This is a genomic window from Legionella sp. D16C41 (assembly GCF_048541585.1).
Taxonomy (GTDB): Bacteria; Pseudomonadota; Gammaproteobacteria; order Legionellales; family Legionellaceae; genus Legionella_C.
In genome coordinates this window covers 1016714-1074384 of the sequence record NZ_CP183303.1, presented here as the reverse complement: position 1 = coordinate 1074384, position 57671 = coordinate 1016714, and the positions used below count along the sequence as shown (strand labels likewise).

Here is a 57671-nt window from a genome sequence, read left to right as displayed (position 1 = left end):
CCTACCCAAGCCAGAAGTTACTAGTAAATCACCCTTTATAATAGCGGAAGTCCTAGGTAAATTAATTAATGACAACTGACTTATATTGTTTAAGCCAACTAAAATAGCACGCTCACCTGTACGATTATTTCTAACAGGGACTGCACTTTTAGCATCAGAAATTAATAAAACCGTGCTAGTCATATAGCCGACATCTATAACTTGCCCCATTACACCTTTAGCGTCTAATACAGGTTGACCAACATAAACTCCATCGCGTTTGCCCTTATTTAAAATTACTATTTGGCGGGCAATAGTCGTATCGACTGCTAAAATTTGTGCAGCCATTGCTTTCATCTTAGCTTTTGAAGAAGTTAACAACAGCTCTCTTAATTGCGAGTTTTCTTCTTTAATAACAAGTAGCTTCTGTAATTCTGCTTGTAATAAGGTTTGTTGATATCTAAGCTGCATGTTTTCATCAATCAAAGCTTTTTTAGTACTTACCAATGATTGAAACCACCCAATAACACGTACGGGGTAATCAACTGCGTATTGCAAAGGCGCTACAATAAAAGAAAAGGCATGCCTAACACTATTTAAATAGTGATAATGATAATCAGAAAACATTAAACCAATAGATAGAACACAGGCAAACAAAAAGCCTAAGAAACGATGTTTGCCTCGGGAAAATAGCCTATCTTTAGAATTATTCGGTTGAGAGGAAATCACCGCCACGTAAATCCATTGTTTCAAGTGCCTTACCACCACCACGTGCAACGCAAGTTAAAGGATCTTCTGCGACGAGAACGGGTAGCCCTGTTTCTTCCATTAAAAGTGTATCCATATTCTTTAATAAAGCGCCACCCCCTGTTAGTACCATTCCACGCTCAGCGATATCAGCTGCTAATTCCGGCGGTGCCAATTCAAGCGCAGCTCTTACAGCTCCTACTATACCTGAAAGTGGTTCTTGTAAAGCTTCTAAAATTTCTGCACTGGTTAAAGTGAAACTGCGTGGAACACCTTCTGCTAAATTTCGCCCTCTAACTTCAATTTCAAAAAGATCACGACTTGGAAAAGCTGAACCAATTTCATGTTTAATACGTTCTGCTGTGGTTTCACCAATTAAGGTACCATAATTACGTCTGACATAAGAAACAATAGCATCATCAAATTTATCACCACCTATGCGGACAGACTGATGATAAACGATACCGCTTAAAGAAATAATAGCAACTTCTGTAGTACCGCCTCCAATATCAACAACCATAGAACCACTTGCTTCTTCAACAGGCATACCTGAACCTAGAGCCGCAGCCATTGGTTCCTCAATAAGAAATACTTCGCGTGCCCCAGCACCCATAGCTGATTCTCTAATTGCACGCCTTTCAACTTGCGTTGAGCCACAAGGCACGCAAACAAGCACTCGAGGACTTGGCCTTAAAAAACGGTTTTCATGAACTTTATGAATAAAGTGCTGTAACATTTTTTCAGTAACAAAAAAGTCTGCAATAACACCATCTTTCATTGGACGAATGGCATTAATATTGCCAGGGGTCCGACCTAACATACGTTTGGCCTCTAAGCCAACTGCTGCAACGCGTTTTTGCCCTGACTCACTTCGCAGTGCAACTACTGAAGGTTCGTTTAAAACAATTCCTTTATCCCTAACATAAATTAAGGTATTGGCTGTACCTAAATCAATAGATAAGTCATTGGAAAAAACACCCCTTAATTTCCTTAACATATACTACATTACCCTCAAACTTTTTTGGAAGGTACTGTATCCTAAATTTGCCTAAAAATCGACATCTCTTTATGAAGATTTCTAATTAGAATTAATAGAAAGCTTAAATTAGCTAGAATTTTAGCTCAAACTGCTTAAGTTATTTAATATTAAATCTTTGCACAGGAAAAAGTTAACGCAGCTCTTTTAATTAGCGGATTTCAATGTAACTGGCCGCTAATCGAAACCAGTTACAGAACTTGGTAAAAGATAGGTATTAAATTACCCGCTTAACTACTTTACTTGAAAATTTTTCTGTAGTTCATCTAAATGACTAGTAACAAATTTCTGGCCAAAGCCTGGAACTTTTGCTAATTCCGAAACGGATTTAAATTTACCATGCTCCTGCCGATATTTAACAATAGCTTCAGCACGTTTAACTCCAATTCCTTTAAAAGATTTAGTTAAAGTTTTAAGATCAGCTTTATTTAAATTGATTTGGGTATCAACGCCCGCTAAAGAAATAGGATTAGATGACGCGCTATAAGAAAAAGGTAAAACAAAAAAACATATTACACAGACTACACGCCTTATTTTCATTATTTTCTCCGTATTGATTGGACTATAATTTTGCTTCTTAGATGTTCCTTCAAAGAAGCGTGTGGAGTATGTCAGTAATTTTAAAAATTGTCGAGAAAAAATGAAAATTTATTTATTTATCAAATAACTTAATAGGTGCTTACTAGCTTAACGCTAAATTTTAAGATAAGCAAAACTTAGCCTAACATGGTTAGGCTTTCCACAAAAGGTGATAACTACTCTTTGTTTAAAATATCAGCATGAAAACGCAAATGATCTTCAATAAAGCTAGCAATAAAATAATAACTATGATCATAACCGTTTTGCATACGCAGATTCAGTGAAACCTTCGCTTGTTTACAGGCTTTTAAAAATAGTTCTGGTTTTAACTGCTCTTGTAAAAATGGATCATTCGTGCCTTGATCAATTAGAATAGTTTTATGAGGCCAACCTCTATTAATAACTAGTTCACAAGCATCATATTCCTGCCAACTTTTTTTATCGCTTCCTAGGTAACCGGTAAAAACTTTTTTCCCCCAATCACACTGACTCGGTGCACAGATTGGAGCAAAAGCTGATACTGAACGATATTGTTGTGGGTTTTTTAAGGCCAAGGTAAGTGCGCCATGTCCTCCCATGGAATGACCAAAAATCCCACAGTTCCCCGCTTTAAGTAAAGCATGTTGTTCTAACAATCTAGGTAATTCGTACTGAATATAAGTAGCCATTTTATAATGTCTAGACCATGGCGCCTGTGTAGCATCAACATAGAAACCGGCACCAACACCAAAGTCATAATTATCACTATCGCCTGGTAAATTAGTTCCACGCGGACTTGTATCAGGTACCACAAGTGCTAGACCTAATTCTGCTGCAACTCGCTGCGCCCCGGCTTTGGTAATAAAATTTTGCTCACTGCATGTTAATCCTGAAAGCCAGTATAATACTGGAACGCTATGTTTAGCAGCTTGAGGCGGTAGAAAAAGCCCAAAATGCATTGTACACTGTGTAATAGAAGATTCATGAGCATATACATGCTGCAATCCATCGAAACAAAGGTGCTCTTCTACAAGCTTAATAGTCATTATGATTACCCACTATATAGGGCCTGTTGACAATTTTTTTAAGTCTAAAATTTGTATTTTTTGTCTTATAAAACAATTGCCGACAGACCTTAGTTTAAAAAGTAGCAACTGTACGAATTGATTTACCAGCGCTCATTAAATCAAAAGCATCATTAATTTGTTCGATAGGTACAACGTGCGTAATTAAATCATCAATATTGATTTTGCCATCCATATACCAATCAACTATTTTAGGCACATCTGTACGACCTCTTGCGCCACCAAATGCAGAACCTTTCCAAACACGACCTGTAACCAGCTGAAAGGGCCTAGTACTAATTTCTTGGCCTGCTCCAGCCACCCCAATTATGGTTGAAACGCCCCACCCTTTATGACAGCATTCTAAAGCTTGTCGCATCAACGTGACATTACCAACGCATTCAAAACTATAATCAGCGCCTCCTTTAGTGAGTTCTACAAGATAACTAACCAAATCTTTCTCACCTATTTCTTTCGGGTTAACAAAATCAGTCATCCCCATCTTTTTAGCTAAGGTCTGACGCTCTGGATTAATATCTACTCCAATAATTTGCTCAGCGCCAACTAAGCGCGCCCCTTGAATAACATTAAGGCCAATACCTCCTAGGCCAAAAACAACTACCCTAGAACCAGGTGTAACTTTAGCTGTATAAATTACAGCGCCAATTCCTGTAGTTACGCCGCAACCGATATAACAGACTTTATCAAAAGGCGCATCTTGACGAATTTTAGCTACCGCTATCTCAGGCAGTACCGTATAATTAGCAAACGTTGAAGTACCCATATAGTGGAACAATTTTTTACCATTTAAACTAAAACGACTTGTCCCATCTGGCATAAGGCCTTGCCCCTGCGTACTACGTATTGCTTGACAAAGATTTGTTTTTTGCGAGAGACAATATTCACATTGTCGACACTCAGGCGTATATAATGGAATGATGTGATCACCAGGCTTAACAGAAGTAACGCCTGCCCCAACCTCCACTACCACACCTGCTCCTTCATGACCTAAGATAGCAGGAAATAGACCTTCTGGATCCTCGCCTGATAGAGTATATAAATCTGTATGACAAATACCAGTTGCTTTAATCTCTACTAATACCTCGCCTGCTTTAGGGCCTTCTAAGTTAACCATCTCAATTGCTAGTGGCTTTCCTACTTCATAGGCTACAGCAGCTTTTACTTGCATTTAACTCTCCACAAAAAGTATAAGTGAATTCATATTAATTATTGCAATAACTTTTTTACCTGCTTTACAAGGTAAATTATTGCAGCAAAACCAAAATTTAATCTTGCTAGACAAGCTAGTTAAGTCTGTAAATTAGCATGCTTATCTAGAACAAATGCCACACATGCTGTTAATTTCTTTACCATATCTAAATGTAGAAATTCATTAGGTCCATGCGCATTAGAATGTGGTCCTAGCACCCCAGTTATCATAAATTGGGTATTAGGAAAGGTTTTTCCTAACATACCCATAAAGGGAATAGTTCCACCCTCACCCATATAAACTGCTGGCTTATTGTAAAAAGCTAATGAGGCATCTTGAATTGCTTCTCTAAGCCAATCCGCTACTAAAGGCGCATGCCAACCTTCAGCACTATCTTGAATCGTAAAGTTTACCTTTGCCTGATAAGGCGGATTTTCTGTTAACACTTGTTGAATGGCAAGTGCTGCTTGTTTTGGCTCAGTTAAAGGTGGTAGACGCATAGATAATTTTAAGGCCGTTTTTGGCCTTAGTACATTGCCTGCATTGGCAATAGGTGGCAAACCATCAGCGCCAGTGATGGCAAGCGCCGGACGCCAAGTACGATTTAAAATTAATTGGGCGTTATCAGCATTAATAGGTTCAACCCCTGAATAAAGAGGAAATGCTTCATAAACATTTTCTTGTAAGGCATTTGCACAATCCTGCGCCTGCTCTTCACGCTGCTCTGGAATATCACAATATAAAGAGGGTAACTTAATTTCGCCAGTTACCTCATCTTCAATACGACTAAGTAGCTGGCGGGCAATTCTAAAACTATCAGCTACTATACCACTTGCATTACCAGAATGAACACCCTCTTTTAATAGTTCAACCGTTAATTCGCCAACGACATTCCCCCGCAAAGAGGTAGTTATCCATAGCTGTTCATAATTGCCAGCGCCTGAATCAAGACAAATTACCAGTGAAGGAGTACCTATTCTTTCATTAAGAATATCCATATAGTAAGGTAAATCATAACTACCACTTTCTTCACATGCCTCGATGATTAAAACGCAACGAGCATGAGCTATACCTTGGTGCTGTAAAGCTCGAATAGCAGTTAGGGAAGCATAAGCGGCATAACCATCATCGGCACCACCACGGCCATAAAGTCGCCCCTCTTTTAACACAGGCTTCCAAGGCTCTAACCCTTCTTGCCAACCAATCATTTCTGGTTGTTTATCTAGATGACCATACAAAAGGACAGTATTCTCAATGGTGCCCGGAATATCTAGAAATAATAAAGGCGTTCGGCCTGGAAGCCGAACAATATCTACTACTGTGCCAGCAGGTGCATAACGTTGGCACCAATCAGCAATATGGGTTACTGCCTGCTCCATATAGCCATTTTTTTCCCAGTCTGCGTCGAAATGGGGAGATTTATTGGGAATCTTTATATAATCACATAGACTAGGTAAAATTGCATTATCCCATTCATCTGCAATAAATTTATACAAAATTTCGGGATTCAGCATGTAGTTGCTCCTTAATAAGGGTTATTATTTTAGTTGTCGCTGATTCAATTTTTAGCGCTTTTATACGCATTACAATTTCTTCTTTTATAAGATAAGTTTCTTTAATAGCTTGAATTAAGCTTTGGCTAGTTAAGGTATCATTATCAAGCACACAACTAATACCTAATTGCTTAAAATAATTTGCATTTTGAATCTGATCACCTCGACTAGCACTTAAAGGTAAGGGAACTAATATATGTGGTTTTTGTAAGGCTAATAATTCACAAAGTGAATTAGCCCCTGATCTGGAAACGACTAAATCTGCAGCTGCCAATAAGTCAGGTAGTTCCTCATCAATGTATTCAAACTGACAATAGTCCTTTTGCTCGGTTAGAGATAAATCTTTCTTTCCTTTACCACATAAATGGATAATTTGAAAACGTTGCGTCAAGTGATCTAGCGATTGCCTTACAATAGCATTTAAGCTACTCGCTCCTTGGCTTCCGCCCATAACTAATAAACAAGGTTTTTCATTACTAAAATGACAATAAGCTAAACCTCGCAGGCGAGAGCCTAAAAAAAGCTTAGGCCTTATAGGCGTCCCCGTTACTGCAATATAGTCATTTTTTTTAAAATGTTCTTTGGCAATTTCAAAATTAACACAAATTTTATCAGCAAAAGGAAAACTTAGGCGATTGGCTAATCCAGGACTCATATCAGATTCATGTATAATCACTGGAATACGATTTAACCACGCGCCAACGACTACTGGAAAAGCAACAAAGCCACCTTTGGAAAAAACTACATCTGCTTTAAGCTTACGCAGTAAACTATAAGCTTGAATAATGCCAACAACGATTCGAAATGGATCAATAAAGTTTTGCCAACTAAAATAGCGGCGCAGTTTGCCAGCACTAATAGCATGAAAAGGAATGGTCTTATGATTTTTAATTATCGTTTCTTCTACGCTATCTCGTGCTCCTATATAATCAACCTGCCAATTTTCTTCTTTGGTGGCTTCAATTAAAGCTAAATTGGGTGTTACATGCCCTGCACTTCCACCGCCGGTAAAAACGATTTTTGGCTTCATTTTTTTCCTAATTTACTAAGTGCCTATCTTTAGAATCGCTAAGGTGATACGGCTCTAACAAGTCCTAATTAATAAACTTAAATCAATTGCCTGAATGGATTTAGTAATACTTCCGACCGAAATATAATCTACTCCTGTTTCTGCAACCGCTTTAATATTGGCAAGTGTAATCCCACCTGAGGCTTCCAAATCACATTGCTTGGGCAGATTTAAATTCACAGCTTCTTTCAACAAAGCGTGCGTAAAATTATCTAGTAAAATACGATCAGGTTTAGCCTGTAGTGCCTCTTGCAGTTCTTCAATGCTTTCAACTTCAACTTCAACTAATAAATTAGTATGCGCTTTACGAGCGCCATTAATAGCATTGGTAATTGAGCCACAAGCTTTAATATGATTTTCCTTAATTAAAAAGGCATCATATAAGCCCATACGATGATTAACTCCTCCTCCACAAACAACTGCGTATTTCTGAGCATAACGTAAACCGGGTATGGTCTTTCTGGTATCTAATAAGCGAGCTTTTGTTCCTTGTAACTCATTAACATAACGACGTGTCTGTGTTGCTGTTGCCGCTAAAGTTTGTAAAAAATTTAAAGCACTACGCTCAGCCATTAAAATAGACTTTGCTTGACCTCTAATTAAGCATAATGTAGTTGCCTGGTCTAGCCATTCGCCCTCCTTGACTAACCAGCTAAGCTCTATAGATGAATCTATCTCATGAAAAGCTGCCTCAACCCATGGTATACCACACACAAGCATAGGCTCACGCGAAATAATTTCTGCTTCCGCTTCTAAATGAGCTGCCAATAAGCCAGCACTTACATCACCACTACCAATATCTTCCTCTAAAGTCCGCCTTACATCACTTAAAACTAACGATAAATTAATCATTTTTAAACGACACCTTTTTGTTTAGCATATCGGCTTTTTAACCAGGGTGGTGCCACAATTGTAGTGACTATAACCATTAAAATAATGGCTGAAAAAAGTTGATCAGAAATGACACCTAAAGTTCTGCCAATGGAGGCAAAAACTAAGCCTACTTCACCACGAGGCAACATGCCAATACCAATTAATAATCGATCATCTTTTTTATTTCCACCTAAACCACTAAGTAATTTGCCTACAATAGCAGCCACAATTAAACCAAAAGCCATTCCAATTACCTGCCAATGCATAAAAGCTTCAATTTTAACTTGTAAGCCAATTAACATAAAAAATAATGGGGCTAACAATGATTCAATAGGTGAAATCAAATCATGAATTTTAAAACTATGCTGACGTTTGCCTTCAAAAAAATTATCGTTGATAATTAATCCAGCAGCAAAGGCACCAATAATTGAAGCGAGTTTTATAACAGTTGCAAGCCAGGCTAAAAACATGACGAAAATAAATGAAATAAATAGTTTTTCTTCCCATAAATCTAGAAACTGAAAGTATTTAATTGATTTATTTAATAACCAAGGACCTATTAAAATAGCTAACATAAAAAATAAAATAGTTAGAATGATGACCTGACCAATCATCAAAAAATTAACCTGGCCCTGCAGAACTATACTACTTACGATAGCCAAGATAATAAGGCCTAAAATATCGTCAAACATAGCCGCACCAAGAATGGTCTGTGCTTCACGCGTCTTTAATTTTTTCATTTCAGATAACACGCTAGCTGTAATACCAATACTTGTTGCTGACAACGTTGCGGCTACAAAAAGATTAACTTTATATGAAGCTTCAGGAACTATCAGATAAGCTACTATAAATCCTAGAATAATAGGTAAAACCACTCCTATTACAGCTACTCTTATTGATGCAAGGCCAGTGTGCCTTAGCTCTTGAATAGAGCTTTCTAAACCTACTTTAAATAGAAGAAAGATAACGCCATAGCGCGAAAAGACATCAAGTACATAACCTACTTTAATATATTCAATGCCTAAAGAACTACTTAAAGCATGGGTCACTTGCGAAGCATAGTAGGCATTCGGAATGTTTTGTGTTACAGCCTGTTCAAGTGGTATGTTTGCCAATAAATCCTTCATAATATTATAAATTGCGGCACCTTCACGCAATATAACTATTAATTGCGAGCCAAAAAAATAGCAAATATTACCTATTACAACTCCCATTAAAAGCTCACCAAGTACACCAGGCTGATTTAAAAGCTTAGCAACATAGCGGCCTAAAATTGCAAAGGAGAAAAATATGGTTACCCATAAAATCACATTAGAGATTGGGTCATGAGGCTGTATATCGGCTGCCAAAGCAATAGACGGACCTAATAACAATAGGCCCGAAAAATAAATCTTATTTAACATAGTTAGTTATTTACACTTAGCAAGAAATAAACAGGTTTCTAATACGGAATCCGGATTTAAAGAGACGCTATCTATTCCTTCTTGCATTAGCCATTGTGCAAAATCTTGATGATCAGAAGGACCCTGCCCACAGATACCTACATATTTACCTTGCTCTTTACAAGTTGAGATAGCCATATGCAGTAGAGATTTGACGGCTTCATCACGCTCATCGAACTGCGCAGCTACAAGCCCTGAATCTCTATCAAGGCCTAAGGTTAACTGAGTTAAATCATTAGAGCCTATTGAAAATCCATCAAAATAATTTAAAAATTTACTTGCTAATAAAGCATTAGAAGGCAACTCACACATCATAATAATACGTAAATCAGCTTTACCTCTTTCTAATCCATTTCGTTTAAGTACTGCAATAACTTGCTCTGCTTCCGTAGTAGTTCTTACAAAAGGAATCATAACTTCTACATTTTTAAAGCCCATCTCCTCTCTAACCCGTTTAATTGCTTGACACTCAAGCGCAAAACAATCTGCAAAATCAGAAGAAACATAGCGGGAAGCACCACGAAAGCCTAACATAGGATTTTCTTCTAAAGGTTCGTAATATTTTCCACCAGCTAAATTAGCATATTCATTTGATTTAAAATCAGACAGGCGTACGATTACAGGCTTAGGATAAAAAGCAGCAGCAATAGTCGCTACACCTTCACTTAAGCGATCAATATAATAGTCAACAGGCGAGGCATAAGCTGCAGTTTTTTCAGTAATGAATGCTTTTAATTCTTTATCTTCTAAATTTTCATATTGAAGTAAAGCTTTTGGGTGAATCCCAATGGTGTTAGAAATTAAAAATTCAAGCCTTGCTAAACCAACTCCTTGATTAGGAATAGCTTGAAATGCGAATGCCCGTTCAGGATTGCCGACATTTAACATTACTTTTAAAGGTAGTTCAGGCATGCTAGCAACATCTAAGGTAACACGTTCAAAAGGTAATAGGCCTTCATAAACGTAACCGGTATCACCTTCAGCGCAGCTTACAGTTACATTATCACCATCTTGGATAGTTTTGGTCGCATCACCGCAGCCCACTACCGCCGGAATACCTAATTCACGGGCAATAATGGCTGCATGGCAAGTACGGCCACCACGATTGGTAACAATAGCGGCTGCTCGCTTCATAACAGGTTCCCAATCGGGATCAGTCATATCAGATACTAAAACATCGCCTGGCTCGACGCGACTTATTTCACTAATATCTTTGATAACTTTAGCTTTACCCTGGCCAATTCGTTGTCCAATACTGCGGCCTTCAACGAGTACCTGACCTTTTGCTTGTAATGAATAACGCTCTAGTTTCTGCTCTGTTTGGCGACTTTTTACGGTTTCTGGCCGCGCCTGTAGAATATAGAGCTTTCCATCTTGCCCATCTTTAGCCCATTCAATATCCATAGGCCGACCATAATGTTTCTCAATAATAAGTGCCTGTCGAGCCAACTCTTCAACTTCTTCATTAGTTAAAGAAAATTTAAAGCGCTCTTTGACATCTACTTCAACTATCTTAACAGTACGGCCTTCTACCTGTTCTGTACAGTAAATCATTTTACTTATTTTACTGCCCAAGTTTCGGCGGATAACAGCTGGCCGGCCAGCATGTAATCCCTGTTTATGTACATAAAATTCATCCGGGTTTACGGCGCCTTGCACAACCATTTCTCCTAAACCATACGAAGAGGTAATGAAAACCACTTCATTAAAGCCTGACTCAGTATCCATAGTAAACATAACGCCGCTAGCCGCTAAATCACTACGTACCATCTGTTGAATACCAGCTGATATAGCAATATCTTTATGGTCAAAACTATGATGGACGCGATAAGCAATGGCACGATCATTAAATAATGAAGCAAAGACATGCTTAATGGCAATAAGCACAGCGTCTAAGCTTCGAACATTTAAAATAGTTTCTTGCTGGCCAGCAAATGATGCATCGGGTAAATCTTCTGCGGTAGCCGAAGAGCGAACTGCCACACTAAAATCACTGTGGTTAATTGACTGAGTGAGCTTCTGATAAGCCGATTTAATTTCCTCCTCAAAAACCGCAGAAAAGGGCGTTTGAATAATGAGCTGACGGATTTCTTTACCCACAGCAACAAGCTCGTCTATATTATCTACATCTAAAGAATCTAGCTTTGCATAGATTTTTTTATCTAGGCCATTGGTTGATAAAAACTCGCGAAATGCATCAGCTGTGGTTGCAAAACCGTGTGGTACTGAAACTCCAAGCTGAGTTAAGTGGCTAATCATCTCACCAAGTGAAGCATTTTTGCCACCTACCTGCTCCAAATCTTTCATACTCAAATAGTTAAATTCAACCGTATGCTTGCTCGTCATAATTGTAGATACCTTAAGGGCCTTAAACTTTAACCATTTTACATTAAATTAATAATTAATGTGAATGAACTTATAGAATATGTTGTGCACTTTAAATTATTGACAATGCTACCTAATTTAAGAACCTGCCTTCAGAGTCGCCACCGATAAGCGAAAGGGATTGATTTTCGCAGACTATAGCGGAGTATATAAAAAACTATGTCAGCAAAGACCCACAAAAAATAATCCTTTAGGCTAGATTAATAGACTTTGAAGATAGGCTCTAAAATTTAGCAAAATCGTGGCGGTAAAAATTTAAACACCTACGTTACAAAATTAATCTTTAAATGAGCTTTATTAACGAAAAAGAACAACTACAAAATTTAGTATAAATTACTTTATAAAGGTTTTATTTAAAGATAATTAGCTTAGTTAGTTGCTTCTAGGCTAGACCTACCCTATATTTATCCTGTTTTTTCTCTAATTATCTTATATACTAATAAGCAACTTGGGTTTGGGTAATTTACATGACTTTATCGACTTTAAATGCTATTTCTCCTATTGATGGGCGTTATCAAAAAAAAACAAGTGCATTAAGCCTCTACTTTAGTGAATTTGCACTTATTTATTACCGCTTATTGGTTGAAGTGCAATGGTTAAAATCATTAGCCGCTAATCCTGACGTTAAAGAAGTACCAGGACTTGATGCAACAGCTAAAACTTTTCTAGATAACGTTATTAGTCAATTTAATGAAGCAGAAGCTGAAAAAGTTAAGCTATTTGAGAAACAAACAAACCACGATGTAAAAGCAATTGAATATTATTTAAAGGATAAACTTAGCCAATGTTCAAATTTAGATAATTGCGCAAGTTTTATTCATTTTGCATGCACTTCAGAAGATATTAATAATTTAGCTTATGCTTTAATGATTAAAGAAGCTATGGCACAGGTTATTCAACCTACACTTGCAGAAATTATCGGTGGAATAATGATGCTAGGTAAGCAACATGGTGATGCAGCCATGCTGGCACGTACTCATGGGCAACCAGCAACACCAACAACAGTTGGAAAAGAATTAGTGAATTTTGTCGCCAGACTTAAACGGCCTCAGCAACAACTTGCTGAAGTACTTATTCCTGCTAAGTTCAATGGTGCTGTAGGAAATTATAATGCACATGTTATTGCCTATCCTGAAGTAGACTGGCGCAAGCATTGTGCAAATTTTGTAACCTCTCTTGGTCTATCTTTTAGTGCTTATACTACACAAATTGAGCCACATGACGGTATAGCTGAAGTTTGTCATATTATGGTACGAATTAATAATATTTTACTGGATTATACTAAAGATATTTGGATGTACATCTCACTTAATTACTTTACTCAAAAAGCAGTAGCTAGTGAAGTTGGTTCTTCCACGATGCCACATAAGATTAATCCAATTGATTTTGAAAATGCTGAAGGTAATTTAGGTTTAGCTAATGCGTTATTTGATCATTTTGCCTGTAAACTAACACAATCACGCATGCAAAGGGATTTATCAGACTCCACTGTATTACGGAATCTGGGTTCAGCTTTTGCTTATAGTTTAATTGCTTATCAAGCTATCGCTAAAGGTAATGATAAACTGCAGATTAACCGCCATGCTTTACAAGCTGACTTAGATTCTAATTGGGAAGTACTAGCTGAAGCTATTCAGACGGTAATGCGTCGCTATCAAATCCCTAATGCTTATGAGCAGTTAAAAACTTTAACCCGTGGACAAGAGCGTATTGACAAAACTGTGTTGTCTAATTTTATTAATTCCTTAGCTATTCCTGAGTCTGCTAAAGAACAATTACTTAGCTTAACACCTGAAAAATATACAGGCCTTGCGGCACAGCTGGTAAAGGCATTTTCATGAGTTTAAGTTCACAGCAAGGCATTACCCAGGAATTTGACGTCTTAGTGTTAGGTTCAGGCCTAGCTGGATTACATTATTGTTTACAGTTGTTAAAATTAAAACCAGATTTAACTATTGCATTAATTAGTAAAGCTTCTTTAAATGAATGTAATAGTAAATATGCGCAAGGCGGTATTGCCGCTGCTGTATCAGGTGAAGATTCTATCGAATCGCATATTCAAGATACATTAAAAGCAGGTGATGGTTTATGCTATGCACCTGCTGTCGAATTTATTATTCGCCAAGGGCCAAATGCAATTAACGAGCTATTGGATTATCCTATTCAATTTATTAAACAAGCTGGCGAATATGTTTTAGCCCAGGAAGGCGGCCATTCACATCGCCGTATTTTTAATAGTGGTGATCAAACGGGTTTGCTTGTTATGCAGACTTTACTCAAGGCAATTGAACATCATCCACAAATTCATTGCTTTGAAGACCATGTTGCGGTGAACCTTATTACCCAATATGAACCGCATACTGTTGAAAATCAAGGTGAGGTTTTAGGGGCCTATATTTTAGATTGTCAAAAAAATGTTATTCATACCTTTCTAGCTCGTTGCGTAATCCTTGCAACTGGTGGTGCGGGTAAAACCTATCGCTACACCACTAACCCTATGGTTTCTACCGGTGATGGAGTTGCAATGGCTTATCGTGCTGGAGCACGAGTAGGTAATATGGAATTTTATCAATTTCATCCCACTCTATTACACCACCATACTTTAAATAATTTTTTAATTTCAGAAGCGGTGCGTGGCGAAGGTGCTTTTTTAAAAAATGCTGAAACAGGCACACGTTTCATGCACCATTATGCGCCTCTACAGCTTGAATTAGCGACACGCGATGTTGTCTCGCGTGCTATCTTTACAGAGATAGAGCAGGGTCAGGCAGGGTTTGTATACTTAGACATTACGCATCAACCAAAAGCATTCTTAAAAAAACGTTTTCCTCATATCTATGCTACCCTTTTAACGATTGGTATTGATATGAGTCAAGACATGATTCCTGTGGTGCCTGCGGCACATTATCAATGTGGCGGGGTCTTAACTGATATCTATGGCCAAACTGACTTAAAACGTCTCTATGCTATCGGGGAAGTTGCTTTTAGTGGCCTTCATGGTGCTAATCGTCTAGCTAGCAACTCTTTACTTGAGGCAATTGTAATGGCCAGTAGCGCAGCTTGTCATAGCTTAACCGATATCGACCGGCCTTTTAAAAATTTAGATAATATTGATAATTGGAATTCACCTAGCGAAGTTAATACTCGGCGAGCCAGCCAGATTAATGCTCATTGGCGAGGCTTAAGAGGTGAAATGACATCTTATGCCGGTATCGTTCGTACTGAGGCAGGTCTGCAAGATTTACTACAATTAATTATAAAACGGCAACAGATTATTGAAGAATATTATTGGAAACATTGTATAACACGAGACTTTATTGAGCTGCGTAATATTATATTAAATGCAGAGCTTATTGTGCGGGCTGCCCTTGCTCGACGTGAATCACGCGGGGGTCACTATCGGGAAGATTTTCCAGAAAAAGATAAGCAAGCGAAAGAAAGTATTTCTCGACTTAATTTACCGCTTAATCCATTTATTTAATGAGATATAATTTTATGTTTAATAACTCTGAAATTTATTATCCTGAACGGACATTAATGCATATTACCAATGATATGCAAATATGTCAGAGTGATTATCCTCTTGATTGGTATCAACCAGAATTCACCCCCTATGCGGAGGAATATCAGGCTCTTCCAGATCGCAAATTAACCACTATATTAGATTGGATGACGCCTTATATGAAAAAGGCACAAGCGCACTTTGGTGATAAATTACTGTTGTTAGCTCACTATTATATGGGTGGAGAAATAGTTCGACTAATAGAGCAGTTTGGCGGGCAAATTGGCGATTCTTATCAATTAGCTTTAATGGCCGCTAATAATCCACAAAAATCAGTTATTATTGAATCAGCAGTGCATTTTATGGCTGAGTCTATTAGTATTTTAGCTAACAACCATCAACAGGTTTATATTACCAATCCTAAATCAGGCTGTACCATGGAAATGCTTGCAAAAGACTTTATGGTTGAACCGGCCTTTATGGATTTAAACGAACGTTATGGTAAAAATAATATTTTACCGGTTTGCTATATGAATACGTCTGGTCGTGTTAAAGCCATGACTGGTGCTCAGGGAGGTGCAGTTTGTACTAGTTCTAATGTTAAAAAAATTTTTCGTTGGGCTAGAGAACAAAATAAAAAAATTCTTTTTATTCCTGATCAGCATATGGGAGAAAATGTTGCCTACTGGTTAGGTATTAATAATATTGCTTACTGGCCAGGCGGAACTGCAGGTGCACAGTACTCTTTATATAATCAAGATCAAAAAACCTTGGATCAATTTGATAAAGCAGAGCTTATTTTATTTGCTAGCCATTGTGCTGTTCATACTCACTACATGCCAGCTATGTGCGATTACTGGCATAATTTAGGTTACACGACTGTCGTTCATCCTGAATGTCGTAATGACGTGATTCGTGTAGCTCAACATGCAGGTTCTACCGCCTTTATCTGGGACTTTGTGGTCAATGATCGTGCTGGTACTAAGCATTATGCTATTGGTACTGAAAATCATATGGTTGAAAATGTTAGGCAATATTGTAAAAACTTAGGTATTACTGTTGTTAATTTAGCTGAAGCCCCCCTTAACGCACATGAAAAAGCGCTGGGATGCGGTTGCGCTACCATGTCACGTAATGATCCACCTCATTTAATAGCCTTGCTTGATCTATTACGACAAGGTAAAACTATGCCTTATAATGAGGTTAAAGCAGGCGATATGGTCAATGAATTCACAGGTGCTCGCCACCGCTTAGAATTAAATGACCAACAATGGGTTATTGACAATGCTAAAAAAGCCTTACAAAAGATGATTGAGATTACAGAAGCTAAATAGACTATAAAATAATTGTCCCTTTTATTCCTATAAGAAAATGATAAGAGAGGGATAGTTAATTTTCTTAAATAAACTCTAGCGACAAGCGCAAATGTGGTAAGTTAAATCTATATAAGACAGGCAATAAAGTATATTCATAAAAACGTTTTATACATTACTCTTTACCTTTGTTTTTAAAAATAAACGATATTTCACCATTACGCTCTAAAATAGCTTTATCGATTCTGCTTAGATCATCCGTACTATGCTGTGTTCTAAGTGATTGTAAAATATCATTTTCTGTAATACGACAACAGTTTAAACTATCCCATTTATACTTTCCTTGATCAATAATGATCATTTTTTCGCCTTTAATATATTTGCCGATATACTGACTTTTATAAGATAAATAAGCCAATATTCGATGTACAAGGACAATAATGGCACAAGCAACCATAGCAGGTAATAAAGGTAAATTATTGACAACTGCCTCGCTTAAAATGGCGCCAAGAATAATGGAAATAATAAAATCAAACGTAGAATATTCACCGAATAAACGCGCGGAGGTTGCTCGAAATAAAAACAAAGAATAAAAAGTAATAATGACGCTACGTAAATAAAGCTCATAATTAAGCAGTTTGCTAAAACCAATAAGCTCATCCATTATTTATAGCCAGCCTTTATGCTTAAAATACTTATAAGGCAGCCAAGCGGAAACAAGCATCATTAAAATCGCTATTTCATATCCCCATTTAAATGATAACTCAGGCATAAACTGAAAATTCATACCATAAATACTAGCAATTAAAGTTGGGGGTAGAAAAATGACCGCTGCAACTGAGAAAATTTTGATAATGGCGCTTTGCTCAATACTAATCATACCTAAGGTGGCATCTAGTAAGAAGTTTATTTTATTTGAAATAAAGCTAGCATAATCACTTAAAGAACCTAAATCTCTTAATAGATTAAGCAATCTTATTTTGCTTTCTTTATCCATTTGGCTATCTGATGATTGTCTGAAAAAAACAACTAAGCGATTAAAGTTAATTAAACTTTCTCTAACTTTTGCAGTTAAATTACTTTTTATACCAATATTTTGCATTACTCGTTGATAATCAGGTCTATTTTTAGTGCCGTGAGTATAGTCATGCTGAAAAATATAATTTGAATAATCATCTAAATGCTGACCTATATATTCTAATATGTCTGCAAGCCTATCTACCGTAGCTTCTAGAAGTGTGATTAAAATATCGGTTGGACGATATTCTTTAGTAGCCTTTAGAAGGCCATTGCTTAACATTTTAAATGATTGAGGCTCAATATAGCGAATAGTGATTAATTGGCTAGCTGTTAGGGCAAATGTTACAGAATCATATTTAGGATTAATAGAAGCAGATTGAGCAATCATCACCGCTGTCATAAACAAAACATTATTTTCTGTATATAAGCGACTAGATATTTCAATTTCTCGCATTTCCTCTTGCGTTGGGATTTCTATAGCTAATGCCTCTTCAACCCAGGTTTCTTCTTCTTTAGTTGGGGCAAATAAATCTATCCATATAGCTTTATCTAATAATGATAAATTATGTGCATTAATGATTTCTGGTTTAAAATGAGTATCATATAAATAGGAAATTATCATGTCTAAACCTCAATAGGCGGATTTTTAAAGTATACAGCTTAGTGGGTAACGCTATACTTTATTAAACATTTTATATTAAGCTAGAGGTTACCAAAAAACCACAAGCATTACAGTATTTAGCTTCTTTATTATCTTACAATCAATGCTTATTAACAGTCTTTTATAATGATTTTTTGGTATATTTACTCGTTAAAATTATTTAAAAAATTCAACCATTAAAGGTTGATGGTGATCATTTACTTGGTATCATTAGAGGCCGTATTAATGTTTTGCAGCAATATCATTATTTCTTGCAAACCTATTTAGTGGTATAAAAAAAAATTTAGTTTACATAATTTATGTATAATTAGCTTGGCTATTTTTTGTAGTTTCATTTATCAAAGGATAAATAACATTATATTTAGGAGGTTTTATGTTAGGACATTATTTATTAAGAGAGCTAAATCATGGCATGCTAGCTATGAAGGCAGAAAACCCTGATCCCTATGAACCAATGCCTAATGGTACACCAGAGCCAGAACCAGATAATTTGCCCGAGCCAGAACCTGTTAAAAAACCTGAGCCTCTATCAGATTAATTTACTACTATAATTTAATTTTAAGCGCGAAAAAGAACTCTCCATGGAAATTTCCTTATACTCTGCTGAAGAATGTGAGCGCATTGCCAAAGCAGCCTCATTGCGTTATGTCAAAGATACTATGCCTGGTATTACACGTAAAAAAAATGGCAAGCATTTTGTATATTATTATCCTAATGGCGAGCGCATCACTGATAGTAAAGAATTAACCCGTATTAATGCCTTAGCTATTCCGCCTGCTTATAAACAAGTTTGGATCTGCCCCTATGCCAATGGCCATATTCAAGCGACTGGGCGGGATGCTAAAAATAGAAAGCAGTACCGCTATCATAAACTATGGCAACAAGAGCGTCAGCAAAAGAAATTTCATACCATGATTGATTTTGGACGTACTATTTTTAAAATTCGAGAACATATTGATCAAGAACTTGCCAAATCCATTCAACTTAATAAAAGCCAAGTTATATGTTCAATAATCTATCTACTTGATAGCTTTTTTATACGTATAGGGAATGCCATATATGCTAAGCAAAATAAATCTTATGGCCTGACTACACTGCGTAAAAAACATTTAACGATTGAATATAATAAAGCTATCTTAGAATTTATTGGTAAAAATGCTAAGCCCTGGCATATTGTCCTCAAAGATAAAAAAATTATTCGAATTCTAAAAAAGTGTGAGACTATTCCTGGTTATGAGTTATTTAAATATTTTGATGATCAAAACCAGTTAAATATCATCACTTCACAAGATATTAATGCTTACTTACAAGATTTAACTGGGCATAGCTTTACAGCAAAAGATTTTCGTACCTGGGCAGCTTGTCGAGAGACTTTAAGCCGACTAATTAAATTAGAAGATGTTGAACAGACACTACTTAAAGACGTTATTCAAGAAGTAGCAGAACTCCTTGGTCATACACCAGCAATTTGTCAAAAAAGCTATATTTATTCTGAGATTATTGATTGGTGGAAAGAAAATCGTTTTTCAGCATGGCGTATAAAACAAGGGAAAAAAATTGAGAAGCTTAATGAAGATGAGTTACTCTTATATTGGCTAGAACAAAATTGTAAAACTACCTGTTAACGAATTTCATTCTAAATTATAAATTAGATTTATATCTAATAAGTTGCTAAAAGGAAATTTAAGCAGGTTACAGACTAAATTGTAAACTCATGTCATAATTACAGTAACTGCTTAATGATTTTAATTAGGAAGTAGATATGGAAAAGGTTAAAATTAACTTCACTGAGAATGAAGTTACAGCTATTACCTCCTTTGTTGGTTTAGCATCTAAAATTCTTAATGTAGATACTATTATTAATAAAGGATTGACCGTTACTGAATGGAATTTTCTAGCTAAATTAATGGAAGTTGATGTTTTACTGGTTCCAGATGAACGAGGCAATATTACCCCTATTTCACCTTCATCAATAGTTAAAAAAATTGAAAAAACAGTGAAGCAAAAATAACGGGCTTATTTTCGTTCACTGTATAGTAAAAAAGTTAACTAGATTTTTTGCCACGCCCTGACCCAGATTTTTTACCACCACCACTGTCTTTATTTACGGTAGCCCAGGCTCGCTTTTCGGCTTCTTTTTTCCCAACACCTCGCTTTTCATAACCTTCTTCAATATGTTCAGCTTGGCGTTTTTGCTTATCTGTATACTTTGATTTATCCCCTCTACTCATATAAGCCTCCTATTTTTAAGTAGTAAAAGAAAGCAATTTAAATATTTAGAGATTTTCAATTTTCTAAAAATATACAAAAAAGATAATAAAGTTTATTAAATTAATCATGCATTTTGTTAAATTCATTCCACTCAAAATCTATATAATCTTCAAGCATTTTCTTAATTTCTTCTTGTACACCAGCTAAGGTACTATACTCTGTATGAAATTTCTGGGGTGGATGATCATTTTTATCCAAAAGACATTGTACATATCCATCTGCCTTATATAATTTATTGTTGCTTTTATCTGAATCGATATTGTAAACAACTTTAAACCCTTTATAGATATATTCAGGCATCTTATATCCTTTTTAAATCAAGACTGCAAAGCTTTAAGCTTTGCAGTCTATTTCGGTCAATCAACTCTTTTACAATTCATTCCCCATACAGCACCAAAACAACAAGCAATTGCACCAATAAAAAATAGTGCAAACACTATAAAGGCGCTGACAGCTAAGCTTTCAGGTGAAGCTGCTACTGCATTTTGGCCGCCATTTCCAGCTTGAGTAGAAGTAGCTGTTAATGAGTTTGCTGCTGTAGCCATAGTATTATTTTTAGCCCCAACTGTACTACCACCTGTATGTGCCATAGTGTTAGTATAGTTTGATACATAATTTCCAATATGGGCAGTAACAATAGCACTTAATAACAGCGATAACGTCCAAGTAGTAAAGCCATAAATAATGCCAGTATTCCTTTTAGGAGCATAGTGACGCCCTAAATAGCCGGCGGTATAACCAGCTGCTACCATAGACGCAATAATACCAATTAACATACCAATTAAGCCACCAACAGCAACGGCAGTAGCACCAGTATTACTGTTTACTGTAAAAGCAGTAAGGCCAATAGCAATACCGAATAAATTTAAAAGAAATCCTAAACCTACTCCTACAAGAGCACCCACGAAAACAGCGCTCCAAGAAATACGTTTTCCATAAGGATATCTATTCCCTGCAACTGTATCATCCATATGGCCATGATGTGGCATAGGATCAACAACAGTATGTTCTTTCATCATAATACTTTCCTTAGTCTTATTTATACTGTATTAAAAAATACGTGCTAGTAACCAAATTATCACTAATATACTTAATGGAACGCCTAGTAACCAAGCGAGTAAGTACTTAAGCATAATTGTCTCCTTGTTGTTATAACAATTAAATACCAAGATATAATTTTCTCATACCGTTTAATGCCGTAGATAAACCTATCTTAGTCATCTGCTTTAACCACTGTTGAAGATTCATCCTTTTACCACTTTCCCAACCAGCAATGAAAGAAGGCACAAGCAGAGAGACTACAGCTAATTTATGATTATTAGCGAGTCTATTAAAATACTGCTTATGTTGTGCTAACTGCACTTGACTGTTTTGAACTTTTAAGCTCGTGCTGATTATCCGCGCCATTAGTTCTTTCTTGGAGCTCATGAGCACCTCTCACTTTATGATTTACAAAACAAGCCCGTGTTTTCTCAAAACTCATTTGACGTACATTGCTAATTAAGCGTTTAACTACTATAGCCAAAATAATAGCGTTAAGTAGCAACACTGCTACTATACCTAGCCAAACATGCCCGCTTAATACAGCTACGATGTAGCCTATTAAAGTCATTGTAGAAAACCAGATAGTTAGCAATAAAATTGGCAACAAAGCCAAATTGATGAATAAGGGATAAATATTTAATCCCGCTAGCTTCGCTTCCAGCTTAAATAGAGCCCAAAAGTTCTTGGCAAACTCTATTTTGCTGGAAATAAGCCCTTCTAGATGTTCAAAGAATTTCATTATTTTTTAAGCAATGCTGAAATAATGAAACCAATACCACCTGCAATTAACAAAGAAGTAAGTGGCTTTTCTTTAACAGTTTTAACCAATTCATCTGAATATTCTTTTAAACTCTCTTGAGCTTCAGATACTTTTTTCATACTTTCTTCATAAATTTCACTTGCTTTTTCTTTTGTCTGCTTGTAAATCTCTTCTGCTTTATCCTTACCTTGCTCATAGGCTTGATTTACTCTGTCTTTTCCTTCTTCATACATATTGCTTGCAGAATTTTTAGCATCTTTAAGATTATCGTGCCCGTTATTTCTTTCAATAGCCATAATACTATCCTTCTCTGTTAACGATATTAACCTACCCAAGTAAAAGTATTTTTACTTAAGCACCTTTTGCCCAAACAATTAATAAAATCAAAATCATGCCGCCTTTTAAAGTCTAGTCTTTATTGAGAAATATTTGTATTATTATTTTCATTATTATTTTGTTTAATGTTATTAGCGTCTTTAACAGTTAAAGATGATTTAACTGATTTAATACCTTTTACATTTTTTACTATATTTATAATATTATTACGTTGCTCTTGTGTATCAACATTACCGGCTAAATAAACAACTCCGTTTTTCGTTTCAACACTTACAGGCCAATACTCTATATCTTTATCACCAAATAATTTTTCCTTCATAAGAGTGCCTTTTACCCTTGCGGTAGTAAAAGTATCTGCTATTGGAGATTTACTATCTTTAACTAATAAGTTATCCGCATCTACATCATCTACACCTTCAACAGACTCAGCAAGTGCAATTGCTCGCTCATAAGCCATATCAGTATCAACTTTACCTTTTAAAACTACGCGATGATTTGTTGTGGTTATGCTAATAGCCTGATTATTTACTAGTGGCGCCTTTTGATAAAGCGCTTTAATTTGATTGGTAATTGCTGCATCATTTATTTCAGCATTTTGTCCATTAGTGCTAGTACTTGTCGCTGATGTTGTCTTACCCTGGCTAGAATTAGTTGCAGGGGTGGTTACTGTTGTAGTACTTTGAGTTGAAGAGTTAGTTGAAGTATTGGCTTGTGATGCAGCAAAATTCAATAATGGATAAGTGGTAGCTAATGCTAGCGCACTAAAAAACAAGCCTTTCTTTAACATAAGTCTCTCCTTTATTATTCTTAACTTTAAGAGCTTAAAGTAACAGATTAATTCTAACTCCAAACTATCGTCACAATATATAACTCAAATGATGTGACCATTTTAAGTTAATTCATAATGCAAATTCTGTCAATAATTATAAGACGTTAAACTAAGTATAGGCCATAAATGTTTTTCTTTTAGTGCTTAGCTTTATCAGTTATTTATCTATAGTAATCGTCAATAGCCGCAGTAAATTGAGTATCAGCAAAATTAGGCCAATTGTCTTTATCAAAACCAGGAGCATTTTTTAGCCTATCTTTATCGATATTAATAATAAAGCAATCATCTGCTGGGTCATAAGTAAATAAATGCCAAGGAAGAGCAAAGAATTTATTACCAAAACTTAAAAATCCACCAAAATCAAGAACAACATAATTAACTTTGCCAAATACTTTATCAATAACGATATCATTAACAGTACCTAAACGTTCATGCGCTGTGCTTTTAACATCGACACCGGTAACTTCGCTAGCCTTAACTACACTCCTGTTACTCATAGTGAACACTCCTTATTAATACAGTTATAGATAGTCAAAATAAAACATACTTTACCTAGTTTAATAGCTAGTAAAATCTAATTAGTTTTATTGAGAGTCATTATTAGTTGTTAATGGTGCTGAATTATTTTGTTTATGAGCTAACCACTCATCATCATGAGTAAAAATGTAGCGGCAGGCATGCTCAATAAAAAAATCTCGATAACGAATACCAGCCCATTCACAATAAGCAGTAATTTCATTATAAACTGCTTCACTCATGCGGATACGAAATTGGGTCTTTTTCTCAGTAGCAGGTTCCCGAGTAATAAGCATTGTCCTCTCCTTCCCAATTCACTACTTATGCAGGTTATATAGTATATATCGACTTAAGGTTAGACATCCTTTATCTTACTTAAGACAATATGGCAGAAAATATTATTCATTTGTATGAAACTTTAATAGGTTAGTCAATAGCTAATGATTTAAGCTTTTTAATAAACTATTTTAAGTGTTAACAACAATTTTAGTCTATATATAATGAATTTTTCAATATTATCAAGTTATTAAAAAAGAAAGATAGATTATATTGTAGAGATTAGCAATAATACTTTAAAGATTAAGTAGTAACTTAATATATTTAGGCAAGCATTAACTGTTATTTACTAAGTTAGATTTATTAAGCAATCTAGCTATTGATTTAAAACTAAGTTGTATTAGGAGAATTATAATGGATAAGGTTTCCACTCGAAAAATTAGTGCTATTTTAAGCAGTCAACATCGAGTAGAGCGTGTTTTTAACAAATTAACTCAGACAACAGTTGCAAGGCATGACATTACTATTCAAGGAACTCCTGCTGACTTAGCTGATAAGTTTGGTGAGCAGTATGTGGAACCAGATGTGGTGCAAAGAAGTGCCGATGCTCCTAAACAAGAGCCCTACCTTGCTGACGATTTTGGCTGGCTTAAAGGTTTTGCTTTTTCAATACCAATGTTTATAGGAATTGTCGTTGGTGTCTTTATTATTGGTGATGTTCAGTCACTTACAGATAACCTACTTTTTGGCTTTCTTGGTGCATTAATTGGCGGTGCAATTGGTTATGTTATTTCACGCTTTATTACCATTAGCCGCGAAAACGCTCACCGTAAACAAGCAAATCAAGGTGGGTTTGTTATTTGGATTACTATTAATAATGAAAACCAAATCAATGAAGTTATGAATATTTTAAAAAAATATGGTGCTGATAATATAAAAATAGAATAAATAATAAAGGGATTAACTTACATACAGAAGTTAATCCCTTTATAAAATTAAATAGGCAAGACTTTCAGAATTAATAGCACTATTAAAATTAAAACTAGTAAACCTATAATTCCTGATGGCCCATATCCCCAGCCACTACTATAGGGCCACGCAGGTAATACTGCTGCTAAGAGCAGAATTAGAATTATGAGCGCAATTAGACTCATGTCAACTCCTTGTATTATTACCCACGTAAATTATAGCAGTTTATACAAAAAAATTTATTATTTTTAAAATCTTGTCTATGCTTAACATGAGATTTCTTTAAAGCTGTAAGTTTTGGTTTATTTTAGTAGATCAAAATTGGAAATCATTTATTTAAAGTAAACAATTTATAGCAACAAGGAGAAATAAAATGGATGTCACAGGAAGGACTACTGGCACAGGCACTGGCTCTCAAAACTTTCAAAATAATCTTGGCGCCGGCTCAAATCAAGGTCTTGGAGGAGATACGTCTTCTAAAAGCGGTAATTTAAGTGGGGCGACAAGCGACTTTTTAAAAGAAGGTAAAAAAGTTGCTAATGAATTGTATGAAGAAGGTAGACAACGAGTTTCTGACATGCAAGACTCAATTCGTACTTATTCTGATGAGTTAATTAAACAAGTACATGCTAAACCAATGACAACTTTATTAATGGCTGCTGGTGTAGGTTTTATTTTGGCTACTCTTTTACGTCGTTAAAAAACTGCTCTGTTTTAACTTTATTAGTTAAAACAGAGCAAGTCCTAAAATCAAACTAATCAATACATTGCTTAATTTTGATGAATCGTCAACTGCGGAAAAGGTATTTCTATCCCTTCCTGATCAAACCTCTTTTTAATAAGTTCTTGTAAATAATCTTTTGTCGCGCTTAAGGCATCGTTTTTAACCCATGCCTGTAATTTAAGCTCAACACCGGACGCTGCAAAATTATTAATAATTACTTTTGGCTCGGGATCAGGAAGAACTTCTTCACATTCATTAGCAAGCTCAAGTAATATTTTTTTTATAAAAGTAATGTCGCAACTATACGCAACACTGATAGAGATTTCTGCACAGCGAGTAGGAAAAAAACTTAAATTAGTGATTTCAGATTTAATCATAGTTTCATTAGGAACCCGCACAAGCTTACCATCTGATGAGCGCAATTTTGTTGATAACAAATCAATAGATACAACGGTACCAATTATACCTTTAACATCAATTGTATCACCGACGCGAAAAGGATGCTCAAATAATAGAAATAAACCGCTAATTAAGTTTGAAGCTGCAGTTTGTGAAGCAAAACCCAGTGCTACTGTAATAATTCCTGCTGTACCTAATAAAACTTTTAAATTAAAACCTAATTCTTGAATAGCATTAACAAAAAATAAAGCTAATAATATGTGAAAAATTAGGCGCTGAGTTAGCATTGCCTGATGTTGCGAAAAACGCTTACAGATTGTACTTCTTGCCAGTGAGCTAACTTTCTTAGCTATAAAATAGCCGATAATAATACTTCCTAAAGCGTAAAGAATATTAACTAAATGGATGTAATTAAAAATACTCACTTCCTATTCCTAAACAGTTTATCATGAAACATTTGCCACAAGGCGGTGATCTATTATGTCATAATTTATAGGTATAAGGTGAACTAGAAAGAATTTTTTATATATCTACTCTGATAACAAATTCCTCAATTTTATATAAGTTCCTACCTTTCTACCAATGCGTCTTAGTGATTCACGAAATACAATTGTCTGACAGCTCACTAGATTCTGCGGATAAACCGCAGAACGTAGGCGGTAGATTAAATTCCACGTTTATTTCCTTATCGTGCATCTCAGCCCTAAGCAAGTAGAAACGATGTGAGACCTGGGTTTCGGCCCGGTAGGCCTATACCCAGGCTAATAAGTACACAAGAAATCATAACCCTACGTACCGCGACTTGTTCGCGGTATCCAGTCTGCTGCAATTTCATTGGATCCTACGGACAAGCTCCAGGACGTAGGCTAAAGTAAATTAAGATAAATAATCCGTATTAATAAATTCCTAAATATATCTGTGTCTTAAATAAATTTATTAAGTAAGTTTGCGTAATTGCTAAGAACAGACTAAGCTTTCCTTGTGCACCGCAACATCTAGGGAGAGAACTATGAATCAACAATATTTTCAGCGTTTAACTCAGATAATTAGGAATGTACAACAACCTTTACAGGCAATGACTGAACTTAATATTAAAACTATGCGCAATTTAAGTTACCTTAAGCCTGAAGAATTAGTTCACATTAAACCAGAAGAACTTTTTGAAAAGCAAATTAATCTAGCCATTGAAAACGGTCATAAAACGCTTGATTATATGCAAAAAAGCTTTGAAATTTTAGAAAAAGCTTTTTTCGCGACTAATGATAAGCTAAGAGAATCAACTAACTCTTTAACTGAAGCAACCTATCCTGGCAATAATATGGGTATGGGTAATAAATCATCAGCAAATCCTGCTAATATGATGATGGATATGGCACAAACTGTTCTTGATCCTCTATCTAATCCTATGATGAACGTAGCTAGAGAAGTGTTTAATCCTACTGTTCCAATGCAAGAAATGATGCAGTCTACTTCTAGCCGCTCTAATCAAATGAGAAGTAAATCTAAAACTAAACAAGCAGGCTCAGGCTCAAGTTCACGTAGCACTAAACAAGCTAGTTCAAGCTCTACTGGTAAAAGTGCAAGTAAAAAAGCTAGCTCAAGCTCTGCTGGTAAAAGTGCAAGTAGAAAAGCTAGTCCAAGCTCTACTGGTAAAAGTGCAAGTAGAAAAGCTAGTTCAAGCTCTGCTGGTAAAAGTGCAAGTAGAAAAGCTAGTTCAAGCTCTGCTGGTAAAAGTGCAAGTAGAAAAGCTAGTCCAAGCTCTACTGGTAAGAGTACAAGTAGAAAAGCTAGTTCAAGCTCTACTGGTAAAAGTGCAAGTAGAAAAGCTAGTTCAAGCTCTGCTGGTAAGAGTGCAAGTAGAAAAGCTAGTTCAAGCTCTACTGGTAAAAGTGCAAGTAGAAAAGCTAGTTCAAGCTCTGCTGGTAAAAGTGCAAGTAGAAAAGCTAGTTCAAGCTCTGCTGGTAAGAGTGCAAGTAGGCAAGCTAGTTCAAGCTCTAATGGTAAGAGTGCAACTAAACAAGCAAGCAGCTCTAATCGATCTAGATCATCTAATAGTCGTAAACAAAAGAAGCAATCTTCTATAAGCAGGCCAAGCACATCTACTGGGATAAGTGCTAGGTTATAGTAGATAAATATAAGTAGATAAACATAAGCGGTAGAATTACCGCTTATGTTTCTAAATAGCATTTTATTTATTTTTAAGTATTATTTTTTGCCTTAGATAGGTAAAATATTTAAAATAAAAAGGTTCAAAAAGAAATCTTTAAAAATTAAAAGCTTATTAATTAATTTTAATTTTAAAATATCCCTCAAATGAAATTAAGGTAATAATTTTCTGCCAAATTTATTGAAATTTATTTCATTTCGTGTAATATTTGTCCACCTATGAAAAGAACATTACTATATCTTACCCTTCTTGCCATTAGTGTTATTGCAGCAACTGCCGGCTTAATTGTATGGGAATTAAATAAACCTACACCCGCACCACTGGTGCTTAAAGAGTCATCTTTTGCTAAGTTACCAGGTTGGAATGAGGCTAATATTAAGAAATCGCTATCGGCTTTTCAAATTTCCTGTAAGACTTTCTTACGGCAAGATCCTGAGCGAGCAGTTGGTAGCCAAAAAATTCCTTTAAAAGTTAAAGATTGGCATCCTGCTTGTAAAGAGGCTCTAACACTTAGTGAAGTGACAGAAACAAGCGCCCGTAACTTTTTTCAGAAGTGGTTTAAACCTGTAGAATTTTATACTAAAGAATCAGTTCAAGGTCTTTTTACAGGATATTATGTCCCTTTACTGCATGGTAATTTAACTAAAACTGATGAATATAATGTTCCAATTTATGGTTTACCTTCTAATTTAATTACCATTAATTTAGGAGATTTTAGCGCTGATCTTACTCCAAGAAAAATCGTAGCACGAATTGAAAATAACAAAGTTTTACCTTTTTATGACAGAGAAGCGATTAATAAAGGTGCCTTAAAAGATAAAGCTCCAGTGCTGGTGTGGATTAATAGCCATATAGATAGAGTATTTTTAGAAATTCAGGGTTCAGGCATTGTAAAGCTTCCAAATGGAGAAAACTTATATTTAAACTATGCTGGTGAAAATGGCGCTCCTTATACCTCTGTTGCACAAGTATTAATTGATAAAGGTATTATGACTAAAGATAATGCTTCTATGCAACGTATTAGGGCTTATTTAGAAGCGCATCCTAAAGAAATTCATCCTGTACTTAATCGTAATAAATCTTTCGTCTTTTTTCGTACTTTAAAACATACTTCTGCTATGGGTGCACAAGGTGTTGCACTGACACCTGGTTACTCCTTGGCAGTAGATAGAAAATGGATTCCACTAGGAGCTCCAATGTGGCTTGATACAACCAGGCCTAACAAGCATTCTGATAAGGGTGCAAAATTACAGCGCTTGATGATAGCTCAAGACACAGGCGGCGCAATCCGTGGCGTCGTACGAGGAGATGTATTTTGGGGTGCAGGTGATAGAGCAACCTTTATTGCTGGAAAGATGAAGAATAAAGGTCGCTATTGGCTACTTCTACCTCGACATGCTATTGAATCTTTACCCAAAAAGCTTAGTTAAAACTACGAATCCTGTTAACGAACTAATAGATAATTTGTTTGTTTAAAAGCCGGTGCATCTATCTTTAAAAGCGTCTGAATGAAATTAGAGTCTAACAAACTTGTAGTTTCATCATTTTCAGCAGGTGCATCTGCTGGCATATCTTTATTAGGGCCATCTTGCTGTATAGGTGTATTAATAATAGGAGCAGGTGCCTTTAATGCTTCTTCTAGGCTGATAAATTTATAGCCATTTTTTTCAAACATATCGAGCACATCGCCTAAGAAGTAGCTATTTAACAAATTAGAATGAACTAATAAAATTTGTTTAGTGTTAGTTTGATTCTGCCCTTTAGCTTGTGCTTCGGCTCTTAATATTTGTTTCTGAACATACGCTAAATAACGTTTTTTAAGGCCTCCTAAACCTTGCGGCCGTAATCGATAAGGAATAGCATATACTCGCGCGTTAAATTGATAATCTTTACTATCTATGGTTATGGGCGCAATAATATAATGATGAGCAGCTAAATAATCATAAACTTTTTGTCGCTTTGCACCTGTCCCCTCAGCTAAATAAGGATAACGAAAGTATTTAGGGCCATTAAAAAGAGGTTGAATAATTTGATCTGCTTTATCTACATCAGCAATATATTTCTCTGCAGATATTCTAGCCAAGTTCATATGGGTGTAGGTATGGTTGCCTAGAATAAAACCTTTATCGCGAAATAATTCTAATAACTGCCATTGATCTTTACCAATGGAACCCGCAATAATAAAGCCTGTCGCCGGAACTTTATGATCAATTAAAGTTTGAACTATTTGCATAAAGCGGTCATGGGTTCGTTGCACGTCAGCCGGTGTCTTAGATCTTGAGCCTACTAAAGGCAAATCATCAATGGTAATAGCTACTTCTTTAGTCTGTCCATTGATTTGTCCATTAGTCTGCCCAGCATCCTGGCCAAAGCATAGAGAATAAAAAGCTAGACTAAACCAAAATATAAAAGCCAATTTTATTTTGCACATTGCAATTCCTTACTGGTGGTTTTTTGTTGATTTAATCTAAAAAATTAACCTAAAAAATCGCAACTACCTCTTTAGTAATATCACAAATTAAAATCTAAACAATAGCTTAATCACTTATAAATTCTAACCACTCTAACTGCCATAATTTATATAAAAATTGCTGATTCTCTTTTTTATCGACGAGTAGGACCATTTCCTTTAAGTTTAGATATCGATTATTAGCAATTTTTTTAATTAATTCTGGATTAACAGCATTAGTTTCCCAATACTGCCCATTAATAAATAATACTGGTAAACTTGTTTGTTCATCATTAATGTAAGCGAAACGACACAAAGGATTAAAAGTTATTTGACTTGCTTGTTTTAATTGGCTAAGAAATTGAGCTAATTTTCTCTTTTTAGTATTAACAGGTAATAAGGTTTCTGCTTGTCTATCTAGCGTAGTAACAAAGCAACCAAACCATTGACGCAATAATTTTTCATCTGCAAGCACTTCTTGTAATAATTTTTTAGCTTGTAACCAAGCTTGCTCAGGGATTTCTGCAGGAGCTTTTAAACTAGACCATGATGGATCTTTATATAATACATCATTGCTTTTATTAAATGATAAATAATCAGCTAAGCTATCCCACATTTCAAAAGCGCTGTAGCTTCGATAGCCAAAAGAGTAAGTCATACAATCATTTGATAAGGCTATACCATAGTGTCCTATATGTGGTGGCAGATAAAGCAAATCACCTTCATTTAAAATGAGTTCCTGCTCTATTTCAAACTGTTTCATAATACGTAATTGAACATTAGATAAGTAGTTATCTGGATGACAGTTTTGCGTCGTAAGTAGCCATTTCCGAGATCCCTGCGCCTGATATAAAAATACATCATAATTATCATAATGTGGCCCTACGCTACCGTTTTCTACTGCATAACTAATCATTACATCATCAACACGCCATTGTGGTAAAAAATTAAAATACTCTAAAAGAGTGTTAACTTCTGGAATAAATCGGTCAACGCCCTGAACGAGTAAAGTCCAATGAGTTTTTGGTAATTTAGCAAAATCTTTTTCTTTAAATGGCCCACGTCGTAAGTGCCAATAAGGAGACTCTTTTGGGGTTTCTAATACTATACGGCTTTCTATCTCCTCTTCCATCGCCAACCCTGCTAATTCATCTGCTGATAATGGTTGCTTGAAATTTGGCAGTGCATTTTTTAATAAAAGTGGTTTTTTCTGCCAATAATTATTTAAAAAATCACTTACAGTTAGTGTCACAAAATTTATCATTTATTTACGCCTTGATTATTTTTTATAAGAAAAAATACTATTTTAATTTATTAGTCTTCTCTAGAAACTGTCATTATCAATGAATCTCAAGCAAAAAAGCACTGCAAAATACTCGCTTAATCTAGATAAACTGCGCCTTTTAACGCCTATTTGTTTGACTTAATTTTGGATCTAACAGCTTCTAAAATAGATATTTTAGGGCATTAATTTAGCTGGAAAATTATTTAGGAATTTTTAAATTTTCGCCTACCTAAAAGTTATTGTTAAATTATTGATAAATAAATAGTAATTAATTTAAATAAACTTAAATTGTTAAAACTTATCTATTTTTTATCATTAAATTAGCAAAAATTATTGCTCATTATTTAAATTAATTGTCTATAATTTAAACTGAAAAAACCATTGGAGGGTCAACTTATGGCTACTTCAGCATTTAGACAAATTAGCTTGTTACCAAGTCTCATTATCTCATCCTTCTTATTTACTGCAACAATAAGTGAGCAAGCCAAAGCCGAATCAGTTAATGTTCCAGCAAAAGGCATGCAACTTGCCTGGTATGGCGGTCATGGTTGGGGCGGCTGGGGTCATCATGGCTGGGGAGGCTGGGGTCATCGTGGCTGGGGCGGTTTTGGTTACGCACCTATAGGCCTTGGTTTAGGCTTTGGAGGTTTTCCAGGTTATTATGGAGGTTTTGGACCAGGTTGGGGTGGTTGGGGCCCTGGCTATAATTATGTCAATTGGGGACCATCTTATTATGTTGGTTGTCAAAAACGTTGCTTTGTTAATCGTTGGAATCGATTAATTTGCTCAACAAGTTGTTATTAATTTAACTCTTAAATTAGAAAAGTTACTGAGTTGTAAATAGCATAGTCTATGTAAGAGCAATTACAGTAACTTTTCTGTTATCTAATTTAAAAACCTTTCTTTTTTTATTTAGCAGTTAAAATTTATTTCTTAAATGTAAAACTAGTTTAATTTCTAAATGTCAGTGTTAGTCTATCAATCGTATTAAAAACTAAGAAAATAGCGCTATTTCTTATAGTTAAATTAATCGTCTAAATAAGCTTTAATAGCTTATTTGGATAGTTTTTCTATTTGGCAACAACTCTTAAAACCTTATTGTAGTCAAACAGAAATAGAAAATTATTTTAAATTTAATTCATAAGGAATCACCATGCCAAGATCTATTTTTTTCTTTAAAACGAAGGTAAAAAATTCTATTAGTTTAGACAATCCTGACTCCATAATTAAACAAATCTTAAGAGAAATTAATGAATCTAAAAAATCAGAAAATACTTATATATTAAAAGAATTAATTTATGAAAAAAGAAGTGCTTTTTTAAGAGAAATAAATACAGCTTCCAGTGAAAACAAGCGTCAGGATTTAATTTATGCTTATTTAAATTTTGCAAAAACACTTGAATCTTGTATCTTTGACAATAAAAATGGCTTAAAGCATATCAGCAAATACTATACTTCATCTAATTATCGCTTTATTTATTTAGATAACCCAGCTAAAGATCAAGCGTATAAAATCGTAAATAACTTAGCCGTTGCGGGCACTATTGCAAGTTTGGGAATACTAACTGTAAGCGCTATAGCTTTAGGTCTTGGCTTCCCTGTCCTTGGTATGATTGGTTTAAGCTTAGCTTTTACTATTCTTATGCCTAGCTTATTTTATTTAGCAATTGAAACTTTGCCTAAACAAATCAAAACTTTGAAAGCCGAAGCAGAGGTCTTTAAAGCAGCACTGAACGTTAATTCTTCTGACGTAGAATTAAATGCTATTAATAAAGAGAGATGTAACGATGAAGATATGGCTAATACTCCTGTTATTTCTATTGCTTAATCAGGACTTTATTAATTCATGCTTTGCATCATGATTACAACTTTCTTACATGAAAAATTATTATTTTTCAGCTATCATTAGTTTTTTTAATTCGTAATAGATCAGGGAAGTTTTGGAGCCCTGGTGAAAGGCTTGATTTGAGTGTCGTTTGGATTAAAATACTACTGAAAAGTGAAGTGTAACTTTGTATATGAGCATTCTTAGGTATTATTTTCATTCAAAATGCTTCAAATGAAGCCTTTCAGTGAGCGGGTGATCTATTACTTTAATTCAGGAGCAGATGTATGAAAGTAGGTCATGATAGCCTATCAACACAATCTCAATTAGATGTTAAAGATAAAACTTATCATTATTTTAGTTTAAAAAAAGCTGAAGCTAATCATTTTCCAGGGATTAGCCGCCTACCTTATTCGCTTAAAGTTCTGTTAGAAAATCTACTTCGCTTCGAAGATAATAAAACGGTTACTACTTCTGATATAAAAGCACTTGCTCAATGGATTAATACCAAAACCTCACAACATGAAATTGCTTATCGGCCTGCTCGTGTTTTAATGCAAGACTTTACTGGCGTCCCAGCGGTAGTCGATTTAGCTGCAATGCGCGATGCGCTTAAAAAGATGGGGGGCGACGCTACAAAAATATCACCCTTATCTCCTGTTGATTTAGTTATTGATCATTCTGTGATGGTTGATCGCTATGCCAGCAAAGATGCCTTAAAAATTAATACAGAAATTGAAATTCAACGTAATAAAGAACGCTATGAATTTCTGCGCTGGGGACAAAAATCCTTTGCCAATTTTCAAGTTGTTCCTCCAGGAACCGGTATTTGCCATCAAGTTAACTTAGAGTATTTAGGTAAAACTGTATGGAGTAGTGAAAATGATGGCCAGCTGTATGCTTACCCTGACACACTTGTTGGTACAGATTCACATACCACGATGATTAATGGCTTAGGTGTTCTTGGTTGGGGTGTGGGTGGTATTGAAGCTGAAGCGGCGATGTTAGGCCAACCCGTTTCTATGTTAATTCCAGAGGTCATTGGCTTTAAATTAGTTGGTCAATTAAAAGAAGGTATTACAGCAACTGATTTAGTTTTAACCGTTACCCAAATGTTGCGCAAAAAAGGCGTAGTAGGTAAATTTGTAGAATTTTATGGTCCAGGTTTAGCAAGCCTTCCTCTTGCTGATAGAGCAACTATTTCTAATATGGCGCCAGAATATGGTGCGACCTGCGGTTTTTTCCCAGTTGATCAAGAAACACTAAATTACCTACGTTTAAGTGGACGCGATGACAATACAATTGCTCTCGTTGAAGCTTATTGTAAAGAGCAGGGCATGTGGTACAGTGAGCAAGCAGAAGAACCTATTTTCACTGATACATTATATCTTGATTTAGCAACCGTCGAACCTTCACTGGCTGGACCAAAACGTCCACAAGATAAAGTGAATTTAACCACCCTACCACAAGAATTTAATCACTTCTTGCAAGATGCCGGTAAAGAAAATGAAAAGAATAAGTCTTTTACTGTTAAGGATACTGATTATTCCCTACAGCACGGCCATGTAGTAATCGCTGCTATTACCAGTTGTACTAATACTTCAAATCCTAGTGTAATGATGGCTGCAGGTCTTGTTGCTAAAAAAGCCATAGAGAAAGGCTTAACGCGTAAACCTTGGGTTAAATCTTCTTTAGCGCCTGGTTCTAAAGTGGTCACTGATTATTTAAAAAATGCAGGCCTACAACCTTACTTAGATAAATTAGGTTTTAATCTCGTAGGTTACGGTTGTACAACTTGTATTGGCAACTCCGGCCCACTAGATGAACCTATTGCTGAAACGATTAACGACAATGATTTAGTAGTAAGTGCTGTACTTTCAGGTAACCGAAATTTTGAAGGACGCGTTCATCCACAAGTACGTGCTAACTGGCTAGCCTCACCACCATTAGTCGTTGCTTATGCATTATGTGGTACGACTACCAAAGATTTAAGTAAAGAGCCTATTGGTCAAGATAGTAAAGGTAATGATATCTTCTTAAAAGATATTTGGCCTACTAATCAAGAGATTGCAGATGAAGTAGCTAAAGTTAATGGCACCATGTTTAGAAAAGAGTACGCTGAAGTCTTTCAGGGTGATGAACATTGGCAAGCTATTAACGTACACAGTGGAATTACTTACCAATGGGATGGTAATTCTACTTATATTCAGCATCCACCCTTTTTTGAAAACCTCTCTGCTAAACCTGAGCCTATCAAATCTATTAAGGATGCCTTTATATTGGCCTTGTTAGGTGACTCTATTACGACGGACCATATATCTCCAGCTGGTTCTATTAAAGCCAACTCACCTGCCGGTTTATATTTAAAATCTAAAGGGGTAGAAGAAGCAGATTTTAATTCTTATGGTTCAAGGCGTGGTAACCATGAAGTGATGATGCGTGGAACGTTTGCCAATATCCGTATTCGTAATGAAATGGTTCCAGGCATTGAGGGTGGATTTACTCGTCATATTCCTTCAGATAAAACCCAACCTATTTATGATGCTGCCATGCAATATCAAGCTGATAATCAACAACTAGTGATTATTGCAGGAAAAGAATATGGTACAGGTTCCTCGCGCGACTGGGCGGCGAAAGGCACTAATCTTTTAGGTGTTAAAGCGGTTATTACCGAAAGTTTTGAGCGAATCCATCGTTCTAATTTAATTGGTATGGGCGTTTTACCTTTACAATTTTTAGATGGAACAACTCGTAAAACATTAGAATTAAATGGGTCCGAACGAATTAGTATTAAGGTGGACGATAATTTAAAGCCTGGTACTCAGTTAGCAATGGTAATTAAGCGACAAGACGGCCAAGAGGAAACTGTACCGGTATTATGCCGTATTGATACGGCTAATGAGCTTGAATACTACCGCCACGGTGGCATATTACAATATGTATTACGTAATCTAAGTTAATTCTGTACTGTTTATTTAATCTGTATTAAAGTGCTACACCTAAAGCTACAAATTAAGTTAATAGCTTAATTTGTAGCCATTAATATTAATTATAAAAAAGAATCTTAGTTTTAATTAGTTGTATTCAAGGATTTTTGTGCATGTACCCGCCTAAAAAAGTGCTTTCCGTTTTTTCCTTAGTCATGATCAATGTTATTGCCGTTGATAGCTTACGTACGCTACCTATGAGCGCAAAATTAGGTTTGCCCTTAATTAGTTATTATGGGGTTGCTGCCATTACTTTTTTTATTCCTATTGCTTTAGTTGCTGCAGAACTCGCCACAGCCTACCCAAAAACAGGCGGTATTTATGTTTGGGTACGAGAAGCTTTTGGACAGCGTGCTGGCTTTATTACCATTTGGCTGCAATGGATTTATAATGTTGTCTGGTACCCTACTATTTTAGCCTTTATTGCCGCTACCTTTTCTTATCTTTTTGCCCCTGAACTTGCTAATAATAAATTATACCTTTTAACAACAACTATCAGTGCATTTTGGTTATTTACCTTATTAAATTGTTTTGGCATGCGCTTATCAAGTTGGGTCAGTACTATCGGGGCTATTTTTGGCACTATTTTACCTATGCTAATTATTATTGGCTTAGGTATAATTTGGCTATTACAAGGTCGACCAAGTGCTGTTGACTGGTCAAGCTCTTGGTTACCTGATTTTAGTAATTTGGGTAATTTATCACTCTTTGCAGCGGTTTTATTTGGTTTAATTGGGGTTGAGATGTCCGCTGTGCATGCTGAAGAGGTCAAAAACCCCCATAGAGATTATCCGCGGGCCATTCTTTATTCTATCTTCATTATCTTCTTAACCCTTGTTTTAAGCTCTCTTGCCATTGTTGCCGTTGTTCCTAATGCTAAACTTAGTGTGGTATCAGGCTTAATTGATGCTTTTGCTATTTTCTTTAATAGCTATAATATGGCTTGGATGACTTTTGTGATTGCCCTATTAATCATTCTTGGGGGATTAAGTGGGGTTTCTGCGTGGATCATCGGTCCGACTAAAGGGCTTTTAATTGCGGCTCGTGATGGTTCATTGCCAAATATATTTGCGCGAGTTAATCAATATGGCTCGCCTGTTGCTATCTTAATTATTCAAGGAATTATCTTTACGTTATTAACTAGTGTATTTATCCTATTTGATTCGGTGAATGCAGCTTATTGGCTTCTTAGTGACCTTTGTGCGCAAATGGCCTTATTAGTTTATATTTTCATGTTTGCAGCAGCAATTAAATTACGCTATAGCCAACCTAATTTACCACGCGTCTATCGCGTTCCAGGTGGCAATGCAGTCATGTGGTTAATTTCTCTAACAGGAATCCTATGCTGCTTAGTTGCAATGCTCATTGGCTTTGTTCCGCCCACCCAAATCCCTATTGAAAATATCGCCTTTTTTGAAGCATTTTTAATTATCGGTCTTTTTGTCTTTGTCGCAATTCCTTGGTGGTGGGCAAAGAAAAGAACTAAAGCCTAAGATCAGTGCACATGTTACATTACTAGATCCTGTGGACAAGCCACAGGACGAGGTTTAGCAGAAAGAATCTGCTAGAAAACTTTCATTTTTATCTTGTGCAATATTAGTAGTCGATTGCAACCATTACGTCATATAACCTTAATTTTCATTTGTTAAAGTAGAGCAATAGAATTTAATATTGAAGTGATGCTATGTATAATTTCCGCCTATTTGAAAAGTCAGCTGAAGATGCTGCTCCGATACTTGGAAAGCTCGCAAGTAAATGGAAGGTTTCCTTTTATATGAGCTACGGTGGCGAAAGCGAATCAGATGAGATAAATACAAAGTTGTTTAAAGAGCTCTTAGAAATACCTACTGATAAACACTTAATAAGCTTACCTTATTTAGTGTTTGAAGCTTCCTGTCATATCTTTCATGAATTAGCAGGTGATGAGAACCATCAGCTTTTTGATAAGCATACTGTTAACATGCTTGCTCCAGCTGCCGTAGAAAAAGCTTATATAGATCTCAAACTAGATAGTAAATCAGTAACACTTGATGAAGTATTGGTTGCAGGAATAGCTATTTGGAATTTAATGCTACCCGAATCAGCAGGTGGGGTTTATCCAGAAAAAGATTATCCTAAATTTGCAGAAAATATGCATCGTAATCTAACTAAATTCTGGACGGGCTACGATTGTGAAAAGAAAATTACTGTGGAAATAATGCAACAGTCTTTTGAAAAGCTTAAAACTTTTGCACTTTGTCGAATGCTAACTGAATTAGAGTTAGAAAAATCCTCAGTAATGACAAGAACCCTTTAACAATTTATTAGCTTTAATAACACTTAGAATAATGAAATCACTAGTGCAAAGTGATTATTGCACTAGCTTTCTGCAAAACAATTTTTAGCGGCTGCTTAAATTTAAAAGTAATAATGATTCTAACATTTAACTACTTTAACCTATTTGTCATTGCTAGTTAATCTTCCGGCAGTGACATTAAACTCGCATTACCGCCTGCGGCTGTCGTATCAACGGTATAAGTTCGTTCATGACATAAACGCAGTAAATAATATGGCCCCCCTGCTTTTGGCCCTGTACCTGAAAGCCCTTCGCCACCAAATGGCTGTAAGCCTACTACAGCGCCAATCATGTTGCGGTTAACATAACAATTACCAGCATGAATATGTTTACGTATATAATCAACTTGTTGATTTATGCGGCTGTGAATACCTAAAGTTAAACCGTAGCCAGTGCTGTTAATATCTTCAATGACTTTATCTAACTCTTTTCGTCTATAGCGAATAACATGTAAAACTGGCCCAAATACTTCTTTTTTTAACGCCTTAATAGAGTCAATGGCAATAGCGGTAGGCGGCATGAAGTAACCACTTTTACAGTCATCATTTAAATTACATTGATAAATGAGTTCGTGGTCTTGCTGCATAGTACGTACATGATCTTGTAATGCTCTTAAAGCATCCTCGTCAATAACAGGACCAATGTCAGTCACCAACCATTGTGGATCACCTATTTTAAGCTCTGCCATAGCTCCTTTTAATAAATGTATTAATCGGGGATATACTTCGTCTTGTACATATAAAACTCTTAGTGCGGAGCAGCGTTGTCCAGCACTTCCAAAAGCTGAATGAATTGCATCAACAACAACTTGTTCTAACAGCGCTGAAGAATCTACAATCATGGCATTTTGCCCACCTGTCTCAGCGATAAATGGAATCATCTCACCACCGCGAGAAGCTAATGTTTTATTAATACTGTCAGCAGTCTGGTTTGAACCGGTAAATAAAATAGCTTTAATGCGTAGGTCATTAACTAATGCAGCACCTACTACTTCCCCTGAGCCAGGTAATAGTTGCAAGACATCGGCTGGAATACCAGCTTGGTACATGAGTTTAACTGCAGTAGCAGCAATAAGTGGTGTTTGCTCTGCAGGTTTAGCAATTACACAGTTACCCATTACTAAAGCCGCGACAATTTGACCGGTAAAAATGGCTAAGGGAAAATTCCAAGGGCTAATACAAAGTGCAATACCGCGACCGTGTAAAGAAAGCTCATTAAGTTCTCCTGTATAGCCTTGTAGTTTCTGCGGGGAAGCCATTAATTTCATGGCTTGCGCTGCATAATATCGACAAAAGTCAATGGCTTCACGAACTTCCGCTACACTATCAGACCAGGTTTTCCCTGCCTCTTTACAAAGCATTGCTAGCAGCAACGGTTTATTTTCCTCTAGTAAATCAGCAAGTCGCAATAAAATTTTTGTGCGCTCTTTTACAGCTTTTGTATTCCAGGAAGGGAAAGCTGTTTCGGCATTTTGTAGTGCCGCTTGTATATCTTCTGGCGTAGCTTCTGAAATTCGACCAATAGTATCTTGTTGATTTTGAGGAGAGGCGACACTATACTCAACCTGCTTAGTTGCTTTGCCCGCTATTAATGGTCCTGCCTGCCAATGTTTAAAATCCATTTGCTCATAAATCGCTTTTAATTGCCGAACTTGGTCACGATCACTAAAATCGAAACCAACAGAATTAGGCCGCTCTGGCATAAATAGATCTTTGGGCGGCACAATATTTGGATTAGGTTTATTAATGAGGGCCAGCGCTTTGGCAACTGGGTCTTCTACTAAAGAACTAATGGGTGCTTTCTCATCGACTATACGGTTTACAAACGAAGAGTTAGCTCCATTTTCTAATAAGCGTCGTACCAAATAAGGCAATAAGTCTTCATGACTTCCTACTGGCGCATAAATACGACAAGGAATACCTAACTGATTAGCGGGCACTATTTGTTCATAGAGCTCTTTACCCATACCATGTAAGCATTGAAATTCAAAATCACGATAATCACCTACTAAATTTAAAATCATGGCTACTGAATAGGCATTATGAGTGGCAAATTGCGGATAAATAGCATCCGTCATGGTTAAAATCTTCTTAGCACAAGCTTGGAAAGACACATCAGTAAAAACTTTTCGCGTAAAAACAGGATAATCAGAAAGCCCCTGCATTTGTGTTTTCTTTATTTCACTATCCCAATAAGCGCCTTTAATTAGTCTGACCATGATGCGGCGATAATTTTTTCTTGCCAAATCTGCAATCCAATCTAATAAGAAAAAGGCTCGCTTCTGATAGGATTGCACTGCTATTCCAAAACCGTTCCAACCATCAAGGCTTACATCATTAAATACTTTTTCTATTACATCTAAAGATAATTCCAATCTTTCTGATTCTTCAGCATCAATAGTTAACGCAATGTCATATTGACATGCCGCTTGCGCTAATGCTAATAGCTTAGGTGGTAGCTCTGCCATTACTCTATCGCGTTGTGCTTCATAATAACGTGGATGCAGCGCTGATAATTTAATTGAGATACCGGGGCGCTGATAAACGGTACTATTTTCTGCAACTTTGCTGCCAATAACTTCTATGGCCTTACTGTAGGCTATGAAGTAACGTTCTGCATCAATTTGCGTAAGTGCTGCTTCACCAAGCATGTCATATGAGTAGCGATAACCTTCTGTTTCTTTCTTCCTTGCCCGCGATACGGCTTCAGTGATTGTTCTGCCCATTACAAATTGTTTACTCATAATTCGCATTGCTTTTTCAACCGCTTTACGAACTACTCCTTCACCACTACGATTAATTAACGTTAAAAGTGCTTTACTTAACCGAGTGTCTGCTCGTTCAGGCGTTAATACTTTGCCTGTTAACATTAATGCCCATGTCGTTGCATTAACAAAGAAAGACTCACTTTGCCCACGATGTGATTTCCAATCAGCAGAAGCTAGCTTATCTTTAATTAAGCTATCTATAGTAGCATTATCAGGCACCCGGAGTAATGCTTCAGCGAGGCACATAAGCGCAATACCTTCTTCGCTTGATAAAGCATACTCGGTAAGAAAGGAATCAATTCCTGTTGTTTTCTTGCGCAGCGTTCTAACTTTCTCTACTAAGTTTGTAGCAAGATTCTGAATCACTTGTACCATTTGGGGTGACAAAGTGGCATTTTTAATAAGTTCATTAACTAAGGTCTGCTCATTCATTCGATAAGCTTTATTAATTAATGTTCGGCTTTCTTGTGGAAGATACGTACTTGACCTTTCCAACATAGCTATCTCCAATAAAACTGGCTAAATACATGATGGGATGATAATTCAGAAAATATTTAAATGAAATTATATTTATCAAAAATACCTCAACACCAGCATACCATAATTTGATTCATTTTTAACCAAAAATTAAAAATTTATAGATCTTTTTTTTAACAAATAGATATTTAATAAAACAAATTTTTACATAAAACACTATTTTTTTTGAAAACAAAAAATACTATATGTATATATATTATACATAACAAAATTTCGAAAATGTATAAGCTTTTGAATTGATTAAAAAAATTATTAAATGATCAGTCATTATTCTTATAATTTTACATTTGCTTCATTTGTCAATATAATCACCAATCCTAACAACACCCTTTAACCAAATTTGGGTTCTGGTTTTAACTTTTTAACCCTGCAGTTGCAGATGTTTATCTTCTAAGTTAGCCAAGTTAAAAATGGTTCAATTAACCGCGCTAACCAGCATAAAGGAATTATTTTTAACTGCAAGTAACAAGAGAAATACATTCTATGATTGTGGGTTTATCAATAAAAAACGAGGAATTATGAATACAATATTGAGCCTACTGTCTGTTGCTCTATTCTCTTCTAGTGTTTCAACAACTACGCCTACAGTAACAGCACCTTCAACACCAAATCAACTAATTAACCAAACAGCAGTTGAAATTAAAAAACCAATTATTGAAAAAGCAGTTGAAATTAAAGAACCGATTATTGAGAAAGCAGTAGAAGTTAAGAAAATTTCAGACATTAACCAACAAGTTCAGCTCCTAAGTCAAAAAGCGCCCGAGCTTGATCAAAAAGTTTTACGACTAGCGCTAGCAGCTTATCAAAAAGCATCAACCAAAGGTGATGTTAAAAAACCTGTATTAACTGTTATCGATTACTCTTTACCCTCCTCTAAACAACGCATGTGGATTTTTGACTTAAAACAAGAAAAGCTCCTATACAATACCTATGTGGCCCACGGTAGAAATTCAGGCGCTAGCGTTCCTCGTCATTTTTCCAATCGCATGTCTAGCAAAGAGACGAGCTTAGGTACTTATGTTACACGTGGCACTTATATAGGTTCTAAGGGCTTATCATTAAATCTGCAAGGGCTTGAAAAGGGTATTAATGATAATGCTTATAATCGTCGAGTAGTTATTCATGGTGCGTGGTATGTTGAACCAACTTTTATTAAGAAAGCAGGTCAAGCAGGTCGAAGCTGGGGTTGCCCGTCGATAGCAAAAACACTTGCTAAACCGGTTATCAACACTATTAAAGATGGCTCTGTCGTTTTTGCTTATTATCCAGATAAATATTATTTAGCTCATTCAGGCTTTGTATTAGTATAAAAAAATAAAGCCAGGGCTCTTCCCTGGCTTTTCGCAGTCTTCCAACCAGAACATCCTGTTCTGCTCTCAATCCTTGAGTATCATTTCCGTATGATTCCAAATCCTTTTGTAGACTTCAATTCCTTATGAAGTCATGCTGTAAACTTAGCAGCTAGATGAGTATACAGCAAGCTCAAAATTTTAAATAAGTGACAACTTTAAAAACTTATTAATTTTTTAATTATTTATTAATCAATAACTTAATAAAAAACCAAAAACTTTCTTACCAGCAAAAAGCTCTTTCTCTCAAATCAACTTGAGATATTTCTTGGGCCAAAACAAGAAATATTCCGATTCCATTTATCACACATCAGATAGGAAAAGGCTTTTTATTAAAGATGTTTTTATTTACAATTTAGCCTTATTTAGAAATAGGAAGTCAACCACTAATCACTAACGAAGCGAAAATGGTCTTCTATTAAAGAGACAAATCTGTAATAAAGTGAGGTTGAAATATAATGGATGGTATTATAAGTAGAAACTTTCCGAGCATTTTAATTATAGTAGTTTATAATTTAACATAAACTTGTATACTGCTTAATTTAAATTAAGTTTGTAATACTAAGCTATTTCTTAAAAATTAGCATGGCAATTAACTATATTGAGTAACGTTATGAATCAGCATGAAGGCGCAAAAAAAGATAAGCAAATGATAATTAATTGGCTTATTGAGCATTTTCCAAATGCTTTTTTTAAAAAAAGCAGACAAGTTAAACCATTACAAATTGGTATTTTTGATGAGATAGTTGAATTTTATGATAGGCTAGATTCACCCCCTTTTAGTAAGAAGGCATTAAGAGAAGCATTAAGCTATTACAGTTCATCACCTGCTTATTTAAATTGTCAAAAAGCAGATAGCGCACGGGTTGATCTTTATGGCAATGAAGTTGATGTTGTAACAACTGAGCAAGCTAAATATGCTTATCAGCGATATCAGCAACGCTATGTCGAAAAGAAAGATAATGCCAATGCTACTACTGCTAAAGTAAAAGAGTAAATCGTTGAGCTAGGTCTAACCTATGCTTGCTAAATTACCTTTCATTCCCGCGCAGCTGGGAATCTATTTTTAAATCAACACAACAATGTAAGTTAAAGATAGATTCCCTCTTAGGAAGAAATAATAGTACCCTTAAGTTAACATTATTTAAGCAATCTATTCATTAACAATTCTTTTAAACTTTTCTACAGCACATTAAATAGTTCACGCTTACAGAAGGTTGTAAGCTGGCAGTGCGACTCAGTGGATTATAATTCATTCCTCTTATGCTTATAACTTCAAGGCCTTCTGCTCTAGCCATAGCAGCTAATTCAGCAGGCTTTATAAATTTATAGTAGTCATGAGTCTGCTTAGGCAGTAAATGCAAAAGGTATTCAGCAGCAATAATGGCCGCTGCGTAAGCTTTTAAGGTACGATTAATAGTAGATAAGAATAATAGACCGCCAGGTTTTAACAACCGTGTACAGTGCTTAATGACTAACTCAGGCTCTGAAACATGCTCAAGCATTTCCATACAAGTAATATTATCAAAACAGGTCGCTTCATAATCCTCAATAGGCGTATTAACATAATTAATTACTAAATGATTAATGCTTGCATGTGCTTTTGCTATCTCAATAGCCTCATAGCCTGCATCAATACCCGTTACTAAAGCCCCTTCTTCTGCTAATGCTTCACTTAAAATACCACCGCCACAACCAACATCTAAAAAAGTTTTTTGCTTTAATGCGGTAAATTCTTTAACAAACTCAAAACGAGCGGGGTTAATATCATGCAACGTTTTTAAATCACCTTCCCTATCCCACCATTGAGCGCTAAGCTTAGCAAATTTGGCTATTTCTTGTTCATTTATTGTGGTCTGATTATTCATGGCAATTTAATAAATTTAAGGGTTTAAAAAAATCTAAAACATCGGGATTTGTAATAAAACTAATATTGTAAGGATGTTCAGAGGTTAAGCTTTTAAAGAGTTTTGTCTCTGGTATTTGCGCTGCAAAATAACCAAATAAAATTAATTGTAAAGAAGGATTATAATCTGCTAATTGTTTTAATAAACTAGCCATAAAAGGGCGCCATTGCTTAGCATGTAGGCGAACAGGTTGGCTAAAAACTAAAGTTGCATTTAATAATAAAAAACCTTGATGAAGCATATTTAAAAATAATTGCTCGGCAGTCTGACAATAGTGAGATTTATCCAGTTTAGCAATAGCTGCTTGGGACAAATCATTTTCTTTTAAATCACCTCGGGTAAGCAGCAACATTTTAATAAAGTTGCGCAAAGAAGTTGCGCGATTAACTTCCTTACTTAAGCCTTTGGCACTCCAAAGCGATTTAACTGCGTTATCCCAAAAAGCATAGCCATTTGCTGATTGTGCACGAGGATAAGGTGATTCGCCCAATAGAATATAACGAACTTTTGATAAAGGCCACTGAAAAGCTGCAAATAGCCTATCTAATCCAGGCAACCAATTAGCACTCTTTTCTATCTCTTGTAAATAATTTTGATCCATACAAGCCAATGCATTTTCTAAAATGGCATGCCACTCTGGATGTGTTTTGGCAATTAAATGGTTCAAAAGAGCTCCTTTTTTCATGAAAACAATTTAATTTTAGCAAATTAAATACCTTGAATTTAAGAAAAACTAATAAGCTTAAAACCAAGCTTTCGTAACAATGACAGTTGTAATTTGGCTATTCTTATCACGTTGTAATATTGTCCAAGTTGACTTACAGCGTTGTAGATGACCTAAAAGTTCTGTTTGATTATTACAGCGATATCGTATAGGCATATTATCATACATTGCTTCTTTATCTAAAGCTTCACATCGTTCGCCGGTATTTAATTCAATTGCCCAAGGATAGGTCTTAGAAACATCTAGTTGACTATGCTGACTATTGTTAACTGCTGCTGGTAAGTTGATTAATACACTCGCTCCATTCCACGGGGATTGTGGGCAAATGGCTTGCTTAAATGCACTAAATTGTTTTACAAAGCAAGGATCATAGATTTTGTCTTGTACCTGGCATCGCCAGGCATCTTCACGCTGTATTCGCCTAGATTGCTGCCAGCACACCCCTGAATAGGTTGCTTTTATAACTAGAGGCTGTTGCTCTACTACATCGCCAAAAGGTCTATATAATTTTATTTCAGTGTCTGCATAACTTAACGATACAAAAAAGATTGCAAAAATCAATGTAACTTGCGCCCACATAGGTTCCCCTCTTGATTTTATTTAGTGTATTATTTCCGCTATATGACAAAACCACTTTTTTACAGCTTAAACTTAAAAAAAGTAAGTTTTTTGTCGTTAATAAGGCCTTCGTGCTATTAAATTAAACTCACAATGATTCTATAGCGTCGCGCACTAAGTTTTAAACAAGGCGCAAGTGAGCGAGGCAAAGAAATGTACAGAAAAGATACATGACTAAGCCGAGCTTACTTAGTATAAAGTTTAGTGGGTGGCGCTATATCACTCTCTATTTGATTTCGGAGTACATAATGACAGATGTCTATACGGTAAAACAATGCTTAGAAGGTGAAATAAGCATTGATAAAACAGTGACCGTTCAAGGTTGGGTAAAAACAAGACGGGATTCAAAAGCGGGCCTTTCTTTTATTAATCTACATGATGGCTCTAGTTTCTCGCCAATTCAGCTGGTAGTTCCTTCTCAATTATCAAATTATCAGCAGGATGTTCTAAAAATTACGACCGGATGTTCACTTAAAGCAACTGGTAAGCTAGTTGCTTCGCAGGGAAAAGGCCAATCTTTTGAAATTCAAGTAGAAGCACTTGAAGTAGTTGGCTGGGTTGATGATCCTGAACACTACCCTATTCAAGCAAAAAAACATACGCTTGAATTTTTACGTGAAGTAGCACATTTAAGACCACGTACCAATACAATTAGTGCTGTAACGCGTATAAGACACACACTTGCTCAAGCTATTCATCGTTTTTTTAATGAGCGAGGTTTTTTTTGGATTCATACTCCAATTATTACAGCAAGTGACTGTGAAGGCGCTGGAGAGTTATTTCGAGTTAGTACTCTAGATTTAATGAACTTACCAAAAAAAGAAGATGGAAAGATTGACTTTGCAGAAGATTTCTTTGGTCGGGAAACTTTTTTAACCGTTTCAGGACAATTAAACGTTGAAGCTTATTGTCTTGCCATGTCGAAAGTTTATACTTTCGGCCCCACCTTTAGAGCTGAAAATTCCAATACTAGCCGTCACTTAGCAGAATTTTGGATGGTTGAGCCTGAAATTGCTTTCGCCGATTTAAAAACTATTTGTAACTTAAGCCAAGCTTTATTGCGCTTTTTAAGTAAAACTGTTTTAGAAGAGTGCCCAGATGATATGGCCTTTTTCAATCAATTTGTTGCACCGGGCTGTATCGAGCGTTTAGAAAACATCATTGAATCTGAATTTGAGGTCATGACCTATACTGATGCGATTGCCCAATTAGAAAAAGCACAAAAATCGTTTGATTACCCCGTAAGTTGGGGACTTGACTTACAATCAGAACATGAACGCTATCTTGCTGAGGAACTTTGTAAAAAGCCGGTAATTATTACCGATTATCCTAAAGAAATTAAAGGCTTTTATATGCGCCTAAATGAGGATGGCCGCACCGTAGCAGCGATGGATGTTTTAGCGCCAGGTATTGGTGAGATTATTGGTGGTAGCCAACGTGAAGAGCGTTTAGAAATTCTGGATAAGCGAATGGAGGCATGTCACCTAGATAAAGACCATTACCAATGGTACAGAGATTTACGACGCTATGGTTCAGTACCCCATGCAGGTTTTGGTTTAGGTTTTGAGCGCTTAATTACTTATGTGACAGGGATTGCTAATGTGCGCGACGTCATTCCATTTCCTCGCACACCTGGACACGCTGATTATTAAAATGTGTGTTAAAACGGCTTTCTTACATACATGGAAAACGTTTTTCGTGCGAAGAATTTAACTACAACTATTAACCTCTGGATCCCGCGAACAAGTCGCGGGACGTAGACAGAGGCGAACGTTTTCGTGCCAAGATTCTAACTACAGCTATTAACTCCTGGATACCGCGAACAAGTCGCGGGACGTAGACAGAAAGGAACGTTTTCGTGCCGAGAATCTAACTACAACTATTAACCTCTCGATCCCGCGAACAGGTCGCGGGACGTAGACAAGGGGTTTGAGCTTTTAGTTTTTTTTATACATCAACTTTAAGGTCTATATAGCTGGACCTTAAAGTCTATCTTTATGCATTCGAATACATTCGACGTCCCGCGGCTTGTCCGCGGGATCCAGGGAGATTAGTCTTAGCTCAACATTTATTACCTATTAGATCTAGCACCGAATTACATTATTGATACAAAGAACATTCCAAATAAACTAAGTTAAAACGCCCTCTTTAATTGTAAAAATCTTATCCATTTGCGAAGCTAATTGTTGATCATGGGTTACGATTACTAATGCTGTATTTAAATTTTTATTTAAATTTAACATCAATTCAAACACTTTATGGGCAGTGGCCTGATCCAGATTACCTGTCGGTTCATCCGCAAGCACACAAAAAGGCTTGTGAACTAATGCTCGAGCTATAGCCACACGCTGCCTTTCACCGCCAGACAGCTGTGAAGGCTTGTGATCAAGCCGATGACTAAGCCCTACTTCCTCTAAAATTGCTACCGCTTGTTCACGAGCACTAGTAATAGCTGTATCACCTAATAATAGAGACATAGCAACATTTTCAATAGCACTAAATTCAGGCAAGAGATGATGAAATTGATAAATAAAGCCTAATTCCTTATTACGAACCTTACAACGCTGTTTTTCACTAAGCGTATGCCAAGCTGAATTTTCAATAACCACCTCACCCTTAGTCGGATTATCAAGCCCACCTAGTAAATGTAATAAGGTACTTTTGCCAGAACCAGAAGGCCCAATGATAGCTAAGCGATCACCTTGATTAATTGTAAGGTTAACTTGCTTTAAAACTTCAACTGTATTAACCCCATCATGATAAGTTTTACTTAAATTTACACAATTTAAAATAGTATTATTCATAGTGTAATGCCTCCGCTATCACCGTTTTTGAGGCACGCCAAGCAGGATAAATAGTAGCAACAAAACTCATTAATAACGCTATTATACAAACTTCAATTAAATCTTTAATCATTATTTTTGAAGGTAAATAATCAACGAAATAAATGCTTGAAGACATTACTTTAAAATGGAAAAGTGACTGCAGCCCATTGACTATTGCTGTTGCATTACTCGCCAAAATTAATCCACCTATTAACCCTATTAATGTACCAACTGCGCCTACTACCATTCCTTGCACAATAAATATCCAAAGAACAGTTCCAGGAGTAGCACCAATAGTTCGCAAGATGGCAATCTCAGATTGCTTATCATTAACAACCATCACTAATGAGGAAACAAGATTGAAAGCAGCAACTGCAATAATTAGCAGAAGAATTAAAAACATCATAGTTTTTTCCATTTTTACTGCTTCAAAAAAAGCGCCAAATTGATTAGTCCAATTAGCCACTTGGTATCCTTCGCCCAGCTTATCGCTAAGCTCTTTAGTCATTTCTGGGGCGTCATAAACATTCGCAATTTTCATTTTAAGCCCAGTAACGTCATTTCCCATCTGCAATAATTTTTGCGCATCAGTTATATTTACAAATCCTAAAGAAGTGTCAAAATTAAAACCGCTGCCAGCTGAAAAGACTCCCACCACTGTAAAACGCTTAAACCGCGGTATCATACCAGCTGGAGTAACCGTTGCCTGGGGTATCATAATAGAAACTTTATCACCTAACATTAGACCTAAATTGTCAGCTAGACCACGACCTAAAATAATACCAAAGTGCTGTAAATTGGCGATATCACCTGCTAACAACTTATCTTTTATATGAGATACTTGTTGTTCTTTTTCAGGTAATACACCTGTTAGTACAATTGGCAAAACTTGTCCATTATGAGTTACTAACCCTTGAGCTCCTATAAAAGGCGCAATTGCTTTTACACGTGGGAAGGTTGTTAGCTGATTTTCTAGCATTTGCCAATTAGCTATTTTACCGCTAGAACTTGTAATGGTAATTTCTGGTGCCATACCAAAAAATCGGTTATGAATTTGCTCATCAAAGCCATTCATAACTGAAAGAACCGTAATTAAAACCATTACCCCAATACCAATACCAAGCATCGAGCTTAAAGAAATAAACGAAACAAAATGATTTTTCTTTCTTGCTCGGGTATAACGTAAGCCAATATAAAGGGCTAAAGGTTTAAACATAATTTATTATTTTTAAGTTATAAAGTTATATTGTAGTTAAAATTATCTTACCTGGGTATAAAAAATTTATTAATATTCAGTTACTATAAAATTTTATTTTTGTAATTAAAACTATTATTTAAGTAAAGCAAAAGTTGTACCAAGGAAAGTTACTATAATTTGAACAGAATCAATATTTAGGATAATTATGTTATCTTCGAGTGAATTAATCTTACGTTTATTATTATCAGCCTTTTTAGGCTGTATTATTGGCTTAGAAAGAGAACGCTTATCTTGGGCTATGGGCTTGCGTACTCATATGCTTGTATGCACCGGTTCATGCTTAATTATGGTTATTTCTGCCTTTGGGTTTTTTGATATCTTAAGCCCTGCACACAATCATATTGTTCTTGATCCCTCGCGGATAGCAGCCCAAGTTGTATCAGGGATAGGCTTTTTAGGCGCAGGCGCGATTATTTTACGTAATAATGTAGTACATGGCCTAACTACAGCAGCAAGTATCTGGGTGGCTGCAGGTATTGGCCTTGCTATTGGTGGTGGCCTTTACTTTGCCGGAATTGCAACCACAGTTATTATTCTGATTATTTTAATTGTAGTTAAACCACTTGAGGATAAATTTGAAGCGAAGCGAACGAGGCGCGTTCTAAATTTTCAAATAAAGCATGGGCTTATGTCTATGGAGTTTCTTAGAGAAATTATTGGTGATAATGTTAACCAAGTTGGGCAGTTAATCGTACATCCAGCTAAAAATTTAGAGCATGATACTGTAACATTAATATTTGCTAAAATACACTATAAGATAGCTAATGAAATTATAGAAAAATTAGCAAATAATCCTTATATCAGAAATATTAATGTATCTAATACGATTTATGATAAGCAGACTTCTGGCTCCCAATAAATGATTTCATTTGCTAAATTTCTTTAATTTATTTTACCATCATTTAAATCTCTGACTATAGTTAATTTAAGGCTTAATATTAATAGAGCTTTGTATAACCGATAGATTTTACTTTATTGACAAGGCGTAAGCGTTTTAAGGAGTTAAATTTATTAGCATATAAGAACATCAAAAAAAGGCTTACAAGGTAGCAGTAAAGTAAAATCTATCGGTTATACAAAGGCTCTAGTAAATGGAATTAATGGAGTGATTATGCCTGTACATGAACGCAGACAACATTTTCGCATAGATGATGAAATCTATTTTGAATATAAAGTCATTGAGTCCGGAACTTTCAATTCAGATAAATCAATTACTGAAGAGTTGCTAGGTCATAGTGGGCAACGATACTTAGAAACAACGCGCTATTTCCAAAGTCTTGATTATGAGTTATCTAAGCTAACCCAATCACTTGCACTTAAAGAACCTGCCATCGCTCACTATTTAAATTTATTAAATGCTAAAATTGATTATCTAATGCGGCATTTATCAATTGCTGAGAAAACACCTAAACATAAAGTTAATATTAGCCTGGGCGGTATGGCTTTTTATACAAAAAAGAAAATAAAAGAAAATACTTCTTTGAAAATGGTTATTTATACCAAACCAAAAATGATACCTATTATTGTGAATGCTATAGTTGTTTATAGTCAGTATTTCAGTACTGATAACTATAGAACAGCAGTTCAGTTTGAGAGCTTAAATACAGAGCAAGAGCAGTTATTATCACAACATATTATGCTTGCGCAGGTACAATGCCGCCTAGATTGATGTTGTTATTAGGGCTGATTGAAAACTAATTGATGTTGCAGACGTAAAAGGCCTTTAATAAGCTTTTATTAATCGATCTTTTGACCAAAATGTTTTCCAAAAGAAAAGTTTAATTTATTTTTACCGCTTATCCCTATAAAATAACTTCCGATTACTACAGCAAAAAAGTAGGCCATTTATGACTAGACAAATTTTATGTGCAAAATTAAATCAAGAATTAGAGGGCTTAGACTCTACACCCTTCCCCGGCCCCTTAGGTGAGCGAATTTATCAGCAAGTTTCAAAGCAGGCTTGGAAAATGTGGCTTGCGCATCAAACGATGCTTATTAATGAATATCGCTTAAGTCTTATTGATCCAAAAGCACGAGAGTTCTTATTGAAAGAAATGGAAAAATTCTTTTTTGGTGAAGGTTCAGACAAACCGACAGGTTATATTCCACAAGGGTAAAACTCTAATCAATTAAGTGATTATAAAAAAGAAATATGTAAAAAAAATTTAATTTTGATACTTGACTCAAAACCATTAACAGAGTTTAATAGCAACCTCTTGGGGCCAGATAGCTCAGTCGGTAGAGCAAAGGACTGAAAATCCTTGTGTCGGTGGTTCGATTCCACCTCTGGCCACCATTAGAATCCATGACATTAGCTTAGTCTAGCTTAATTAAAGTGTCCCTTCAAATGGTGTAGAGCCCTTTTATTGTAGCTTTGTTTGATTAACTATTGAATCATAAGCCTCTTGCGTTTGCTTATCTCTCTTTCTATAACTGCTAAACAATAAAGGTTTATCATTAACCGCTTTTTCCGCAATTTTGCTTATCTCTGTAAGAGCTTCACTCGCTAATTGAGGTGTATCTATTCCTGCTTTAGCTTTTTCATAAATTTTATAAATGTGATTTGGAACTTTAATAAGTTTTCCATCTACTTCTATTTCTGATTTACTTCCCCACTTGCCAACTTTCCAAGGGGTTTGTTCAATTAATGTTTTTATATTTTTAAGCAAATCAATAGTAGATTGCTGTTTAATTTCTTTTTCCTTTTTACTTGAAATGTCTCTTTTAAATTCTTCAAATCTGGATTTATATAATGAAGAACCATTAGCCAAGCTTTTTGAATATTCAGCAAAGTTTTTTAAGTCATCTTGATTTACTTGGTGAAAAGATTTCAGTTGGTTGGGTACAGATAGGTCCCTTATATTTTTACCATAAAGCGCTGATGTAGCATTTAAAAATGCATTAAAATTTATATAATTAAAATCAGTACCGCCATATTGTTTTGCTAGTACCTGTACAAAATATGCATGCCATTCAAGCTCATCTCTCGGAAGATGTTTTCTAATCCCCTCCGCTGTAATACTTTGTTTATAATTATTATAAAGTTTATTAATTTTAGCTACTATTGTCTGCTCGCCTGTCTGCTCATCCACAGATGATACTATTGGTATCACAGCACGAGGTAAGGCTAGTATAACCCCTTTAAAATCATTCATTGAAGAATTAAAAATATAGAGATTTAAATTCTCTAATACCTGTTTTGCGGTATAAATGTTGTTATAATTTATATTTTGTAACTGTTCAATAGCTACTAAAAGAGTACTTATATTATAAAAACAGTTAACTAAGCTCCGCTCATTTAAACAATCATTAAATTCCTTAATGTATGATGATAGTTGCACATTATCTTTATTTTGTTCTGCAAACTGCTTAACCCATTCTAAAAATTCACTAAAATTCATTTTATTCAACCAAAAATATCTCTACCTCTATTTTAACATAAATTTTGATCAATTTGCTTATTGTTTGATAATATTATTTAACTTATACAGTACAATAAGCGTAATTTAATAAAATTGAAGTCTTCAATTTGTAAAATTGCCTTAAGCAATTTCACCAGCTAAGCCCCATTCCAAGTCTACTTGCTGCCTTAACTAAGTCCCTTATAAATTAAGTTATTATCAACTAGCCAACAAATATGATTATAAATCAATCAAATTGTGTATATACAATACTAATAATATATTAAATTTATTACAGAACAAGGAAAGATGCTCATATTAAATTACTTTATTTACTCGAATGTCTCGAAGTGTTTTAGCTAGCGTAGGTCGGGCCTGTGGCCCGACAAATCCAAACTATTCTCCAAAGTGATTATCTGCTGGCAATGTATCACACCATGCCCAATCATTAGTAATTATTCCTCTTTGGATATATCGGTGTATGCTAGAATATCTCCAGTTAGAGGCTTTTTGAACATAACCGTGTTTCACCGGGTTAAAATGAATATAATTTACATGGTTTTCTAAATCTAATTCATCTCGGATAAGATGCTCCCAAAAGCGCCTTTGCCAAATACCTCGTTCTCGCTTTTTTTGTCTTGCAGGCGTAATGGGTTCTAAACAAGGGAATTCTTTTGAAAAGAGAGATTTAATCATACGCAAACGTAATGAATAATTACTATCATTTTCAGGCAGGCTCATTATTAGATGCAAATGATTAGGCAAGATTACATAGGCAAGTATTTTAAATGGATATTTTGTTTTTGTTATTTGTATAACATTAGACAACAAATTAATTTCTTTAATTAAAATATCATTTGTTCTATTAGCAAGATTAACTGTAAAAAAATAAGTTGCACCTGCTAGGAAAACTCTTCGATATTGCATGAGTTTGGACTAGTTATTTTCCATAAAGCTTATTTCTAAATGAATTTTGTTTCTTAATCAAGTGCTTTTTGTCGGGCCAAGGCCCGACCTACGCTAGCTAAATCCTAATTTCTAAAAATTTGGTAGTTGCATTAATACGAGATGTTTTATTAGCCGGCGTAGCCTGGGAGAAGGGCGCAGCCCGTATCGCAGGTTTACCTTGAACCTCAATTATTCACCGAACTCTCCACTCAAGAAAGCGCCTCCCCAATTTCTATCTAATAACTCAAACTGAACATAATAATGAAAACTGGAATAAATCCACTCATTAGCTGTGGCAACATAGCCATGCTTTACATGATTAAAATGAATATAATCCACATGCGCCTGCAAATCTGACTCATTACTTATTCGGTGCTCCCAGAGCTTTCGCTGTCACAGCTGATATTCTCCGCGCTTATCGGGTTTTATAATAAAACCCGACTTGATTGATAAGACCTAGTATTTTATAGCAATTCTTAATTTCGAAAAATCCATCGAAAACCTGGGATACGGGCTACGCCCTTCTCCCAGGCTACTTGCTGATTCTTAATGTTTTATTGCATTGCATAAAAAAATAATACAATTTCAATATTTTAAACAGCTAAAGAAAAAGGATTAAAGTTTGTTTTAAAGTCGTAATAATCAATGTTATCTTTTTCCTTTAAATAATTAGATACTTTATAGGTAATAGGAAGTGCGCAGAATTCATAGATGACTTTAAGTGCATACATAGTGGCTATTATTTCCCAAAGACTGTGGTATGGCATGGTAAATAGAAAGGCGATATGCATAAAAAAGATAGTATCAATGCCAACGCCAATGACGGTACTTGTCACAGCGCGTAACCATAAATGATTTCCTGAAGTTAATACTTTTAATTTTGCAAGAAGCATAGAATTTGCAAACTCACCAAAAAAATAACCGATCATTGATGCGGTAAATACACGCAAGGTTGCTTGATATACTGTTGCGTAAGCTGCTTGTTCATGCCAAAAGGGTGAAGGAGGAAGGTATATTGTGCACCATGTACCGATAAAGATAATGGTATTGGCAAGAAGTGCCATCCAGATAATGCGCCGACTTATCTTAAAGCCATACACTTCAGTTAAAATATCATCAAAAACATAAGTTAATGGAAAAAATATAAGCCCTGCAGGAAAATTAATAGTAGCAAACGTCGCAAGCTTAAATGCTGTTAAATTAGCTAAAATAAGAAAAGCGGTAAAAAGAATACCAACGATAATGACACTAGATTTAGTAGCCGGTGTGGTCTTAGGAAATTTTTTTATTAACTCTAAATTCTTAGTATGTTCTGCTGTATAAAGAGCGGCAATATGAGCTACATCCTCACGCGAAAACTTTTCTAACCATTCTTTCTGATAGAGCTCGCTAACCGGTCGGTTAAATGTTTGCGACTTGCCTACTAATTGAATTTTTACATAAACTTTTCCGGTGTTATGATAACTATCATCAACAGAAATAATACGATACGAATTAGTCATGATAAGTATCCAAACGTGATTCAACTATAGTGCCATAAATTGTGTGTTCTTTATCTAGCTTTAGTGCTGGCTGACTTTGATCAAAAGATTGAAGTAATACATCAGAGCCATCGAATAATACTTTACGCACTGTAGGATGAATACCGTCTAAGGCAATAATAATATAATGGCCGTCTTTATATTTTGCTTCAGAATCAATAATTAGAGTAGAATTTTTGCGAAACCTAGGCTCCATAAAAGCTAAGCTTTGT

The 57671-nt window shown here is 35.6% G+C and carries 57 protein-coding genes, 1 tRNA gene and 1 pseudogene (2 of these 59 running past the window's edge); 22 read left to right on the top strand and 37 right to left on the bottom strand.

What is annotated here, in order from left to right; genetic code table 11:
- From mreC to ppsA, 10 genes are all read right to left on the bottom strand, one after another.
- A protein-coding gene (gene mreC / locus ACNVED_RS04725) for a rod shape-determining protein MreC (protein ID WP_419421143.1) crosses the window boundary here: on the bottom strand, nucleotides 1–708 show its 5' portion. It extends 198 nt beyond the left edge of the window; only the first 708 of its 906 coding nucleotides appear in the window; it begins with the start codon at nucleotides 706–708; its stop codon lies off the left edge, out of view.
- Nucleotides 686–1723, bottom strand: a complete 1038-nt coding sequence (locus ACNVED_RS04720) for a rod shape-determining protein (protein WP_115302113.1) — start codon at nucleotides 1721–1723, stop codon at nucleotides 686–688. The genes mreC and ACNVED_RS04720 overlap by 23 nt, the downstream gene beginning before the upstream one ends.
- A gap of 273 nt (nucleotides 1724–1996) precedes the next feature.
- Nucleotides 1997–2302 (bottom strand): ComEA family DNA-binding protein, encoded by a 306-nt coding sequence (locus ACNVED_RS04715; protein WP_419420610.1) that lies wholly within the window; start codon nucleotides 2300–2302, stop codon nucleotides 1997–1999.
- A 215-nt stretch (nucleotides 2303–2517) separates the two neighbouring features.
- On the bottom strand, nucleotides 2518–3366 hold the full coding sequence (fghA, locus tag ACNVED_RS04710) for an S-formylglutathione hydrolase (RefSeq protein WP_419420609.1): 849 nt from the start codon (nucleotides 3364–3366) through the stop codon (nucleotides 2518–2520).
- A gap of 94 nt (nucleotides 3367–3460) precedes the next feature.
- The gene (locus ACNVED_RS04705; RefSeq protein ID WP_419420608.1) at nucleotides 3461–4573 is read right to left on the bottom strand and encodes an S-(hydroxymethyl)glutathione dehydrogenase/class III alcohol dehydrogenase; all 1113 of its coding nucleotides are present in this window, start codon (nucleotides 4571–4573) and stop codon (nucleotides 3461–3463) included.
- Nucleotides 4574–4692: 119 nt separating this feature from the next.
- Nucleotides 4693–6108 (bottom strand): M20 family metallopeptidase, encoded by a 1416-nt coding sequence (locus tag ACNVED_RS04700; RefSeq protein WP_419420607.1) that lies wholly within the window; start codon nucleotides 6106–6108, stop codon nucleotides 4693–4695.
- Entirely contained in the window at nucleotides 6083–7177 is a 1095-nt protein-coding gene (locus ACNVED_RS04695; RefSeq protein ID WP_419420606.1) for an undecaprenyldiphospho-muramoylpentapeptide beta-N-acetylglucosaminyltransferase, read from the bottom strand. Before ACNVED_RS04695 ends, ACNVED_RS04700 begins: the two co-directional genes overlap by 26 nt.
- A 54-nt stretch (nucleotides 7178–7231) precedes the next feature.
- On the bottom strand, nucleotides 7232–8068 hold the full coding sequence (nadC, locus tag ACNVED_RS04690) for a carboxylating nicotinate-nucleotide diphosphorylase (protein WP_419420605.1): 837 nt from the start codon (nucleotides 8066–8068) through the stop codon (nucleotides 7232–7234).
- Nucleotides 8069–8070: 2 nt separating this feature from the next.
- Nucleotides 8071–9492: a cation:proton antiporter gene (locus ACNVED_RS04685; RefSeq protein WP_419420604.1), complete on the bottom strand. Its 1422-nt coding sequence runs from the start codon at nucleotides 9490–9492 to the stop codon at nucleotides 8071–8073.
- A 6-nt stretch (nucleotides 9493–9498) separates the two neighbouring features.
- On the bottom strand, nucleotides 9499–11877 hold the full coding sequence (gene ppsA / locus ACNVED_RS04680; protein WP_419420603.1) for a phosphoenolpyruvate synthase: 2379 nt from the start codon (nucleotides 11875–11877) through the stop codon (nucleotides 9499–9501).
- Between the two features lie 506 nt (nucleotides 11878–12383).
- Between ppsA and purB the strand changes: the two genes are divergently transcribed.
- From purB to nadA, 3 genes are read left to right on the top strand one after another with little or no spacing between them, the layout of a single operon-like run.
- Entirely contained in the window at nucleotides 12384–13757 is a 1374-nt protein-coding gene (gene purB / locus ACNVED_RS04675; protein ID WP_419420602.1) for an adenylosuccinate lyase, read from the top strand.
- A complete protein-coding gene (gene nadB / locus ACNVED_RS04670; RefSeq protein WP_419420601.1) occupies nucleotides 13754–15397 on the top strand; it encodes an L-aspartate oxidase in 1644 nt (547 codons plus the stop codon). Before purB ends, nadB begins: the two co-directional genes overlap by 4 nt.
- A gap of 14 nt (nucleotides 15398–15411) precedes the next feature.
- Nucleotides 15412–16752 (top strand): quinolinate synthase NadA, encoded by a 1341-nt coding sequence (gene nadA, locus ACNVED_RS04665; protein ID WP_419420600.1) that lies wholly within the window; start codon nucleotides 15412–15414, stop codon nucleotides 16750–16752.
- A gap of 154 nt (nucleotides 16753–16906) precedes the next feature.
- Here the strand turns inward: nadA and ACNVED_RS04660 are convergent, their stop codons facing one another.
- A complete protein-coding gene (locus ACNVED_RS04660; RefSeq protein ID WP_419420599.1) occupies nucleotides 16907–17395 on the bottom strand; it encodes a DUF421 domain-containing protein in 489 nt (162 codons plus the stop codon).
- Between the two features lie 3 nt (nucleotides 17396–17398).
- Nucleotides 17399–18373, bottom strand: coding sequence for a magnesium transporter CorA family protein (locus ACNVED_RS04655; RefSeq protein ID WP_419420598.1), 975 nt, complete (start codon nucleotides 18371–18373; stop codon nucleotides 17399–17401).
- 412 nt (nucleotides 18374–18785) lie between these two features.
- Between ACNVED_RS04655 and ACNVED_RS04650 the strand changes: the two genes are divergently transcribed.
- The 3 genes from ACNVED_RS04650 (at nucleotide 18786) to ACNVED_RS04640 (ending at nucleotide 20423) form a co-directional block, all read left to right on the top strand.
- Nucleotides 18786–18950: a hypothetical protein gene (locus tag ACNVED_RS04650; RefSeq protein WP_419420597.1), complete on the top strand. Its 165-nt coding sequence runs from the start codon at nucleotides 18786–18788 to the stop codon at nucleotides 18948–18950.
- 43 nt (nucleotides 18951–18993) lie between these two features.
- On the top strand, nucleotides 18994–20037 hold the full coding sequence (locus ACNVED_RS04645) for a DNA topoisomerase IB (protein WP_419420596.1): 1044 nt from the start codon (nucleotides 18994–18996) through the stop codon (nucleotides 20035–20037).
- A gap of 137 nt (nucleotides 20038–20174) precedes the next feature.
- Nucleotides 20175–20423 (top strand): hypothetical protein, encoded by a 249-nt coding sequence (locus tag ACNVED_RS04640; protein ID WP_419420595.1) that lies wholly within the window; start codon nucleotides 20175–20177, stop codon nucleotides 20421–20423.
- A gap of 34 nt (nucleotides 20424–20457) precedes the next feature.
- On the opposite strand, the gene ACNVED_RS04635 is transcribed toward ACNVED_RS04640, so the two are convergent.
- The 9 genes from ACNVED_RS04635 to ACNVED_RS04595 form a co-directional block, all read right to left on the bottom strand.
- Nucleotides 20458–20643 (bottom strand): hypothetical protein, encoded by a 186-nt coding sequence (locus tag ACNVED_RS04635; RefSeq protein WP_419420594.1) that lies wholly within the window; start codon nucleotides 20641–20643, stop codon nucleotides 20458–20460.
- 100 nt (nucleotides 20644–20743) lie between these two features.
- Complete coding sequence (locus ACNVED_RS04630; RefSeq protein ID WP_419420593.1) at nucleotides 20744–20983, bottom strand: hypothetical protein; 240 nt, start codon at nucleotides 20981–20983, stop codon at nucleotides 20744–20746.
- Nucleotides 20984–21039: 56 nt separating this feature from the next.
- On the bottom strand, nucleotides 21040–21702 hold the full coding sequence (locus tag ACNVED_RS04625) for a hypothetical protein (protein WP_419420592.1): 663 nt from the start codon (nucleotides 21700–21702) through the stop codon (nucleotides 21040–21042).
- A gap of 139 nt (nucleotides 21703–21841) precedes the next feature.
- Complete coding sequence (locus ACNVED_RS04620) at nucleotides 21842–22045, bottom strand: hypothetical protein (RefSeq protein WP_419420591.1); 204 nt, start codon at nucleotides 22043–22045, stop codon at nucleotides 21842–21844.
- Entirely contained in the window at nucleotides 22026–22466 is a 441-nt protein-coding gene (locus ACNVED_RS04615) for a hypothetical protein (protein WP_419420590.1), read from the bottom strand. Before ACNVED_RS04615 ends, ACNVED_RS04620 begins: the two co-directional genes overlap by 20 nt.
- Nucleotides 22466–22783 (bottom strand): DUF883 family protein, encoded by a 318-nt coding sequence (locus ACNVED_RS04610; protein WP_419420589.1) that lies wholly within the window; start codon nucleotides 22781–22783, stop codon nucleotides 22466–22468. The genes ACNVED_RS04615 and ACNVED_RS04610 overlap by 1 nt, the downstream gene beginning before the upstream one ends.
- Nucleotides 22784–22902: 119 nt before the next feature.
- Nucleotides 22903–23610 (bottom strand): BON domain-containing protein, encoded by a 708-nt coding sequence (locus tag ACNVED_RS04605; RefSeq protein ID WP_419420588.1) that lies wholly within the window; start codon nucleotides 23608–23610, stop codon nucleotides 22903–22905.
- Nucleotides 23611–23813: 203 nt separating this feature from the next.
- Nucleotides 23814–24149 carry a PRC-barrel domain-containing protein gene (locus tag ACNVED_RS04600; RefSeq protein WP_419420587.1) on the bottom strand — a complete coding sequence of 112 codons (336 nt, stop codon included), beginning with the start codon at nucleotides 24147–24149 and terminating at the stop codon, nucleotides 23814–23816.
- Between the two features lie 87 nt (nucleotides 24150–24236).
- Nucleotides 24237–24464, bottom strand: coding sequence for a hypothetical protein (locus ACNVED_RS04595; protein ID WP_419420586.1), 228 nt, complete (start codon nucleotides 24462–24464; stop codon nucleotides 24237–24239).
- Between the two features lie 394 nt (nucleotides 24465–24858).
- On the opposite strand from ACNVED_RS04595, the gene ACNVED_RS04590 reads away from it, so the two are divergent.
- Nucleotides 24859–25392: a hypothetical protein gene (locus ACNVED_RS04590; protein ID WP_419420585.1), complete on the top strand. Its 534-nt coding sequence runs from the start codon at nucleotides 24859–24861 to the stop codon at nucleotides 25390–25392.
- Between the two features lie 47 nt (nucleotides 25393–25439).
- Here ACNVED_RS04590 and ACNVED_RS04585 read toward each other — a convergent pair whose 3' ends face one another.
- Nucleotides 25440–25598, bottom strand: coding sequence for a DUF3309 family protein (locus tag ACNVED_RS04585; RefSeq protein ID WP_419420584.1), 159 nt, complete (start codon nucleotides 25596–25598; stop codon nucleotides 25440–25442).
- Between the two features lie 188 nt (nucleotides 25599–25786).
- Between ACNVED_RS04585 and ACNVED_RS04580 the strand changes: the two genes are divergently transcribed.
- Nucleotides 25787–26113 carry a hypothetical protein gene (locus ACNVED_RS04580; protein ID WP_419420583.1) on the top strand — a complete coding sequence of 109 codons (327 nt, stop codon included), beginning with the start codon at nucleotides 25787–25789 and terminating at the stop codon, nucleotides 26111–26113.
- Nucleotides 26114–26184: 71 nt separating this feature from the next.
- On the opposite strand, the gene ACNVED_RS04575 is transcribed toward ACNVED_RS04580, so the two are convergent.
- Both ACNVED_RS04575 and ACNVED_RS04570 read right to left on the bottom strand, forming a co-directional pair.
- Nucleotides 26185–26961: a mechanosensitive ion channel family protein gene (locus ACNVED_RS04575; RefSeq protein WP_419420582.1), complete on the bottom strand. Its 777-nt coding sequence runs from the start codon at nucleotides 26959–26961 to the stop codon at nucleotides 26185–26187.
- A 278-nt stretch (nucleotides 26962–27239) separates the two neighbouring features.
- The gene (locus ACNVED_RS04570; RefSeq protein ID WP_419420581.1) at nucleotides 27240–27371 is read right to left on the bottom strand and encodes a hypothetical protein; all 132 of its coding nucleotides are present in this window, start codon (nucleotides 27369–27371) and stop codon (nucleotides 27240–27242) included.
- Between the two features lie 174 nt (nucleotides 27372–27545).
- On the opposite strand from ACNVED_RS04570, the pseudogene ACNVED_RS04565 reads away from it, so the two are divergent.
- Together ACNVED_RS04565 and ACNVED_RS04560 are read left to right on the top strand one after the other, a co-directional pair.
- A pseudogene (locus ACNVED_RS04565) lies at nucleotides 27546–27818 on the top strand (phasin family protein); the annotation flags it as partial.
- A 1103-nt stretch (nucleotides 27819–28921) separates the two neighbouring features.
- Entirely contained in the window at nucleotides 28922–30133 is a 1212-nt protein-coding gene (locus ACNVED_RS04560) for a murein transglycosylase A (RefSeq protein WP_419420580.1), read from the top strand.
- 14 nt (nucleotides 30134–30147) lie between these two features.
- Here ACNVED_RS04560 and ACNVED_RS04555 read toward each other — a convergent pair whose 3' ends face one another.
- On the bottom strand, nucleotides 30148–31134 hold the full coding sequence (locus ACNVED_RS04555; RefSeq protein WP_419420579.1) for a polysaccharide deacetylase family protein: 987 nt from the start codon (nucleotides 31132–31134) through the stop codon (nucleotides 30148–30150).
- A gap of 106 nt (nucleotides 31135–31240) precedes the next feature.
- Entirely contained in the window at nucleotides 31241–32416 is a 1176-nt protein-coding gene (locus tag ACNVED_RS04550) for a JmjC domain-containing protein (RefSeq protein WP_419420578.1), read from the bottom strand.
- A 417-nt stretch (nucleotides 32417–32833) separates the two neighbouring features.
- Here ACNVED_RS04550 and ACNVED_RS04545 point away from each other — a divergent pair, with 417 nt between their 5' ends.
- From ACNVED_RS04545 to ACNVED_RS04525, 5 genes are all read left to right on the top strand, one after another.
- On the top strand, nucleotides 32834–33241 hold the full coding sequence (locus ACNVED_RS04545; RefSeq protein WP_419420577.1) for a hypothetical protein: 408 nt from the start codon (nucleotides 32834–32836) through the stop codon (nucleotides 33239–33241).
- A 349-nt stretch (nucleotides 33242–33590) separates the two neighbouring features.
- Nucleotides 33591–34265, top strand: coding sequence for a hypothetical protein (locus ACNVED_RS04540; protein WP_419420576.1), 675 nt, complete (start codon nucleotides 33591–33593; stop codon nucleotides 34263–34265).
- Between the two features lie 284 nt (nucleotides 34266–34549).
- Nucleotides 34550–37222, top strand: a complete 2673-nt coding sequence (gene acnA / locus ACNVED_RS04535) for an aconitate hydratase AcnA (protein WP_419420575.1) — start codon at nucleotides 34550–34552, stop codon at nucleotides 37220–37222.
- A 140-nt stretch (nucleotides 37223–37362) separates the two neighbouring features.
- The gene (locus ACNVED_RS04530; RefSeq protein ID WP_419420574.1) at nucleotides 37363–38742 is read left to right on the top strand and encodes an APC family permease; all 1380 of its coding nucleotides are present in this window, start codon (nucleotides 37363–37365) and stop codon (nucleotides 38740–38742) included.
- A 191-nt stretch (nucleotides 38743–38933) separates the two neighbouring features.
- Nucleotides 38934–39545: a hypothetical protein gene (locus ACNVED_RS04525; RefSeq protein WP_419420573.1), complete on the top strand. Its 612-nt coding sequence runs from the start codon at nucleotides 38934–38936 to the stop codon at nucleotides 39543–39545.
- Between the two features lie 157 nt (nucleotides 39546–39702).
- Here the strand turns inward: ACNVED_RS04525 and putA are convergent, their stop codons facing one another.
- A complete protein-coding gene (gene putA / locus ACNVED_RS04520; protein WP_419420572.1) occupies nucleotides 39703–42849 on the bottom strand; it encodes a bifunctional proline dehydrogenase/L-glutamate gamma-semialdehyde dehydrogenase PutA in 3147 nt (1048 codons plus the stop codon).
- Nucleotides 42850–43406: 557 nt separating this feature from the next.
- On the opposite strand from putA, the gene ACNVED_RS04515 reads away from it, so the two are divergent.
- Both ACNVED_RS04515 and ACNVED_RS04510 read left to right on the top strand, forming a co-directional pair.
- A complete protein-coding gene (locus ACNVED_RS04515; protein ID WP_419420571.1) occupies nucleotides 43407–44198 on the top strand; it encodes a murein L,D-transpeptidase catalytic domain family protein in 792 nt (263 codons plus the stop codon).
- 652 nt (nucleotides 44199–44850) lie between these two features.
- Nucleotides 44851–45234, top strand: a complete 384-nt coding sequence (locus ACNVED_RS04510) for a ProQ/FINO family protein (protein WP_419420570.1) — start codon at nucleotides 44851–44853, stop codon at nucleotides 45232–45234.
- Between the two features lie 175 nt (nucleotides 45235–45409).
- Here ACNVED_RS04510 and ubiG read toward each other — a convergent pair whose 3' ends face one another.
- From ubiG to ACNVED_RS04495, 3 genes are read right to left on the bottom strand one after another with little or no spacing between them, the layout of a single operon-like run.
- Complete coding sequence (ubiG, locus tag ACNVED_RS04505; protein ID WP_419420569.1) at nucleotides 45410–46105, bottom strand: bifunctional 2-polyprenyl-6-hydroxyphenol methylase/3-demethylubiquinol 3-O-methyltransferase UbiG; 696 nt, start codon at nucleotides 46103–46105, stop codon at nucleotides 45410–45412.
- Entirely contained in the window at nucleotides 46098–46829 is a 732-nt protein-coding gene (locus ACNVED_RS04500; RefSeq protein ID WP_419420568.1) for a uracil-DNA glycosylase, read from the bottom strand. The genes ubiG and ACNVED_RS04500 overlap by 8 nt, the downstream gene beginning before the upstream one ends.
- Before the next feature lie 57 nt (nucleotides 46830–46886).
- The gene (locus tag ACNVED_RS04495) at nucleotides 46887–47447 is read right to left on the bottom strand and encodes a hypothetical protein (RefSeq protein WP_419420567.1); all 561 of its coding nucleotides are present in this window, start codon (nucleotides 47445–47447) and stop codon (nucleotides 46887–46889) included.
- Nucleotides 47448–47734: 287 nt separating this feature from the next.
- On the opposite strand from ACNVED_RS04495, the gene asnS reads away from it, so the two are divergent.
- Nucleotides 47735–49138 carry an asparagine--tRNA ligase gene (gene asnS / locus ACNVED_RS04490; RefSeq protein WP_419420566.1) on the top strand — a complete coding sequence of 468 codons (1404 nt, stop codon included), beginning with the start codon at nucleotides 47735–47737 and terminating at the stop codon, nucleotides 49136–49138.
- A 477-nt stretch (nucleotides 49139–49615) separates the two neighbouring features.
- On the opposite strand, the gene lolD is transcribed toward asnS, so the two are convergent.
- Together lolD and ACNVED_RS04480 are read right to left on the bottom strand one after the other, a co-directional pair.
- Nucleotides 49616–50290, bottom strand: a complete 675-nt coding sequence (lolD, locus tag ACNVED_RS04485) for a lipoprotein-releasing ABC transporter ATP-binding protein LolD (RefSeq protein ID WP_419420565.1) — start codon at nucleotides 50288–50290, stop codon at nucleotides 49616–49618.
- A complete protein-coding gene (locus ACNVED_RS04480) occupies nucleotides 50283–51527 on the bottom strand; it encodes a lipoprotein-releasing ABC transporter permease subunit (protein ID WP_419420564.1) in 1245 nt (414 codons plus the stop codon). Before ACNVED_RS04480 ends, lolD begins: the two co-directional genes overlap by 8 nt.
- Before the next feature lie 187 nt (nucleotides 51528–51714).
- Here ACNVED_RS04480 and ACNVED_RS04475 point away from each other — a divergent pair, with 187 nt between their 5' ends.
- From ACNVED_RS04475 to ACNVED_RS04460, 4 genes are all read left to right on the top strand, one after another.
- Nucleotides 51715–52428 (top strand): MgtC/SapB family protein, encoded by a 714-nt coding sequence (locus ACNVED_RS04475; protein WP_419420563.1) that lies wholly within the window; start codon nucleotides 51715–51717, stop codon nucleotides 52426–52428.
- 252 nt (nucleotides 52429–52680) lie between these two features.
- Nucleotides 52681–53238: a PilZ domain-containing protein gene (locus ACNVED_RS04470; protein ID WP_419420562.1), complete on the top strand. Its 558-nt coding sequence runs from the start codon at nucleotides 52681–52683 to the stop codon at nucleotides 53236–53238.
- 178 nt (nucleotides 53239–53416) lie between these two features.
- The gene (locus tag ACNVED_RS04465) at nucleotides 53417–53686 is read left to right on the top strand and encodes an oxidative damage protection protein (protein WP_419420561.1); all 270 of its coding nucleotides are present in this window, start codon (nucleotides 53417–53419) and stop codon (nucleotides 53684–53686) included.
- A 103-nt stretch (nucleotides 53687–53789) separates the two neighbouring features.
- Nucleotides 53790–53865, top strand: a tRNA-Phe gene (locus ACNVED_RS04460).
- 67 nt (nucleotides 53866–53932) lie between these two features.
- Here the strand turns inward: ACNVED_RS04460 and ACNVED_RS04455 are convergent.
- The 5 genes from ACNVED_RS04455 to ACNVED_RS04435 all read right to left on the bottom strand — a co-directional run.
- Nucleotides 53933–54970: a hypothetical protein gene (locus ACNVED_RS04455; protein WP_419420560.1), complete on the bottom strand. Its 1038-nt coding sequence runs from the start codon at nucleotides 54968–54970 to the stop codon at nucleotides 53933–53935.
- A gap of 396 nt (nucleotides 54971–55366) precedes the next feature.
- Entirely contained in the window at nucleotides 55367–55897 is a 531-nt protein-coding gene (locus ACNVED_RS04450; protein ID WP_419420559.1) for an REP-associated tyrosine transposase, read from the bottom strand.
- 210 nt (nucleotides 55898–56107) lie between these two features.
- Nucleotides 56108–56269, bottom strand: coding sequence for a hypothetical protein (locus ACNVED_RS04445; RefSeq protein WP_419420558.1), 162 nt, complete (start codon nucleotides 56267–56269; stop codon nucleotides 56108–56110).
- A 242-nt stretch (nucleotides 56270–56511) separates the two neighbouring features.
- Nucleotides 56512–57420 carry a queuosine precursor transporter gene (locus tag ACNVED_RS04440; RefSeq protein ID WP_419420557.1) on the bottom strand — a complete coding sequence of 303 codons (909 nt, stop codon included), beginning with the start codon at nucleotides 57418–57420 and terminating at the stop codon, nucleotides 56512–56514.
- Nucleotides 57413–57671: the 3' end of a helix-turn-helix domain-containing protein gene (locus tag ACNVED_RS04435; RefSeq protein WP_419420556.1), read on the bottom strand. Its footprint extends 404 nt past the window's final position; the window shows 259 of its 663 coding nt (coding positions 405–663); its start codon lies off the right edge, out of view; the stop codon is at nucleotides 57413–57415. The genes ACNVED_RS04440 and ACNVED_RS04435 overlap by 8 nt, the downstream gene beginning before the upstream one ends.

Excerpts from the sequence above, each read along its gene's own strand:
- ACNVED_RS04685 (WP_419420604.1), bottom strand. The coding sequence starts at position 9,492 with ATGTTAAATAAGATTTATTTTTCGGGCCTATTGTTATTAGGTCCGTCT.
- ACNVED_RS04450 (WP_419420559.1), bottom strand. The coding sequence starts at position 55,897 with ATGCAATATCGAAGAGTTTTCCTAGCAGGTGCAACTTATTTTTTTACA.
- ACNVED_RS04650 (WP_419420597.1), top strand. The coding sequence starts at position 18,786 with ATGTTAGGACATTATTTATTAAGAGAGCTAAATCATGGCATGCTAGCT.
- ACNVED_RS04510 (WP_419420570.1), top strand. The coding sequence starts at position 44,851 with ATGAATCAGCATGAAGGCGCAAAAAAAGATAAGCAAATGATAATTAAT.
- ACNVED_RS04695 (WP_419420606.1), bottom strand. The coding sequence starts at position 7,177 with ATGAAGCCAAAAATCGTTTTTACCGGCGGTGGAAGTGCAGGGCATGTA.
- fghA (WP_419420609.1), bottom strand. The coding sequence starts at position 3,366 with ATGACTATTAAGCTTGTAGAAGAGCACCTTTGTTTCGATGGATTGCAG.
- ACNVED_RS04545 (WP_419420577.1), top strand. The coding sequence starts at position 32,834 with ATGGCTACTTCAGCATTTAGACAAATTAGCTTGTTACCAAGTCTCATT.
- ACNVED_RS04700 (WP_419420607.1), bottom strand. The coding sequence starts at position 6,108 with ATGCTGAATCCCGAAATTTTGTATAAATTTATTGCAGATGAATGGGAT.
- ACNVED_RS04640 (WP_419420595.1), top strand. The coding sequence starts at position 20,175 with ATGGAAAAGGTTAAAATTAACTTCACTGAGAATGAAGTTACAGCTATT.
- putA (WP_419420572.1), bottom strand. The coding sequence starts at position 42,849 with ATGTTGGAAAGGTCAAGTACGTATCTTCCACAAGAAAGCCGAACATTA.
- ACNVED_RS04705 (WP_419420608.1), bottom strand. The coding sequence starts at position 4,573 with ATGCAAGTAAAAGCTGCTGTAGCCTATGAAGTAGGAAAGCCACTAGCA.
- ACNVED_RS04495 (WP_419420567.1), bottom strand. The coding sequence starts at position 47,447 with ATGTGGGCGCAAGTTACATTGATTTTTGCAATCTTTTTTGTATCGTTA.
- ACNVED_RS04660 (WP_419420599.1), bottom strand. The coding sequence starts at position 17,395 with ATGGATGAGCTTATTGGTTTTAGCAAACTGCTTAATTATGAGCTTTAT.
- asnS (WP_419420566.1), top strand. The coding sequence starts at position 47,735 with ATGACAGATGTCTATACGGTAAAACAATGCTTAGAAGGTGAAATAAGC.
- ACNVED_RS04585 (WP_419420584.1), bottom strand. The coding sequence starts at position 25,598 with ATGAGTCTAATTGCGCTCATAATTCTAATTCTGCTCTTAGCAGCAGTA.
- ACNVED_RS04645 (WP_419420596.1), top strand. The coding sequence starts at position 18,994 with ATGGAAATTTCCTTATACTCTGCTGAAGAATGTGAGCGCATTGCCAAA.
- ACNVED_RS04600 (WP_419420587.1), bottom strand. The coding sequence starts at position 24,149 with ATGAGTAACAGGAGTGTAGTTAAGGCTAGCGAAGTTACCGGTGTCGAT.
- ppsA (WP_419420603.1), bottom strand. The coding sequence starts at position 11,877 with ATGACGAGCAAGCATACGGTTGAATTTAACTATTTGAGTATGAAAGAT.
- ACNVED_RS04530 (WP_419420574.1), top strand. The coding sequence starts at position 37,363 with ATGTACCCGCCTAAAAAAGTGCTTTCCGTTTTTTCCTTAGTCATGATC.
- ACNVED_RS04610 (WP_419420589.1), bottom strand. The coding sequence starts at position 22,783 with ATGGCTATTGAAAGAAATAACGGGCACGATAATCTTAAAGATGCTAAA.
- ACNVED_RS04615 (WP_419420590.1), bottom strand. The coding sequence starts at position 22,466 with ATGAAATTCTTTGAACATCTAGAAGGGCTTATTTCCAGCAAAATAGAG.
- acnA (WP_419420575.1), top strand. The coding sequence starts at position 34,550 with ATGAAAGTAGGTCATGATAGCCTATCAACACAATCTCAATTAGATGTT.
- ACNVED_RS04715 (WP_419420610.1), bottom strand. The coding sequence starts at position 2,302 with ATGAAAATAAGGCGTGTAGTCTGTGTAATATGTTTTTTTGTTTTACCT.
- purB (WP_419420602.1), top strand. The coding sequence starts at position 12,384 with ATGACTTTATCGACTTTAAATGCTATTTCTCCTATTGATGGGCGTTAT.
- ACNVED_RS04470 (WP_419420562.1), top strand. The coding sequence starts at position 52,681 with ATGCCTGTACATGAACGCAGACAACATTTTCGCATAGATGATGAAATC.
- ACNVED_RS04500 (WP_419420568.1), bottom strand. The coding sequence starts at position 46,829 with ATGAAAAAAGGAGCTCTTTTGAACCATTTAATTGCCAAAACACATCCA.
- ACNVED_RS04625 (WP_419420592.1), bottom strand. The coding sequence starts at position 21,702 with ATGATGAAAGAACATACTGTTGTTGATCCTATGCCACATCATGGCCAT.
- ACNVED_RS04590 (WP_419420585.1), top strand. The coding sequence starts at position 24,859 with ATGGATAAGGTTTCCACTCGAAAAATTAGTGCTATTTTAAGCAGTCAA.
- nadC (WP_419420605.1), bottom strand. The coding sequence starts at position 8,068 with ATGATTAATTTATCGTTAGTTTTAAGTGATGTAAGGCGGACTTTAGAG.
- ACNVED_RS04540 (WP_419420576.1), top strand. The coding sequence starts at position 33,591 with ATGCCAAGATCTATTTTTTTCTTTAAAACGAAGGTAAAAAATTCTATT.
- ACNVED_RS04480 (WP_419420564.1), bottom strand. The coding sequence starts at position 51,527 with ATGTTTAAACCTTTAGCCCTTTATATTGGCTTACGTTATACCCGAGCA.
- ubiG (WP_419420569.1), bottom strand. The coding sequence starts at position 46,105 with ATGAATAATCAGACCACAATAAATGAACAAGAAATAGCCAAATTTGCT.
- ACNVED_RS04630 (WP_419420593.1), bottom strand. The coding sequence starts at position 20,983 with ATGCCTGAATATATCTATAAAGGGTTTAAAGTTGTTTACAATATCGAT.
- nadA (WP_419420600.1), top strand. The coding sequence starts at position 15,412 with ATGTTTAATAACTCTGAAATTTATTATCCTGAACGGACATTAATGCAT.
- ACNVED_RS04635 (WP_419420594.1), bottom strand. The coding sequence starts at position 20,643 with ATGAGTAGAGGGGATAAATCAAAGTATACAGATAAGCAAAAACGCCAA.
- ACNVED_RS04570 (WP_419420581.1), bottom strand. The coding sequence starts at position 27,371 with ATGAAATTGCAGCAGACTGGATACCGCGAACAAGTCGCGGTACGTAGG.
- ACNVED_RS04605 (WP_419420588.1), bottom strand. The coding sequence starts at position 23,610 with ATGTTAAAGAAAGGCTTGTTTTTTAGTGCGCTAGCATTAGCTACCACT.
- ACNVED_RS04515 (WP_419420571.1), top strand. The coding sequence starts at position 43,407 with ATGAATACAATATTGAGCCTACTGTCTGTTGCTCTATTCTCTTCTAGT.
- ACNVED_RS04440 (WP_419420557.1), bottom strand. The coding sequence starts at position 57,420 with ATGACTAATTCGTATCGTATTATTTCTGTTGATGATAGTTATCATAAC.
- ACNVED_RS04655 (WP_419420598.1), bottom strand. The coding sequence starts at position 18,373 with ATGATAATTTCCTATTTATATGATACTCATTTTAAACCAGAAATCATT.
- ACNVED_RS04555 (WP_419420579.1), bottom strand. The coding sequence starts at position 31,134 with ATGTGCAAAATAAAATTGGCTTTTATATTTTGGTTTAGTCTAGCTTTT.
- ACNVED_RS04455 (WP_419420560.1), bottom strand. The coding sequence starts at position 54,970 with ATGAATTTTAGTGAATTTTTAGAATGGGTTAAGCAGTTTGCAGAACAA.
- lolD (WP_419420565.1), bottom strand. The coding sequence starts at position 50,290 with ATGAATAATACTATTTTAAATTGTGTAAATTTAAGTAAAACTTATCAT.
- ACNVED_RS04475 (WP_419420563.1), top strand. The coding sequence starts at position 51,715 with ATGTTATCTTCGAGTGAATTAATCTTACGTTTATTATTATCAGCCTTT.
- ACNVED_RS04465 (WP_419420561.1), top strand. The coding sequence starts at position 53,417 with ATGACTAGACAAATTTTATGTGCAAAATTAAATCAAGAATTAGAGGGC.
- ACNVED_RS04720 (WP_115302113.1), bottom strand. The coding sequence starts at position 1,723 with ATGTTAAGGAAATTAAGGGGTGTTTTTTCCAATGACTTATCTATTGAT.
- ACNVED_RS04595 (WP_419420586.1), bottom strand. The coding sequence starts at position 24,464 with ATGCTTATTACTCGGGAACCTGCTACTGAGAAAAAGACCCAATTTCGT.
- ACNVED_RS04560 (WP_419420580.1), top strand. The coding sequence starts at position 28,922 with ATGAAAAGAACATTACTATATCTTACCCTTCTTGCCATTAGTGTTATT.
- ACNVED_RS04550 (WP_419420578.1), bottom strand. The coding sequence starts at position 32,416 with ATGATAAATTTTGTGACACTAACTGTAAGTGATTTTTTAAATAATTAT.
- nadB (WP_419420601.1), top strand. The coding sequence starts at position 13,754 with ATGAGTTTAAGTTCACAGCAAGGCATTACCCAGGAATTTGACGTCTTA.
- ACNVED_RS04525 (WP_419420573.1), top strand. The coding sequence starts at position 38,934 with ATGTATAATTTCCGCCTATTTGAAAAGTCAGCTGAAGATGCTGCTCCG.
- ACNVED_RS04580 (WP_419420583.1), top strand. The coding sequence starts at position 25,787 with ATGGATGTCACAGGAAGGACTACTGGCACAGGCACTGGCTCTCAAAAC.